Source organism: Dictyobacter formicarum (assembly GCF_016587435.1).
This window is the reverse complement of sequence record NZ_BNJJ01000029.1, coordinates 57,672-101,474: the sequence shown is the minus strand read 5'-3', so window position 1 is coordinate 101,474 and position 43,803 is coordinate 57,672. Positions and strand designations below refer to the sequence as shown.

At 51.1% G+C, this 43,803-nt stretch carries 27 protein-coding genes (1 of these 27 cut by a window edge); 11 read left to right on the top strand and 16 right to left on the bottom strand.

Annotated features, from left to right (window positions below; genetic code table 11):
- Positions 1-153: 153 nt before the first annotated feature.
- The gene (locus JMI88_RS34120) at positions 154-1,833 is read left to right on the top strand and encodes a hypothetical protein (protein WP_201366501.1); all 1,680 of its coding nucleotides are present in this window, start codon (positions 154-156) and stop codon (positions 1,831-1,833) included.
- 156 nt (positions 1,834-1,989) lie between these two features.
- Here the strand turns inward: JMI88_RS34120 and JMI88_RS34115 are convergent, their stop codons facing one another.
- Complete coding sequence (locus JMI88_RS34115; RefSeq protein ID WP_201366500.1) at positions 1,990-2,643, bottom strand: hypothetical protein; 654 nt, start codon at positions 2,641-2,643, stop codon at positions 1,990-1,992.
- A 568-nt stretch (positions 2,644-3,211) separates the two neighbouring features.
- Here JMI88_RS34115 and JMI88_RS34110 point away from each other — a divergent pair.
- Both JMI88_RS34110 and JMI88_RS34105 read left to right on the top strand, forming a co-directional pair.
- Positions 3,212-3,919: an RNA polymerase sigma factor gene (locus JMI88_RS34110; RefSeq protein WP_236023188.1), complete on the top strand. Its 708-nt coding sequence runs from the start codon at positions 3,212-3,214 to the stop codon at positions 3,917-3,919.
- On the top strand, positions 3,916-5,061 hold the full coding sequence (locus JMI88_RS34105; protein ID WP_201366499.1) for a hypothetical protein: 1,146 nt from the start codon (positions 3,916-3,918) through the stop codon (positions 5,059-5,061). Before JMI88_RS34110 ends, JMI88_RS34105 begins: the two co-directional genes overlap by 4 nt.
- Positions 5,062-5,068: 7 nt before the next feature.
- On the opposite strand, the gene JMI88_RS34100 is transcribed toward JMI88_RS34105, so the two are convergent.
- From JMI88_RS34100 to JMI88_RS34075, 6 genes are all read right to left on the bottom strand, one after another.
- Positions 5,069-5,995 carry an AraC family transcriptional regulator gene (locus tag JMI88_RS34100; RefSeq protein WP_236023189.1) on the bottom strand — a complete coding sequence of 309 codons (927 nt, stop codon included), beginning with the start codon at positions 5,993-5,995 and terminating at the stop codon, positions 5,069-5,071.
- Positions 5,996-6,022: 27 nt separating this feature from the next.
- Positions 6,023-6,772 (bottom strand): phytanoyl-CoA dioxygenase family protein, encoded by a 750-nt coding sequence (locus tag JMI88_RS34095; protein ID WP_201366497.1) that lies wholly within the window; start codon positions 6,770-6,772, stop codon positions 6,023-6,025.
- Between the two features lie 190 nt (positions 6,773-6,962).
- Positions 6,963-8,186 carry a YncE family protein gene (locus JMI88_RS34090; protein WP_201366496.1) on the bottom strand — a complete coding sequence of 408 codons (1,224 nt, stop codon included), beginning with the start codon at positions 8,184-8,186 and terminating at the stop codon, positions 6,963-6,965.
- Between the two features lie 25 nt (positions 8,187-8,211).
- Entirely contained in the window at positions 8,212-9,339 is a 1,128-nt protein-coding gene (locus JMI88_RS34085; RefSeq protein WP_201366495.1) for a WD40/YVTN/BNR-like repeat-containing protein, read from the bottom strand.
- A gap of 50 nt (positions 9,340-9,389) precedes the next feature.
- A complete protein-coding gene (locus JMI88_RS34080; RefSeq protein ID WP_201366494.1) occupies positions 9,390-11,321 on the bottom strand; it encodes a copper resistance protein CopC in 1,932 nt (643 codons plus the stop codon).
- A gap of 365 nt (positions 11,322-11,686) precedes the next feature.
- Positions 11,687-13,039: a transposase gene (locus tag JMI88_RS34075; protein WP_201361374.1), complete on the bottom strand. Its 1,353-nt coding sequence runs from the start codon at positions 13,037-13,039 to the stop codon at positions 11,687-11,689.
- A gap of 347 nt (positions 13,040-13,386) precedes the next feature.
- Between JMI88_RS34075 and rnc the strand changes: the two genes are divergently transcribed.
- From rnc to meaB, 4 genes are read left to right on the top strand one after another with little or no spacing between them, the layout of a single operon-like run.
- A complete protein-coding gene (rnc, locus tag JMI88_RS34070) occupies positions 13,387-14,127 on the top strand; it encodes a ribonuclease III (protein WP_201366493.1) in 741 nt (246 codons plus the stop codon).
- Positions 14,111-15,805 carry an N-6 DNA methylase family protein gene (locus JMI88_RS34065; protein ID WP_201366492.1) on the top strand — a complete coding sequence of 565 codons (1,695 nt, stop codon included), beginning with the start codon at positions 14,111-14,113 and terminating at the stop codon, positions 15,803-15,805. The genes rnc and JMI88_RS34065 overlap by 17 nt, the downstream gene beginning before the upstream one ends.
- On the top strand, positions 15,798-16,229 hold the full coding sequence (locus tag JMI88_RS34060; RefSeq protein ID WP_201366491.1) for a cobalamin B12-binding domain-containing protein: 432 nt from the start codon (positions 15,798-15,800) through the stop codon (positions 16,227-16,229). The genes JMI88_RS34065 and JMI88_RS34060 overlap by 8 nt, the downstream gene beginning before the upstream one ends.
- An 8-nt stretch (positions 16,230-16,237) precedes the next feature.
- Complete coding sequence (gene meaB / locus JMI88_RS34055; RefSeq protein ID WP_201366490.1) at positions 16,238-17,197, top strand: methylmalonyl Co-A mutase-associated GTPase MeaB; 960 nt, start codon at positions 16,238-16,240, stop codon at positions 17,195-17,197.
- A 19-nt stretch (positions 17,198-17,216) separates the two neighbouring features.
- On the opposite strand, the gene JMI88_RS34050 is transcribed toward meaB, so the two are convergent.
- A complete protein-coding gene (locus JMI88_RS34050; protein WP_201366489.1) occupies positions 17,217-18,056 on the bottom strand; it encodes a hypothetical protein in 840 nt (279 codons plus the stop codon).
- A gap of 312 nt (positions 18,057-18,368) precedes the next feature.
- Between JMI88_RS34050 and JMI88_RS34045 the strand changes: the two genes are divergently transcribed.
- Positions 18,369-19,781, top strand: coding sequence for a DEAD/DEAH box helicase (locus JMI88_RS34045; RefSeq protein ID WP_236023187.1), 1,413 nt, complete (start codon positions 18,369-18,371; stop codon positions 19,779-19,781).
- 13 nt (positions 19,782-19,794) lie between these two features.
- Here the strand turns inward: JMI88_RS34045 and JMI88_RS34040 are convergent, their stop codons facing one another.
- From JMI88_RS34040 to JMI88_RS34005, 8 genes are all read right to left on the bottom strand, one after another.
- A complete protein-coding gene (locus tag JMI88_RS34040) occupies positions 19,795-21,477 on the bottom strand; it encodes a serine/threonine protein kinase (protein ID WP_201366488.1) in 1,683 nt (560 codons plus the stop codon).
- A gap of 34 nt (positions 21,478-21,511) precedes the next feature.
- The gene (locus tag JMI88_RS34035; RefSeq protein WP_201366487.1) at positions 21,512-23,932 is read right to left on the bottom strand and encodes a protein kinase domain-containing protein; all 2,421 of its coding nucleotides are present in this window, start codon (positions 23,930-23,932) and stop codon (positions 21,512-21,514) included.
- Positions 23,933-23,958: 26 nt separating this feature from the next.
- On the bottom strand, positions 23,959-26,460 hold the full coding sequence (locus tag JMI88_RS34030) for a serine/threonine protein kinase (RefSeq protein WP_201366486.1): 2,502 nt from the start codon (positions 26,458-26,460) through the stop codon (positions 23,959-23,961).
- A gap of 471 nt (positions 26,461-26,931) precedes the next feature.
- On the bottom strand, positions 26,932-28,074 hold the full coding sequence (gene dnaJ / locus JMI88_RS34025) for a molecular chaperone DnaJ (RefSeq protein ID WP_201366485.1): 1,143 nt from the start codon (positions 28,072-28,074) through the stop codon (positions 26,932-26,934).
- Positions 28,075-28,471: 397 nt separating this feature from the next.
- Positions 28,472-30,382, bottom strand: a complete 1,911-nt coding sequence (gene dnaK, locus JMI88_RS34020; protein WP_201366484.1) for a molecular chaperone DnaK — start codon at positions 30,380-30,382, stop codon at positions 28,472-28,474.
- A 134-nt stretch (positions 30,383-30,516) separates the two neighbouring features.
- The gene (hrcA, locus tag JMI88_RS34015; protein WP_201366483.1) at positions 30,517-31,620 is read right to left on the bottom strand and encodes a heat-inducible transcriptional repressor HrcA; all 1,104 of its coding nucleotides are present in this window, start codon (positions 31,618-31,620) and stop codon (positions 30,517-30,519) included.
- 1,331 nt (positions 31,621-32,951) lie between these two features.
- Positions 32,952-35,861 carry a transglycosylase domain-containing protein gene (locus JMI88_RS34010; protein WP_201366482.1) on the bottom strand — a complete coding sequence of 970 codons (2,910 nt, stop codon included), beginning with the start codon at positions 35,859-35,861 and terminating at the stop codon, positions 32,952-32,954.
- 734 nt (positions 35,862-36,595) lie between these two features.
- On the bottom strand, positions 36,596-39,445 hold the full coding sequence (locus JMI88_RS34005) for a transglycosylase domain-containing protein (protein ID WP_201366481.1): 2,850 nt from the start codon (positions 39,443-39,445) through the stop codon (positions 36,596-36,598).
- A gap of 418 nt (positions 39,446-39,863) precedes the next feature.
- On the opposite strand from JMI88_RS34005, the gene JMI88_RS34000 reads away from it, so the two are divergent.
- The 3 genes from JMI88_RS34000 to alr all read left to right on the top strand — a co-directional run.
- The gene (locus JMI88_RS34000) at positions 39,864-41,408 is read left to right on the top strand and encodes a peptidase MA family metallohydrolase (RefSeq protein WP_201366480.1); all 1,545 of its coding nucleotides are present in this window, start codon (positions 39,864-39,866) and stop codon (positions 41,406-41,408) included.
- Positions 41,409-41,417: 9 nt separating this feature from the next.
- A complete protein-coding gene (gene dprA, locus JMI88_RS33995; RefSeq protein WP_201366479.1) occupies positions 41,418-42,587 on the top strand; it encodes a DNA-processing protein DprA in 1,170 nt (389 codons plus the stop codon).
- A 216-nt stretch (positions 42,588-42,803) separates the two neighbouring features.
- A protein-coding gene (gene alr, locus JMI88_RS33990; protein WP_201366478.1) for an alanine racemase crosses the window boundary here: on the top strand, positions 42,804-43,803 show its beginning. 1,658 nt of this gene lie beyond the right edge of the window; 1,000 of the gene's 2,658 nt are visible here — the first part of the coding sequence; it begins with the start codon at positions 42,804-42,806; the stop codon falls past the right edge of the window.

The window sequence follows — 43,803 nt, the reverse complement described above, 5'->3', positions numbered from 1 at the left end:
GTACTTGTGGCAGAAGGCTCTCTCCAGGAGTTGCGCGAGCGCGCCAGCGGCAATGGCGGCGCTAAAGATGCCACCCTGGAAGATATCTTCTTGAATGTGATCGGCGTACGTAACGAAAACCACAATTTAAGCTGGCTGGATTAGGAGGATATCGTGCTTATCCACGGTGACAAACTTCGATGGCTATTCTGGCTGCGCTGGAAGATGTTTACGCGCGGCTTTACACGTGGCAACAAGGTCGCTCGCATTATTGGCAGCATTTTTCTAGGATTGTTTGTTCTGGGAGCTGGCCTGACGATCGCTGGCGTGACCTTTGTGGCCTATCGTTTCCTCCCTGAGCCAGCTAATGCCGAAGTGCTCTTCCTGGTTCTGACCGGCATCTTTGCACTCTGGCTGGTCCTGCCACTACTAGAGTTTACGACTAATGAGGGACTTGATATCTCCAAGCTCGCACTCTTCCCATTGACCAGGGGAGAACTGATGCTGAGCCTGGTCTTCTCGACCCTACTAGATATTCCAACGGTGGGTCTGGTTATCGCTCTGGCAGCGGTAGTTGCCGGTTGGGCCACCTCGATTCCACTGGCCTTGATGGCGCTACTGAGCATGTTAGTGTTTTATGTGCAGCTGGTCGCCGTCAGTCAGCTGGTGCTGGCCCTGCTACAAAAGGTGCTGCAAAGTCGCCGCTTCCGCGATCTCAGTGTGATTCTGGTGGTCCTGCTCTCCTCTAGCGGTTACCTGTGCCAGTTTGCCATTCGCGGTTTTGCCAACAAGGGCTTTTACGACACACTCATACACGCCCACATCTCACCCTATCTGCAATGGTTGCCTCCAGGTATGGCAGCTCGCTCCATTCAGCAAGCAGCAGCTGGCAACTGGCTGATGAGCGTGGTCTGGTTGTTGGCGCTGGCCGCGATCACGTTCTTGTTCCTCTTCTTCTGGCAGATGATTGTAGAGCGTGGGTTAACCACAGCTGAGAGTGCCGGAACGGCAAAAACAATACGCCGTCAGAATGTGACTGGCGCAACTACAGGAAATGTGATTACGCGACGCATCCCAGTACCAGTCAAAGCCATATTGGAAAAGGATCTGAAATACTTCTGGCGCGATCCACAGATCAAGGCCATCTTCCTGCAATCCATGGTCTCGCTGCTGTTCTTGATCCTGTACTTTAGCTTCACCATTTTCAATAACAATGGAGCAAATGGCGCGCGCGTCTTCGCGCTCCTGGGACCCTGGGCAGTGCTGGTGGTGCCGCTATTCATTATGTTTACGCTCTATTCCCTGGCGTATAACTCGCTGGGATTTGAACGGCAGAGCATCACGGCCCTCTTCCTGTTCCCAATCAATCCCAAATATATTCTCTGGGGCAAAAATATCGCTGTCTTCGTGGTGGGCCTGGTTGAAATCTGCCTGCTGATTGTTATCGCAGCCATCATCACTCAAGCCTGGATCTATGTAGGGCCGGCCCTGGTGATTGGACTGGCAGGTATGGGCATTATTCTAGGCATTGGCAATATTACCAGTGTCTACCTGCCACAGAAGATGCGTCAGGCGCGACGTGGCTTCCAGACCGCCTCAAACATGTCGGCAGAAGGAGGCTGTCTGCGCGCCATCATGTCAATGCTGGCCACGCTGATAATGATGATCTTGCTGGTTCCAGTAGCGGCAGCGGTAGCGATCCCCATCTTTTTACGCGTCGAATGGATCTGGATCTTAAGCCTGCCCGCCTCAATACTCTATGGAGCTGCCTTCTACATCATTGTCACCAATATAGTCGCTCCGCGTATCCTCAAGCAAGCGCCAGAGATCGCTGGCATTATATCCAAAGAATAAAACTGCAAACAAGCAAGTTACACCAGAGAAAACACTCGATGCGGTCCTATGCCAGTTCGGCTTATGGACCGCATCGAGCAAGCTATGATGCTACAGCATGGTAATCAGATAGAATTCAGTATTCAAAGCGTAGTCAGATGATCCTGTAAGCAAGAACTAGTGACGAGGCGCTGGAGTGGCCGTTGGTTTCGCACTGGTGCCACTACCCTTACCAGCATTACCGCTATTAGTCGTGCCAGTGGTATTGTGGTCGGCACTGCTTCCATGCTGTGTTCCGGGCTCATTCGCTTTTACGCAAACCGCAATAGGAGATGAACCACAATTCTTCAGGGCAGTTGCAAGATAAAAATCGATGTTGCTATCGGTTAGTGTTGCATTCCCTTTTTTCGCCAGCGACTGAGCATATGTGAGAAGATTATTGATCTCACCATATCCAAGAGCATGGTTTAAACCTTTATAGCTTCCATCGTGCAAAGAGCAAAAAGTCTTGATAGTAGCGCTCTTGCTATCTGTGCTTAAAGAGAATGCCTTTGCGATATTTTGTGCATCCGCCAGTCCGGGACAAGCGTTCGAGTGATCGGTTGCCTGAGCAGTCGCGGATACCTTATCCCCATGGCCATCCTGATTACTTGAGCTATGTGAAGATGGAGTCGCAGAGCTAACGCTAGAGGTAATCGTTTTAACGAAGCTCTGACCGCCAGGGGTAGCTGCCATTGCAGCAGTACCACCACCCACTAAGGCAACGCCAACAAGCGCGGTCGCAATAATTTTTCCCTTGAGAGACGCTGTAATAATACTTCCGAGACCCATAATAAAATTTCTCCTTTTACCTAAATACTCTATTGATGATGATTTTTTTATGAGAGAAAAAGAATAAATAGTATTCTCTAATACTACAGTGCCACTTGGCTCGTAAGACGGCCTGGGAAGACGATTGACGTTATGGCATGTGCTGATTGCTCACCCAAGCTCTCAGGCCACTTCGCGGTGAATTTTCTCACGTAAGTGGTGCTGTAGTACTAAAAGATGTTTCTTTACACCTCACCTGCGAACACTTGTGTCGTAAATAATGCATAAAATACAAGGCTTCTTTACTTTTATAAGCGCATATTTCAATCTGTGCTCGCATCTCTCGCTTATATAGTTGTCCTTTTCCGCCATTGGTTACGGCCTGAATAACATATTTTTTTATTGACAAAGAATTCCTCATTTACCTCTCTTGTTCTATACACATTTTTTAGCAATGTGTTGAGGGAAAAGCATTGGTAAACCAATCTGGTAGGACCTGTTAAAGTCCTAGTGTTTTACCCGTAACTATAAAAAGAAAAAGACAACTATATTAAAGGATAAGCCTACATTATGGTAGGAGGAATATTTTATGTTTTCCTGGTCACGATCTCCTGACATGACCACCTCAGACAGCGCGTCACGGCCGCCTGCGTTTGAGCAGATTTTGAGTCAGGCCAAACATGGTAATGGGGAAGCCATTAGTGCATTGTATCGCCAATTTCTTCCAGGCATCTTTGGCTACATTGCAGCACGTGTCCCCGAGAAGTCACTCGCAGAAGACCTGACATCTGAAGTATTTTTAAAGATGATTGAGGGACTTCACCAGGTGCGGGCCAATAATGAGGCCAGTTTTGCTGCCTGGTTACTACAGATCGGCCGTATAACCGTCGCTGGCTATTATCGTGGGCGGGAAAAGCAGCCAGTGCACATTTCACTGACGTCTATGAATTGGGAAACAGACAAGCATAACTACGATAGTGAGCACTACGCACAACCGGACAACCATCCGGAGGCAGATCCAGTTCACCTATCCGAGCTGCGTGATGAATGGAGGAATGTTGTACAAGCCATGAATACTCTGACCGAAGAGCAACGTCAGGTGATTGTAGGTCGGCTGATCATGGGGTATGATGTGGCGACGGTGGCAAAAATGATTGGAAAAAAGGCAAATGCAGTAAAAGCGCTCCAATTTCGTGCATTGCAGAGCCTCCAACGGGTCCTCAATCCACAGCAGAAAACAAAACAGACAAAAGATCAATCTCGTCGCAAGCGGCAACACCAGGAGGTAAGACAATGAAATCGCAACCAGAACGCCTTAACGACCTATTGGAGGAAAAGCTTCAAGCCAGGCGTGGTGCGGCTATGTCAGGTGAACTGCATGCGCATGCAATCTCCAGAGAAGATGATGAGATCAATGACTTACTAGAGATTGCCCAATACCTCCACTCGACACCAACGATGCAGGTAGATAACGAGTTTGCGCAGCGCTTAGAAGCACGCGTCCGCGCACATGCCATCAATATCCAACAGAAATGTGCCACGCTGCCCTGGTGGCAAACCATTTTCCTCCATCCACTACGAAGGCAGATCGCAGTAGCGACCATGTCCGTTTGTCTGCTGCTAGGAACAGGAGCCATAGCTATGGCAGCCCAGGGGGCTACGCCTGCCAATCCTCTTTATTTCATAAAAAGCCTGGTACAAAATACACAGCAAGCACTGATTCCCTCGCCGCTAGATAAGGCAGAGCAAGCCCAACAAAGCGCGCGCGATCATCTCAATACCCTGAAGACACTCGCAAATCCGACGCAAGAAAAAGCGTATAATCATGAATTGGCCAGCCTGGAACAACAACTACGTTTAGCGTCTCAGATCATCGATACTATTCAGGATGGGAAGGATCGAAAACGCCTGAATGGCGAGTTGACAGCCCTGCGAGCACAAGCCAGCTCAACCCTGCACAATCTGCTTCCCATGCTCAGCAGCTCAGAACAACTCGCGACAACGGGAGAGCTAAAATTTCTGGGAGAGAAAGTTATCTATGTGAAAGAGGCAACCATTAGTATCTCAACATCATCACATCCGCAGGTAACTATTACCATTACAGGAAATAACTTTCAGCCAGGCGCACAGCTGCTGATCAATAATCAATTGATATCTTCCACTGGCACACTCAAAAACGGAGTGTATACCTTCAATGTGGATTGGAATGGGAAACAGCGCCCCGCCGTCGTCAGCCTGCTCAATCCAGATGACACGCTAGCACAGACAACCTTGATTACACCGCCAACCAACGATGCATCCAAGAAAAATGGAAGTAGCAGTAATCCAGGGAAAGAGGGAACTGGGAGCAGTAGCAATGCCCATGATCATGGTAATAGCACACCTAACAACAATGGGGAGCCAAAATCCAATCCCACCCCACCAACTCCACGTCATTAGGGATGATCTAGAGGAAAGTCGTACCTCCATGCTGGCGAAAAACGGCTGGCGTTGATCCCCTGCGATGGCGAAAGAGGGTAATAAAATAGCGTACATCGGGATAGCCAACGGTCAACGCAACCTCTTTGACCGGCAGATGCTGATCGAGCAAGAGCTGGGCGGCAATATCCAGCCGCAGTGTTGTCAGATATGACATGATGGTTTCGCCCATGACTTTTTGGAACACGCGGCTGGTATGGCGCTCACTCAGATGGACCTGGGCAGCCAGGTCGCGGATAGAGATAGGGCGCCAGTAATTATCGCGCAGATAGCGCTCAATCACCTGGGCAACCGCCTGATCTGGCTGGCGCGAAACAGGATGCTCGGCTCGAGCCAGGGTTGCCTCATCCACCGCCGCTCTGGCTGTGTCAACTAACAGCTTGGCCACCAGCCCCTCGATAATATGAGAATAGCCTGGATGCTGACCAGCCACTTCTTCGGTCAATAACTCCAGGGTACGCAACATTGAAGAGGTACGGTTGCTCACGACGCATGGCGAGGCCATAAAGGTCGTGAGCAAGCTATCCAATGCCTGACTCTTTTCAGGAGCATCAGCCGCCGCGGCATCCTGCATGCTCGGAGTCAAAGTGTAGGTCCAGAAGTAGATGCCCAGAGGTCGTTCTTCCGCAGAGATGATCTCATGGCTCACACCCGGACGAGCAATAAACACGTCGCCGCTATTGATGGTATGCATCTCAGATCCAACGCGGAACTGTCCCTCACCCTGAAAGGCATAGCAAACCTCAAAGCATGAATGTGTATGGAGATAGTTGCGCCAGTAGCGTGGCTCAAAGAATCCCCAGCCCAGCATCTCGCTAGCAAAGCTACCCAGATGGACAGACAAGGCCAGATTATTCAGTTCCATAAAACGCTGGCGCGGTACCAGAACGGGCATCTCCACCAGAATACAACCTTTGCTACGCTAGCGGGACTCCAGGGGATCAATGCCGCGCAGCATCATACCCTGTCCACGAGACTTATGGGTATCAACCGTAGGAGGATCTTGCGGATCGCGCATCTGAATGAGCAGGGTCGTACGAGCTTCATTGCTGACATTGACGCCCGAACCATGAATCGTCAGATAACTGAAGAACAGCACGTCGCCGGCTTCGGCGGCACAGGGCTGAGCAGATTCCAGAGGATACTGCTCAAGGGGCAGGTGCCAGCTACCCTCGGCCTCGTGTGGCACCGGACCCAGCTTGTGCGATCCAGGCACGACGCGCACGCAGCCCTTTTCCAGCGGAGCATCATCAAAATGCAAGATCGCTGCAATCATACTATGGTTCTGATGTGGAAAAAAAGGATGGTCCTGGTGCATAGGGAATGGTGAACCTTTTTCAGGCGGCTTCACGAACATCTTATTATGATGCAGCTGGACGTTTGGGCTACCAATGATATCCGCTGCGATCCCGGTGATACGCTCATCTACTAGTAAGCGGCTGAAAGCTGCGGATTGAAATTGCACATCATGGCAATGCAGGATTTTGGTCGCTACCGTCGCATTCTTACGGGCGCTGCCCCAGGTAGCATCGATGTCATGATCGCGCGACAGACGCTCAACCAGATTATGACACTCCTGGCGATAGGCCGCGGCTTCTTCCTTCGACAATACGCCTTTGGCCAGAATATAACCATTTTCATGATAAAACGCCAGCTGCTCTGCTGTAAGCATGTCAGTCCTCCCTGTCCAATACACTATATTCTAATAATTGAAAACAAAACTCTATACAAGTATTCTAAACAGAAGATGCTTTCGACACAAGAAAGTAGAAGGACAGACTTGTTTGTAAAACAGACATGCTCACCTTGTAGTAGTTTCTTTACAGGGTGAGCATAAGCATCAATCATGGTGGACAACACGGTCAACGCTCATCAGGTGGCGGGGCAAGGGAGCTTTCTTCATGGTTTTGCTCGGGTTGTCCCTCAACAGGCTGCTTAGTAGTGGCCCCACTACGCACTTTGGTGTAGCGACGAAACAGAATGAAGGGAACAATCAACAAGATAATGACGATAACATAACCGAGAATATTTCCCAATTTATCGAATAAGCTGGCCTGCGCAGGTGTCGTCCCAAAATTTGGTGGATAAAGGCCAGTAATGATAAATTGTGGCGTTCCACCGGTCGGAATGGTAGCGGCCAGTTGTCGGCCCGGTATATCATACATAGCCACGTTACCATTACTCAAAGCTACGAAGCCCAATTGTCCATCATTAGTAATCGCGATTGAGCGCGGCGCGACATTTAATTTCAAGACATGGTTCGGCTCTTTCGGAATAGTAAAGCCAGCATTAACGGGATTCAATACCACCAGCTGGTTGTTCGCGCTATCAGGCACGTAAACTTCGCCCGTGGTTTCATCAAAATCCATCGGACCATAGGTACCACCAGAAAGTAGCGGGGAAACTTTGTGTGTGGCGAGATCGACAGCGACAATAGAGTTGGTAGAGGTAGTCGCATAGACGGTAAAGCCAGGGGGGATCGAGAGGTAGCGTGGCCCCTGCGGAAGTGAGACGTTTGTCAGCTTTTGGCCGCTAACATCATCATAGACGGATAGGGATTTCTCATTTGAAACCCACAACTGCTCACCGCTCTTTCCCGAAACAGCAGAGCCCACAGCCGCATACGCCAGACCATAGACAGGTCCAGCAGTTTCAATCTTGCGCTTGATCGTACATTTCTCAGCATCTATCACGGTAATGGTTGAGCTATTAGGGCCGCCTGCATACAATGATTTGACGTTAGGATCAAAAACCAGCAGCGTAGGAGCCCCGGGAACGGGGGCTGAACAAACCTGCTCCCCCGTCTTCGCGGCGATAATAGACACCTTATTAAGCTGAGGCTGCGTCACATACAGGAAACGCCCATCCTGGCTTAAAGCCACCATGTGGGGGTCGCCCGCAACTTTGATCGTATTGGTGACCTTTTGTTGCGCCACATCAATGACTCCCACGCCACCGGCGGCACCAGCGACGTATGCCAGATTGGGAGCCCCCCCATCCGCATGAGCCGCTGGCGTATTAAAAGCCACACTGGCGATAGCCAGCAAGATAACAGTAATTAGAAAGCGATACGTATATCTATACATGTCCTTACCTGGTCTCTATTCCTCTCTATGCCTTAGGGGTCAATGACGTCCATGCTGCGTTCTGTTGATCAAACTGATAGATTTCACACGGATAGGATAGTGACAAAAAGAGGCGAGACGGCAATTGTGGATCTGGCACCAGATTCTCTAAATTGCCTTTAATTTGTGGAAGGGCTTTCCAGGCATGGCCACCATCCGTACTTTCGTAGATCATCCGACCCGTCTTACCATACACCATCTCAGGCTGTCCAGGTACGGCGGTCAGGGCACTATAACGTGCATCGGCATAGGCCAGGGAAAAACTCTTTCCACCATCTTTAGACACCAGGATGCCCTGATCGCCAGAAGCATAAATAGGCGCCTGCGAACCACTGGTAGTCATGTTATACACGGCAGAGTTGAAGCCTTTGATCGTCTCCCAATGGGCACCGCCATCGCTACTGCGGGCCGCGCCATCGTTACTATATACCAGCACCTGTCCAGGTTGGTTGGGCAAGGCCAGTATACCTAAAATGCGACCAAAGGGCAGAACTCCAGGAGAGGTAAAATGCTTGCCACCATCCTGGCTGACCACAAAGCCATTAGCCCCTTTGGTGGGCACATAGGCATAGAGCTCATTGACAGAACGATTGCCCGCCACAATAGTGTACATCTTCCCGGTATCGCTAGCTTTGGAGGCGAGTTGCCAGCTATTCCCGCCATCCGAACTGGCATACAGGCCAATAGCTCCCGTCTGGCTGCTGAGAGAGTGCTCTGCTAATAGATAGACATGCTGGCGATTAAGCTGACTGCTGGTCAGCGAAGAGGTCATCATGTCGCTGAGGCCCTGATTGGGGCCAGACCAGCTTTTGCCGGCATCAACAGAGCGGTAGAGACCGTAGTGTGTCGCGACCAGCAATACATTGTTGGGCAACGCCAGCATAGCATGCACATGGTTAGCGGCCGTACCGAAAACATTGACCTTCTGGGCCGCCGGTGTGTCTGTTTGCTGGGTGCTACCGTTTAGCGCAGAACATGCGCTCAGCAGCAGCAGGGCCAGTATACAGGCTACTTGGACAGGAAAATATAGCCAGTGCTTGATTAAACCAGGCACGTAATATGTTCGCGCTCCTATGCCATCCTGCAATGGCTCCGGAAAAATCTTTCTACTCATCCCTACATCCTCAATATCAAAGTATCGCTACTTCGTATCGCTACTCCAGTTCAAAACGGAGTAGTGATGTCGACAGTTCCACTATGCAAGGTATCCTCAGGCGTGCGTATCTCAACACGTAGCTGCCAGTGACCCCCCATATTTAAATCTCCCTGGGCACTAAAATGCCCTTTACCATCAGGTTGTAAGTTCACGGAATCAGTTCCCATATCCATATCCAGCATCGAGGTATAGACAGATACACCAACGTTGGTATCAGGCTTTCCTTTGCTATCTAGCACGCTAACCGTAAAGACATTTGTGCCAAAGCGATTGGGCGAAACGGTCAGATTGATAGTAAACTGATGATCTTTGGTAGGAAAGGTCCCGTGATACGGCTTCACTGTGGCGGTCGGCTGTGACGTCGGCTGGCTGACGGCTGGCAACAAGCTGCCTGCAAACACATTCATCAATCCTGTACATACTAGTACGGCCACACCCAGCACAGGTTCCCAGTGCAGGACCTTCGTAAGGCGTCGGGACTGCCGCTCAACGGCTCTTTCTAGCTGCTTTACCTCTGGAGCCGAAGCCAGCGGACGCTTCTCTTCGTCGTCTGCGCTTGCTTCCGTCTGGTCCACTGCCCTATCATATTGGGCGGCAACTTTCTTCAAGCGCGGCCGATATACCAGTACATGGATCGCGCTGGTGACGAGTAACGCCACTACCAGCAAGACCTTGATGGACAGGGAACGTCCGTAGGCGGTGGTGAGCAACTGAGCAAACGAATCCATATGCACGACCGCATTGAATGGACCACTGATAGCCATAATCACTACGCCCACCAGTGCTAGAGGTGAGAAGCGCCCCAGAGTTGATAGCAAAACGTATGCGCGCTCGGATAGCGCGCTACGCCGTAGTCCAGGCAGGTAGATCAACGAGAGATAGAGCATGCCTCCCACCCAGAGCGAGGCTGCCAGCAGATGCAACCAATCTCCCAGAATGGCGAACGTTTGCAGGTTCCCGCTCACGGCAGCCGCATGTCCCGAAAGGGTAACAGCTGTCAGCAAGGCCAGGCTGAGGAGCAGGTTAAGCCAGGATAATATGCTATCCATGGCCCGTGGACGCTCGCGCACCACATTGGTAAAGGCAGCTAGCACCAGAGCAATCACAACCACACCCAGGCGCAAAATCCAGAAAGACCCGAAGCGACTATGGAAGAGTAAATCCTGAAACGTTGTTGGCGCTAATGCCTGTCCCCAGTCACCATTTGAGATATCCAGCCCCTGCCCTATTAGCACACCTATATTCGCCACCAGAAGTAAGAGCAAAACAGGAAGCGCGAAGCCATGCTCAAAACGTGCTGCGGCACGTTGATCGGCGGCACGCAACTCAACATCCTCAGTATCATTGAGCTGCAGCACAAAGTTATGCCAGAGCTGGGCACCAACCCAGAACACTACACACAGATCTACTAGCGTGATCATCAAAAAGCTGATAAACGAGGTCGTATCTAACTGTCCGCTGGCAGTATTAGAAGTACCACCCAATATTCCCGTGCCGGGCGCGACTTTGCCCGTTACCTGGGGCACCGTTCCATCGGCCGCAGCCACACTAAAGCGCACTGAGCCTCTCAAGACATGCCCATCATCAGCCGATTGGGTGCGCCAGACTACGACGTAGACGCCAGGCGGCAAGTTAGCCGGCAATGAAACAATCATCTCGCGCGGATCATTGGCGGTCACTTGAGCGTCTTTAGCATCGACCCGTGTATTGGTCGCATTAACAACCTCAGCAGTACTGGAGGTGGGATTAAGGTCTTCACTGAACCACATACTGACCCGGGTCGGTGGAGTAGAGAGTACAGCATCCTTTCCAGGATCTGACCTCAGCAAGATGGCATGGGCCTCAGCAGGCAAGGCAGAGAAAAAGAGCAGGAGCACTACAAGGGGGAAAGCCAACCCAAGCATGCGTCCCATAGTACGGAAACGGCGCAAATATAACATAGAATATACCTTTATCTTATCGGGAACGAGCTCTAGAAATCCTGTTCATTGCGTACATATATCGATGAATGCACATTCTTGTGAAGCTTTGTATGCTCTTTCGTCCTCGTTTTTATTATATGCGGTAACAAAGGAGGGCATACATAATAACAATTACCTGTGATTGTTATTTCGTCGCAACGACTTTTTGGCGTTGCGCATTCTCTCTGTATTATAGCGCAATCAATTGGAGAAAGCTCATGAGGGTTTACAAGTTCACTCAAGTGCCGCCTGCGGCGGCCTTGAGTGAGGAGTGGAGTGGGGGGCACAGCCCCATAGGTGCGAACGTAAGCAGTACATGAACAATTGAATCAACGAAAGAGACCTCATAAGGATGAGAGATACAGCGTCTGGGCCAGTTGCGTGACCGTCTCTGATTCCTGATGTACGCGGTTTTGTGGATGATACATCAGCACAGGGTGCAACTGTGACAGTGACGCTCGAATCTGCGACCACGTCCAAGTGCCCACGATCATTGTGCGTAGGCTTTGAGCGAGCAGAGCACATATCGCCCAGGTACTCACTGGTCCGGCTGCGTGCTTTGTCGGCTTGCTTGGCAATGCACGACGCACTTGGCTGACTTGCTGTTCCAGTAAGATCCAGCCTACCATCATGGCAGCCAAGACCGCTTGATTGCTTTGGAAGTGTTCACTGCGCAATCGGTGCAAACGCACCAGTTGCTTGATGCGCTTGAAGAGCAGTTCTATCTGCCAGCGCGTGCGATACAGCATCAGCACCTGCTCTGCTGACCAATGATCTGCGGGCAGAGACGTGAGCACCACCAACCAATCAGCGATCTGGATCGTCAATGCCTGGTTGGTGCTCCCATTCTTGCGTGCCTTGGCCTTGCGCTTGCTGTGCGCTCGTTTGGCCGCCTCAGGGCTCAGATGAACCGCCAGCAGGCGCATAGGCTGCTGACGCTTCCGCACCTGGAACACGACGCTGGCTTCTCCCTTGCCGGTTGGCTCCAATTGGCTCAGCCAGCCAGAGAGATCAAATGGCGTCTGGCCGTCGGCCTCAAGCAACGGCATAGTGGACCAATGCAAACGGGTCACGACATCGACCCCTTCATCCAGTTGATCGAGGATCGCTTGGCGACGACAATAGGCACTGTCACCGACAAAGATGTCTCCACGATGTCCATGGAAGTGTTTGAGCCCTTCGCCTACATGGTGATCCGTCAACAGAACCTGGTCTAACCGTTTGCCAAGCAGATCATAACTGCAGTGCAAACGGCGACTTTCTCCCGAGCGTTTCCAGGTGCGGAGATGGGTGGCATCTACCAGACGGATTCGTCCGGTGAAGTCCTTGGGCAGATCCAGTACCTCCTCTGGCTGAGTGGACACCAACAGCGTTTGCACGATCGCAAGCAACCAACTGGAGGATTGACGTGTCCGTTTGGCCCACGAACGGGCTCCATTGGTACTGAGTCCCGTGCTCACTGACCAGGTTCCGACCTCACGGAAAGAACCCAGGCAAAACACATAGGCAAAAATGCCACGCAGCAAATCGGTTGGGCACCGCAATCCATTGGCGCGTGTAAAAGCGTGATGGATGAAGGCTTGCTCATTGACGTCCGGCGGTAAAAGGGCAATGATCTCTTGCCATTGGGCATCATCCATCTGGCCCAGGGATTGCTCTGTCAGACATTTTTGCGTATGATGGGGTCGGCTTGACATGGTTTTTCTCCTTCGTCACGTTTTGGTTTTTGTAACGATACCAGAGAAAGACCGTGTTTGGCCTCTTTTTTTCGTTGTTCAAGTACTATTGTGCTTACGTTCGCACCTATGGGGGCACAGCCCCCAGTCCCCCAGTCAAGGGGCTGCCGCCCCTGCACCCCGCTTCTGGCCTCCAGAGGCGAGGAAAAGGCGGAAGGGAGGGGAAGCACAGCTAAATCAGGTCCCCAGGTCAGGGGCTGCCGTCCCTGCACTCCGCTTCTGGCCTCCAGAGGCGGGAGAAGGGAGGAGGAATTAACCGAAACGATCATACTCGACGCTCTTCCTATAACTGAGATATAATAAGAAATATGAACGACGCAGATATCGTAGACAATCTTACCGCGCTGGAATTATTACTCCAGGTTACGTTCCATGATCGTACCCTTTTGCGCCGGGCGATTACACATCATTCGTGTTGCCCGGATACAGCTGTGCGCGATTCATACGATACGCTGGAATTTCTGGGTGACGCCATTATTAGCGCCCATGTGGTAGAGTACATCTATCGCACCCACCCCGATGCCTCTGAAGGAGAGATGACGGCTGTAAAATCAGAGGTGGTCAGTCGCCGTGTACTGGCGCGTGTAGGTCAACAGTTGGGGCTCTTCCCATTTATCTGCGTCGATATTGCCAACCTGCGCACATTCAATGATCGTTCCCGCGATTCTCTTTGCGCCGATGTACTGGAGGCCATTGTGGGAGCGATTCATATCGATCAGGGCACGGAGAGAGCGCGCGAGTTTGTGACGCGCACAATTTTCCCCATGATAGAGTTAGTAAGCTCCCATGCCATTGATACAAATCCCAAAGGACGCCTACAAAAAGTAATTCTGCAGCGCACGGGTCATTTACCACGTTACCGGGTGCTTGAGCAAAGTGGCCGCCACAATGACCGCGTGTTTCTGGTTGGAGTATTTGAGCAAGAGCAACTTATAGGAACGGGGAAAGCATCCAGCATTAAAGAGGCTGGACGTTTAGCCGCTCGTGAAGCCCTGCAACTGCTGCAAAAGAAAGATAAACGCTCGTCCGCCAATGACACAACAGCATGATCTTCTGCATTGGTATGAAGCCAGCTTGCCACAACGAGAGCGCAAATTGCGTGGTCATTTTTCGACACCCCCTCTGCTGGTAGAGCAGGTACTCGATGCATGTGGCTACACGCCTGATAAAGATCTTTCAGGCATACGTGTGCTGGACCCGGCCTGTGGGAGTGGTAATTTTTTAGCTGCCGCCAGCCGCCGGTTGCTCAGTTATGGGAAACAGGTCGGTCTCTCTGCACGCACTTTAGCCAGATATACCCATCACAATATCTGGGGCTTCGATCCCGATCCCATTGCCTGTATGCTGGCCGAGCTCCAGATGCATGCAACCTTTAATAGCTGCTATCCTCGTAGCCAGGCGCTGCACCGATTGCATATCCACCAGGCTGACGGCCTGGCTTTTCCCTGGCAACAATGTAAACACGTCGATCTCTTCCTGGCCAATCCACCCTATCTGGCAGCCAAGAACAACGATCTGAGTGGCTATCGCTCGACCCACCTACGTGGTCAGGTCGACAGTTATCTTCTCTTTCTCAACATGGCCTTGCAGGTAGTACGTCCTGGTGGCTGGATCGGACTGGTCTTGCCCGATCCGGTGCTGGCTCGCAGTAATGCAACGCAGGAGCGGCAACGCCTGCTGGCCGAAACAACGATCCACCATATCTGGCACCTGGCCGATGTGTTCGCGGCCTATGTCGGGGCGGTCGTGATTATCGCCCAGAAAACCCCACCGCATACCCATCATCAGATCAACTGGAGAAGGGAGCGCTGGATTGATGCAGTGCCGGCCCAGGCAGCAGACAAGGTCAGTCTACCACTACAGATGGTCACCACCGTATCGCAGGATCTGTTAAGCCAGCAACCAGGAGCAGAGCTGCGCTATCTGCTCAGCACCATCAAAGGCACCATTATTGAACGCCTACAACGTCAGCTGCATATGCAGGGTAATTCTCAGACCCCGCGTACCCTGGCTTGCCTGGGCGAATATGTCCTGATCAGGCGCGGCGAAGAACTGGGTAAGGAGAGCGCGCTCCTTAAAAGCAGCGCCCCCCAGCCCAATGAGCTTAAATGGTATCCCGTTCTGCGTGGTGGTATAGATATACACCCATATGCAATACCGACAGCGAGCTGCTGGATCGCGCGCGAACAGATCGTGAAGCCGCTGGATCGCTATCTGGCACCGAAAATCCTCCTGGTTAAAAGCGCTGGACGCCTGCAGGCCACTCTCGACACCCAGGGACATGTGGTCCTGCAGACGCTCTACATGCTGCAGTTGAGCGCCAATCCAACCAGCCAGCCAGAAACACAGGCGCTATTCAGTGCTGAGGATGAGCTTTATTTCTTGATGGCGCTCCTCAATTCCCGCATCCTGCAAGACTACCTCTATGCCCTGCACACCGCCTACAAATGGGTGCAGCCCCAAATCGAGCAACACGTCCTGGCGCAATTGCCCGTACCAGCTCAGGCGGCGTACACGGAAAAAGAACAAATCATCGACAGGGCCAAACTCTTAATGCATGCTTGCAGCAAATCATCCTCCGTTGTAGAATTGAAAGCACAAAGCTACGAGCTGTATGAAGAACAAGAGCGAGCGATTTGCGCGCTCTACGAGATAGCTCTCCAGCAGAGGCGAGTGCCCGACCCGCCTCACGACGTTGTTGACGAAGGAGTCAGTTTGTATGGTTGAGAATCAGGCAACTCGCCTAATCCGTGTTCTGGTGGCCAAACCAGGACTTGATGGGCACGATCGGGGCGCGAAAATTATCGCCCGGGCTCTGCGGGATGCAGGCATGGAAGTTATTTATACCGGTATTCGCCAGACGCCAGAAATGATCGTGGAAACCGCCATTCAAGAGGATGTAGATGCGATCTTATTGAGTATCCTATCAGGCGCCCATATGGCCCTGTTCCCCAAAATCATAGAGCTCCTCAAGCAGAATGATGTTGATGATGTATTGATCGCAGCTGGTGGTATTCTGCCTGATGAAGATATTCCTGCTATTAAAAATATGGGCATCAAAGGCTGTTTCGGACCAGGAACCTCGACAGAAGAAATTATTACTTTTGTGCGAGAAAACATCCAGGCCGAACGCCTGACCACAGAAGTATAGGAGTAGGCGTGAAAAACATCGTTGAACGCCTGCTACAAGGAGATCGTCGGGCGCTGGCGCGCATGGTCACATTGATTGAGAATGAGCTGCCCCAGGCCCATACTTACCTGGCGGAGTTGCACCAGCACAGCGGGAAAGCCCATATCGTTGGTGTTACCGGCTCACCGGGCGCTGGTAAAAGCACGCTGGTCACCCGTATGGTGCGCGAGCTGCGCCAACAGGGACGTAAAGTTGGTATCATCGCAGTCGATCCCAGCAGTCCATTTAGCGGCGGCGCCATCCTGGGCGATCGCATTCGTATGATGGAACTGGCTGGCGATCCCAACGTCTTTATTCGCAGCATGGCCAGCCGTGGACACCTGGGTGGACTGTCAACGGCAACCCGCGACGTGGTACGGGCAATGGATGCCGCCGGCTACGATCCTATCATCATTGAGACAGTCGGTACCGGCCAGGCCGAAGTCGAGATCATGCGTACAGCCCAGACAGTCCTGGTGACAATGGCACCGGGTATGGGCGATGACATTCAGGCCATTAAGGCCGGTATTCTTGAAATCGCCGATATTTTTGTGGTCAGCAAAGCCGACAAAGCGGGAGCAGATCAGACGGCGGCCGAGCTTACCATGCTTTTGAGCCTGGATCCCAATCGCCGTCATTCCGCCTGGCGTATTCCTGTGATCAAAACCTCTGCACTGAAAGAGCAAGGGATTCCCGAGCTGATAGCTGCCATTCAGAAACACCAGAACTACTTGAAGGAAAGTGGCATGCTGACCCAACGGGCACAGCGCCAGATTCATAGCGAGATCCAGAACCTGATCTTGCAATCAGTCGCTAAAACCCTGCAGGCCGCGGTAGGGAATGAGGAATGGAACAAGCTGATCGAGGACGTTACCAGGCGAGAGAGCGACCCGTATAGCGTGGCAACAGCTCTACAGGAGCGTATAGGCCTCCAACACCCCACCCCCTAGTCGTCTAAGCAAATTGGTGCTAGTTATAGAGATCTTTACTGGCACCAAACACCTCTATTTCCAGTTGATGCGCATAGACCTGCTGCTTCTCAAACCATAAAAAAGGATTTTCGCTCTCATTGATGTCGTCCAGGACATTGACACAATAGGTCAGGCTTTCATCAAATTGCGGCTCGGGCGCCAGCGTGAAGTCGCGGAAATAGAGCTCGTGCGCGAACTGCGCTCCTACATTTACCATCGCAAACAACCAGGTGCCCGGCTCAATTTGATCCCGCAATTCGGCTGGAAAGACTTCGATCGGCATACGGATACGCTGATAGCGATCCCAATAGTCGATCGATACATCAACATACTGGTCTCCAGCCACGCCCTCTACATGCTCAACGCCTACCATCACCCGGTAGGGGATACGCGAATCGGGAATATGGCCCTGCAACTCACTGACACATAAATCAAGATAATGGCGCAGCGTCGAAAAATCGAACTCACGTAAATGCAAGACTACCGGCAGTTTATCACGCCAGCGACGGATGGATGAATGCTGATCGATTTCTAGATATTGGGTCACAAGCAACGTAGGGATGCCAGCATCATAAAGGGAGGCCGCTAGTTCAGCTCCATAAAACAGTGGCGCCTGGTATGAACCCAGGCGATGCGAACAGATAGCAGCCTGCGCGTGCTCCTGGATAAAAGCCACGATTTCGGGAATAGTCTGCAACTCCTGAGGTACATGGACAGTGGAAAAGCCGGCAATTTCTGCATCCCAGTAGGGTAGAGTTACTTCGGGTCCAGAAGATGAACTATCAACAATAGCAATGGTTTTGATCTTATAGGAGAGAAATTTGCTTAAAGTTTGCATGCAGGACAACCTCCGCCACATTTCTTACCATAAAAAATATCAAAATGTATTCCACTACAGGATAATACTATATTATGTTCCTTAATTCAATAGTCTCTATCTATGTTTGTGAATAAAGTTTATTGTGGTGGCTCTTCAGTTGTTGCCAATTATGGGTTGAACAAATAGAATGTTTATAAAGGGGAGGAGCAAGAGCCAATATATTTCAATCAGGAACGAAGCAAATAGGCGCGCCTCTTGCGGGCGCTTTTTAACCTTTTCGTTTGAAAAAGAAACAATAATTACGATATGCATCAAATCAAAGCGCCTGCAATGGGCGCACCTACAGTTATTAATCAGCGCGGCCGCGATCTGGCGATTATTCCGCCACCTGAGATGGTGGCGATGGGGCGCCAGGAATTGATTGCTGCGCTGTTTGGACCATACTTGCCGCTAGAGATTACGCAGGGCATAGAATGGGATAAACGTGGACAATGTTTACGCAGCCTACCCATGCACTTGATCTCCGTCAAGCTGGCCCTGCAGCAGCAACATACGCCTTTTCGGATCGCCTTCGATGAGCGGCCAGCCTTACCATTTAAGACAACACTGGCAATGGAGGCACGACCATACCAGCAGGATGCATTGAAGGCCTGGCTGGCACAACAGCGTGGCGTAGTGGTACTGCCAACCGGGGCGGGCAAAACTTTTGTAGCCGCGATGGCCATCCATGCAACGGGCCTGTGGACGCTAGCAGTGGTGCCAACCATTGATTTGCTCCAACAGTGGCGGGCGGCACTGGCGGCGGCACTGTCCCTGCCTGCTAAAGAGATTGGCATGTTTGGTGGCGGAGAAAAAGAGCTAAAGCCCATCACGATCATTACCTATGATTCGGCGGCCTTATATCCACGAGAGCTGCGCCAGTTTGGTCTGCTGATCTTCGATGAGTGCCATCACTTGCCTGCCCCCACCTATCGTCTGATCGCTGAAAGCGCCTTTACTCCCCTACGGCTGGGACTCAGCGCCACACCAGAGCGCAGCGATATGGCGCATGTGGAACTAGAAGAACTGATCGGTCCGGAAGTCTATCGGCGCTCGCCAGCGGAATTGACCGAGGGACGCTTCCTGGCCCAATATCAGGAAAAAGTCATCGATATCGCGCTAGCCGCTGAGGATCAGGAACGCTATGCAGAGCAACGGCGCCTCTATCGCTCGTTTCTCCAGCGGCGGCGCATCGTGATCCGTAATCCAGAAGATTTTCAGCAGAAGATCATCTATATGAGCGCCCGCGATCCAGAGGCGCGCGAAGCGATGCTGGCCTGGCGAGAGGCGCGCAATATCGCCATGAATGCCCCGGCCAAGTACACGGAAATTGAACGTTTGCTGCACGAACATAGCAGCGACCAGGTCATTCTCTTTTCAGAATATAACTATGTGGTAGATGAGATCAGCCGCCGCTTCTGCATTCCCAGCATCACCTACAAAACACCAACCGAGGAGCGCCGCCTGATCCTGGAACGCTTTCGTAGTGGTGAATATACCAAGCTGGCCACAGGACGCGTCTTAAACGAAGGAGTGGATGTCCCCGATTGCCGGGTGGCCATCATTGTCAGCGGCAATAGTACCAAACGAGAATACATTCAGCGCCTGGGCCGCATTCTGCGTCCAAAAGTCGGGCAGGCACTGCTATATGAACTGGTAACCGGAGGTACTACTGAAGAACAGATGGCCAAACGCCGCCGGTAACGGCCAATCCTGGTCAGATGCATGGCGATGTATCAGCACTGGGGGGGCAGACTTTGATGTCAAAGGTTGCTTCCTTTTGTGGCGAAAGCTCAGCATAATAGAGGCGCGCGTGTATATCAATGGCCGGGACCAGGATATGAGGATTCGAGGCGTCTTCCAGCGTAATCAAAAAGAGCGCATCGGGAGTCAACAAGTTAGTCACCTTGTCATCTGACAGCAGGCCCGTATGGATCTGCTTCTGCTGCGCCTTCAACTGCCAGTGTGGAATATAGCTCTCACTAGTCGCAGCATCAATCCAGGCATAATAAACTTTGCCACCCGGTGGATTAGGAACGTTCTGCATAGTGATCTGCAACTGATTATAATGTTTGGCGCCCAAACCATGGCTAAATTGCACCTTGCCATGGGGAATAATCGGGCTAGCCGGAGGCGCAAACAGCCATAAGCGGCCAGCAATTCCCAGGACAAGCAGCAGTACAGCCAGACCAAGCATACCAGCCAGCCAGCCTGGATGTTTAAGGCGCAGCCTGGAGGGTTGTGCTGAAGATGGGGGTCCCGCTGCCTGCTGTGGCCCAGAAATCTGAGTGGGCGCCGCAGAAACGGACGCCATATCCGTCAGGCTACGAATCGCGTCGGTCTGCACCATTGATCGTGTGCCCGCCTCTTGCCTATCTATGGGATGCGCAGCCTGCGTTGACGGCGGCGTCTCGGCCGTTCGCGGCTGCGCAGCCTGCTCATTGGCCATCATCAGAGGAGGAACATAAGAAAGAGAGATCGCTGCATGCGGCGGCATGCTACGCAGATTTTGTATTAAAGGCTCAGGGGCCGGAAGCTTAAATGCCTCAGCCAGCGCTATCACCATTTCAGATGCGCTGCAAAAACGATCTTCCGGCTTCTTGGCAATACTCTTTAAAATGACCGCTGAAGTCTCCGCACTCACAGCTTTATTCAATCGTTCTGGAGGTGTAGGTGCCTGATTGACGTGTTGCATGATCACATTCAACATGCTATCCCCCCGAAAAGGCGGGATGCCCGTCAGGGTCTCATACAAGATAATTCCTAGCGAATAGAGATCGCTGCGCTTCTCTTCATACATGCCCAGAGCCTGCTCAGGAGCTACATAGAGTGGTGTCCCGACAACGCTGCCGATCACGGTGCCACCCGAGACCCCCTGGCGGCGCGCAATCCCAAAATCGGTAATAACTGGCACACCCATTGACCTCTGTTTGGTGTCCCGCTGATCCAATAAAATATTGGCAGGCTTGATATCACGATGGATCATACCTCGACCATGGGCGTAATCGATGGCCTGGGCTAGCGCCGAGAATAGATAGATAATATCCTCGGCGGGCGGAAACAAGCCAAGTTTAGAGGTAGCGACCAGGTACTGCGCCAGCGTCTGTCCCTCAACGTAATCCATGACCATATAGAGCAACGGTGGCTCACCAGGACGCTCTTCGATGGCAAAATTGTGAATATTGATAATATTTGGATGGCGCAGGGACGCAATCAACCTGGCTTCGCCCTGGAAGCGCGCGACGAAGCCAGCCGAATTACGCCAATTGGACAACAATAGCTTGATCGCCACAGTACGCTGTAAATGGGTATCCACAGCTTTCCATACCTCGCCCATGCCACCATGGGCAATGCATTCAAGCATCTGGTATTGTCCAAGGTAACGAGGCTCTATACCCATACATGCGACTCCAATTATGTTAACTCCAACTATGTTAAAGGTGCGCAGGCATCTGCTTGGTGAACGTAAAGGTAGCCAGCTGCTGGATATCTTGATGGACCTGCGTCACTCCTGGATGTACCTGGTTGGTCACTGGATCCAGCTTGCCGATATACGCGTACGTTGTCAGAGTCACCATATCATCCAGCGTACGACCTGCATCCTCCTGCTTTAGTTGATCTGGCGTGCTATTAAAGAGCTTGACCGCATCCTGCCGCACCGTTCTAAGCCAGGAGTTGACATTCTGCAACGCCTCAACAATATGGGCGGCCCGCTGACGCGTCTCTGGCGTAATGTCACTGGCTTTAGCCACCTGGGCCACGTGAAACTGCGTATGATCCGTATAGCCCAGCGGATTGATCTTGTTAAAATCCCCTCCTTGATGGGCGGGATCAACAGTTAGTAGTCCCACGGTAGCAGCGACCGAATCAGCCATCACCGGCGTGTTAGTCGGCATATCTACATGCACATTCTTCAAGCCATCCAGGTAATCTAATTGACTGATAAACTGGTTACGCATCAAACCAATTTCAGAGCTATTGGTTTGCGCTCCATGCCAGTTATCGCGCGCGCTCACCGACCACTCCAGCAGCTTTTCGGTGTTTTTAAACAGCCAGTTATCTAACCCTCCTGGCAGGCCAAGGACGCTAATATCTACCTCGTTATAGAACAGATGCCGAATATGGATCAACGCGCTGAACGCGGCCGCATCTTGCGCGATCGGCTTCTGTGGCAAAGCTGCATAATATTTCCATTTAGCAGAATCATTCGATGGAGCCGCATTGGCACTACTGGCATCTTCCTCGGTAATCAACAAACGGCTGGTAGCGGACAAAAGATTATCATGCCGGGCATTACCCGGATAGAGATAGTGGATATGCCCGTTCTGTACCGGCAGGCTCTTTGTCAATAACAGTGGTGGCTTGATTGGTAAGGGTCCGGTCAAATCATCCCGTCGCAAAGGATCTATGTCGCCCAACAACCAGGCATGATAACTCTTGCCCTCCTGTGGAGGCGGCACATTCTGCAGATCAATTTGTAGTTGGTCCGCAATCCCCTGGGAGCTATTCATAGATGTCAGCCCACTACTGACATAGAAAGCATGTCCACCTGGCTGGGCCGACAAAGCTGCATACGATGGCCAGATAAAGAAGGCAGACAGCCCTCCAATAATCAACAGCACAAGCAATACAACGGTGCCGATCACGTATTTAGTGGGCACGCGCCGCCGGTCACCAGATGGTCGATTACCATTATGCACAAAGGCGGGAGTATTGGCGCCAACGCCTGGCGTGCGGGAAGGAGGCGCCGGAGCACCTGGAGCCGACCGGGGAGTGGCCGCGACGGTCATCGGTTCAGAGACACCGGCATTGCCGCTGGAAGACGCTGGTTCCCTGTTGGGAGCAGAAACCCGCGTCTGCTCACCAGTGGCCGAGGTCGCAAAGTGCATCGAGTCTGATGGATGGGAAACGGGTTTGGTGTAATCTAATACCTCGATACTTGTCGGTTGTCCCAGGATTTCGGGCACAGGGGTATCCAGCGCCCGGGCAATGGCAACCGTCATTTCTGATGCGCTGGCATAGCGCTCATCGGGATTCTTGGCAATGCTACGCTTGATCACCTGCACCAGGGCTGGTGGAATGTTTGGATTAATCATGGTCGGAGAGATCGGCGTTGCATGGACATGCTGCATAATCACTTCCACAGGGGTATCACCACGGAATGGAAGCACGCCGGTCACCAGCTCATACAGGATAATACCCAGCGAATAGAGATCGCTTCGTTCATCGCCTTGCATACCTTTGGCCTGCTCTGGCGATATATAGAGCGGCGTCCCCAGCTGTACACCGCTCTGGGTGTTGGTCAGAGAACTGAGCAGCTTGGCCACGCCAAAATCGGTCAGGATCGGCTCTCCCATTGGATTGCGTGCGGTGTTGCGCTTATCCAACAAAATATTGGCGGGCTTGATATCGCGGTGAATCATCCCCTTACTATGGGCATAATCAATCGCCAGGCTGATCGAAGTAAAGAGATTCACAATCCTGGCAGGCGCGGGTACTTTGCCGACACTGGATGTCTCATAGATGTACTCAGCCAGCGTCTGGCCCTCAACATAATCCATCACCATGTAAGCCAGCGGAAAATATGTTGAGGCCTCCGTTGTGGAGGGCTGATAAATTTGAAAATCATGGATCTGCACGATATTAGGATGATGCAGAGCAGCAATCAGCTGAGCCTCGCGCTGGAAGCGGGCGATAAAATGTGGATCCTCGCGCAAATTGGGGTGCAGCATCTTGATCGCCACATAGCGCTGTAGCTGGGTATCCAACGCCTTCCAGACCTCTGCCACGCCCCCGTGGCCCAGACGTTCAATGAGTTCGTATTTATCCAGACGCTGAGGAAGAGCACTATTCATGAATATATCCTCTCTCTGTACTGCGACTAAACGCAGGGCCTGGTAATCTCATTATCGTTACATGCTACAATGTCAAAAGTTGCCAGACGTTGGGCTTTGTAGTGAATCTGTGAAACGCCTTCTTTCACCTGGTTAGTGGCTGAATCGGTCTCCCCCACAAAGGCATTATTAGCCAGTTTAAACATATGGTTGAGTGTCGCCAGTGTACTCGCCTGGCGCAACTGCGCAGGGTTCATATGGATAAGCTGCGCCGCATCATCATGCACGCCCAGATACCATGCCTGGACATTGTTGATTGCCCGATTGATCTCTGTAGCTAGCTGCTTCTGTGATACGTTCACATTGGGCGAATTCGTAATTTCGCGCAAATGGTTGCCGATATGCTTTAAGTAACCGGGAGGCTCCTGGCTCTGACTCACCTCCAGTAGAGCTACGCGCGCGATTTTGGGATCCACCAGTACCGGCGCGAGGGTGGATGGAATATTCTCGGTCTGCACATACTGCGTCCCATCCAGATAATCCAGAATACGCACAGCCTGCCGCTGTATCAGGCCGGTGTCGCCACTGTTATAGGCATCGCGAGCGCTACCTGACCATTCCAGCACTTTCAAGCTATTGCGGAAAAGCCAGATATCCAGGCCACCTGTAAGTCCTACTTTAGCCAGTTTGGGATCTTGTGCCAGCAGGTGCCGCAAATGATCCAACAGGCTAAAATGATTCTGCGTATCCTCGGGACTGGGCACGCGCGAGAAAACGGCCCCATAGCGCCATGTCGAGGTATCCAGCGAGGGATTAGTTGGCGGTGCGACCGCATCTTCTTCCGTTACCAGAAAACGGCTATAGCGCGATAAGAGATTGTCGTTCTGGGGACTATTGTACGCATTAGAGACATGTCCATTGAGAAGCGAGAGTGTACCGAGCGCAAGGGGAGGTGCCGCGATACTCGTATCCGTATCCCCCAACAGCCAGGCATAGTAGCTCTTACCAGGCGCGGGTGCTGGAATATTAGTTAGATCTATCTGTAACCCGTCGACGATGCCCTTTGGATTATTGGGGTCCAGCAAACCGCTACTCACAAAGAAGGCATGCCCGGAAAGCGAGGGTGCCGCGATACCATAATGCTGAGAGGTAAAAAAGGCAGCCAGGCCTGCGGCAATCACTGCCAGGCATAGCAAGGCTGAGACGACAATAGTTAGCCTTTTCCCACGTGAAGTACGCCAGAAACCAGCTCCGCGCGCAGGAAGATGCGGTGGACCCGGCGGCAATGCAGGTGGCGCAGCCTGCACAGGCGTGTTACCATGCGATTCAGGCCGCAGCCTCTGGGTCTCCATCGCCGAAAGCAGATCTGAAGCTGAGCGCGGTGAATGCGCCACAGCATCAGTATGTGAAGGCGTATGGCTGCCATCGGGAGTCAGAGCATTGACGGAGGAGGTCGGTGCCGACGGTAGCGCAGTGGGAACATCGGCAATATGATATGTGCCAGCTACATTTTCGCGCGTCTCCGCGTCCGACACAGTAGGCTCAGGTAACCTTTCAGAGCGCTGAGGACTCAAATAGGTCTCATCAATCTTTACCTGTGCTGGTGTAAACCAGGGCGTCAAACGATTTCCACTACTGCCTGCATCTGATTGTCCCATACGCGTCATACTCGGAGTAGTTGCAACCCTCGAGAGGGCAGCCGTCAAAGCAGCGCCAGTTGGGAAACGGGCCGAGGGATCTTTAGCCAGGCAGCGCAAAATGATCGCGGTCATACCAGGCACAATTTGAGGATTAATCAAAGCGGGCGACATTGGCGCGGCATGAATATGTTGCAGCAGCATATCTGAAGTGGTATCACCCTGGAATGGCAATGTCCCCGTGCAGAGCTCATAAAGTATCACGCCGAGCGTATAGATATCGCTGCGGGTATTGACCATTTGCCCCTGCGCAACTTCAGGTGAAATATAGGCTGCATCCTCTACAGGAAGTGTAAGCGGCGATTGCATATTATGCATACCGAAGCCAACCAATTTTGTCTCCCCCTGGGACTCCTCTGGCGCCTCTGGCCGCGTAAACAAAATATGGGTCGGCTTCAAACGACTATGAATGATGCCATGCTGATGAGCGTAATCCAGGGCGGAGCTTGCCGGCGCCAGGATACGATAAATATCGGTCAAAGCAGGAAAATCGCCAACCCGAGATGTGGCATCGATATAATTGGCCAGCGACATCCCATCGATATATTCCCTGACAATATATGCGTGGCTTTGCGCAGCGCCATCCATTGTTTCAAACTGCTCGGAGGAAGTAAAAGCCTGCACCTCGTAAATCTTCGCGATACTGGGATGATTAAGCGCGGTAAGATTTTTAGTCTCATACAGAAAACGCGATATTAACGCGGTTGCATTAGTTTCCTGCAAATGCAAAATGGTGATCTCTACCTGGCGTTGATGTTGTTGATCCCGGGCTTTCCAAGATTCATGATAACGCGTGCCACTCAGCCTTTGCTGTAGCTCGTACGGACCAAGATGGCGTTGATTTGTACTCATGGAGACCCTCACTCAATGCTAAAAAAGCTGCTACCCTGAGGCGATGCCTCTCACCATATACAATGCAACCAGAAGCAAATGGATATGTTCTGCTTTTATGAGCACAATAAAAGCGTGACACCAGGGCACAATCAGATCATAAGTAATTATTCACTATAGAGCACCCTATGTCAATGAACCATTTCACAGTTCATATATTGTCAGTGTACCTTTCCTTTCTTTATACTACCCACTATACAGCCAGCTTGCTAAAGTTTCCAGTAGGTTCGAGGCTTGCCTTCGATTGCCGCCCCTCTGCTCCATCCTACGCCACATGTCTTCGTGCGTGAAGGGATAAATCGGCCGCAAGGGCCGAACCTACGGGTATCGGTTTTCGAACGTGAATATACACAAAGAGGGACAGGTAACCATTGTCTGTTTGGTTACCTGCCCCTCGAAGGTTGGATTGGTTGGATATAACCGTTTCCGGGCCTATTGAAAAACGTCTTTCGTTTTCTCAAATAGGTCGCGGAAGATGTTTTTATTATTCTGTTCGTTCTGTTCGTGTTCGATACGGGCAAACTCTTCAAGCAGCTGGCGCTGCTCTGCTGTCAGATTGGTCGGAGTAACAACCTTTACGATGACGTGCTGATCGCCACGCGCGCTGCTATGCACAACAGGTACACCCATGCCTTTGAGACGGAACGAACGATTGCTCTGCGTACCAGCAGGAATCTTCAGCATGGTTGACTTGCCATCCACCGTTGGCACCTCTACTTCATCGCCCAGGGCTGCCTGTGTAAAACTGATCGGCAGTTCATAAATGATATCATTCCCCTGGCGTTTGAAGAACTCGTGCGGTTTCACAGTCAAGACCACATACAGGTTACCGGGTGTACCGCCACGAGCGCTCACCTCACCCTCACCAGTTACACGTACATTAATTCCATCATCCACACCGGCAGGGATATTCACCACGACACGGCGATTGTTACGCACACGACCCTGGCCACGGCACTTCTCACAAGGAGTGGTAATGATGCGGCCCTCGCCACGACAACGCTCACACATCGTCACATTCACAAACTGACCAAAAATCGACTGCTGCACCCGGCGAATCTCACCAGAGCCCTGACAGGAAGGACAGCGCTGGGTTGAGGTCCCAGGCTGAGCGCCATTACCACGACAGGTCGAACAGGTTTCCCAGCGAGGTAGTTCAATCTCTTTTTGACATCCAAAAACAGCTTCTTCAAAAGAAATGGTCAATTCATAACGTAAATCTGCGCCACGCTGTGGCCCAGAGCGTCGCTGACCACCCGTAGAGCCTGCAAAGAAGGTTTCAAAGATATCATTAAGATTGCTAAAACCACCGAAATTATCGAAGCCCGCAGCACCACCAGCGCCACTACCCACGCCAGCATGCCCATAACGATCATAAGCGGTACGCTTCTGCTGGTCGCTTAGAACCTCATACGCCTCATTGATCTCGATAAAGCGGGCTTCCGCTCCCTGCTCTTTATTTGCATCAGGGTGATATTGCTTGGCAAGACGGCGAAACGCTTTTTTGATCTCGTCGTCTGATGCGCTGCGCGATACCCCCAGCACCTCATAATAATCTCTTTTGTTTGCGGCCATCTGCTGGTCCTTTACCCTTAGAAACAGGGCGCGAACGTATCCGCGCTACTGGATGAAAACACTTTTCTACTGCATAAGAATATACTTTATTGACAGCTTTTCAGGTGCCAACGCACCTGGCATGCGAAACACTTTTCGCATTCTTTTGCATACATTCTGGCAATGTTTAAGGATACCTCATGGCCCGAAAGATACGCAATATGCATAGCCCAAGTAGGAGTAATTGGAGGAATATGCTTAGTACTTAGACTATAGTTTGTAGCTTCCAATGACATGTCCCTAAGCCAAAAACAGGGATATGAGAGGGTAACAGATCTGTTACCCTCTCATAATAGAGGAGACGCTATAGAGATGTTGATACAACGTCTTACAGACAACTATCTCCCCCTTTAATCGATTACATTTCCTTGTATTCGCCTTCGATGGTGTCATCGTTAGGGCGTTGCTGGCCCTCATCAGCGCCTGGCTGGGCATCGGCATATTCCTCACCGGCGCCACCAGGTTGACCCTGACCATACATTGACTGGCTAATTTTGAAGAATGCCTGCTCCAGAGCTTCGCGGGAAGCTTTAATGCGCTCGACATCGTCGGTCGACAGGGCGGTGCGTACGTCGGCGATTTTGCCTTCGAGCTCGCTCTTCTGCTCAGCCGAGATCTTATCGCCAATTTCAGAGAGGCTCTTCTCCGAGCGATAGGCCGCGCTATCAGCCAGGTTACGCTCTTCGACCTCTTCTTTACGGCGCTTATCTTCAGCCGAGTGGGACTCTGCGTCGCGCACCATTTTGTCGATCTGATCTTTCGACAGACCGCTAGATGGCATAATAGTGATCTTCTGCTCACGGCCAGTGCCTTTATCGCGGGCCGAGACGTTTACAATACCATTGGCATCGATATCGAAGATAACCTCGATCTGTGGCACACCGCGTGGTGCTGGTGGAATACCGTCCAGAATGAAGCTACCCAGTGAACGGTTGTCTTTGGCGAACTCACGCTCACCCTGTAGAACATTGATTTCTACGCTGGGCTGGCTATCGCTGGCAGTCGAGAAGACCTGGCTCTTCTGGGTTGGGATGGTGGTGTTGCGCTCAATCAAGCGGGTGAAGACACCACCCAGGGTCTCAATACCCAGGGACAGAGGTGTAACGTCGAGCAAGAGGACATCTTTGACGTCGCCGGTCAAGACACCAGCCTGAATGGCGGCACCGATGGCAACAACCTCGTCGGGGTTTACACCACGATTGGGCTCGCGATCAAAGATGCGGCGCACCAGAGTCTGCACGGCTGGCATACGTGTCTGACCACCAACCAGTACCACCTCATTGATATCACCAGGGCGCACACCGGCATCCGAAAGAGCTTTGGTCACAGGGACGCGGGATTTCTCAACCAGGTCCTCAACCAACTGCTCCAATTTGGAGCGGGACAGTGTCATCGCCAGGTGCTTTGGGCCACTGGCATCGGCGGTAATGAAAGGCAGGTTGACCTCGGTCTGCATCGAGCTAGATAGCTCTTTCTTTGCTTTCTCAGCAGCCTCTTTCAAACGCTGGAGAGCCATGCGGTCCTGGCGCAGGTCAATACCCTGCTCCTTGCGGAACTCATCGGCCAGCCAGGTGATAATGCGCTGGTCGAAGTCATCACCACCCAGGTGTGTATCACCATTGGTGCTCTTCACTTCGAAGACGCCATCGCCCAGTTCCAGAATAGAGATATCGAAGGTACCACCACCAAGGTCATAGACCGCGATGCGCTCGTCTTTCTTCTTATCCAGGCCATAAGCCAGTGAAGCAGCTGTTGGCTCGTTGATGATACGCATCACTTCCAGGCCAGCAATCTTACCAGCATCTCTGGTCGCCTGACGCTGAGCATCGTTAAAGTAAGCCGGAACAGTAATTACAGCCTGTGTCACACGCTCACCCAGATAGGCTTCCGCGTCATTTTTCAACTTCTGCAAGATCATTGCGGAGATTTCTGGAGGGCTATACTGCTTACCCTGTACTTCAACCCAGGCGTCACCATTAGCAGAGCGAACCACCTTATAAGGCATCAGACGTTTGTCGCGATCAACTTCTGGATCCTCAAATTTGCGACCCATGAAGCGCTTAATCGAATAAACGGTATGCTCTGGATTTGTGATAGCCTGACGTTTTGCAACTTCACCAACCAGGCGCTCGCCATTTTTATTGATAGCCACAATAGACGGCGTGGTACGTGCACCTTCTGCGTTGGGAATAACAACCGGTTCGCCACCTTCCATCACAGCCACACAAGAGTTTGTTGTTCCGAGATCGATTCCAATAACCTTTGGCACAGTTGCCTCCTAAAATCTAAAATCTCAAAATCTAGCATCCACAGACCAGATCTAGTATGCACAGATCAGATCTAAAATCTATAGATCAGAGCTAAAATCCAAGTTAAAATCTAAAATCTATATGTATCTGAGTATTACTCACATCCATAAACATCAGCCAGCAGTTCATTCATAACCTGTGACATATAGCGTACAACGGCGATAGCACGACCATATTGCATACGGGTGGGGCCAATGATGCCCAACAATCCACCCACCTTGCCCTGCTGCCCATAACGAGCCAGAACCAGGCTGACATCTTTCATTTCATCCCACTGGTTTTCGCCACCAATAATCACTTGCACACCATCTGTCGATGGCAGATGCGAGGCCAGCACAGGTAAAATGCGCTTTTGCTCAATATCATCCATCACTTTTTGCAGACGCTTATGCTCAAGCTCTTCAATCATTTTGCGAATACGTTCGGCCCGTTCTTCCTCGGGAGGCAAGCGTAGCCCAACGGCAGAAACAGTGGTCGGGTCGAGGATATTGACGAGATCTTCCCCAAAGAAGACATCCCCCTCCATCTCACCATGTTGCTCCAGAATACGAACGATTCCATTAGAAATTATCCGTTCCACTGGAGCGGGCTCATAGGTCACAAGAAACTCATTGAGCTCCTGGGCGTTTTTGCCCTGAAACAATGGGTTGAGTCGAGCAGAAATAGCGCTCAATTCTTCTTGATGCGTTGGCGTCTCTAAGAGCAAGCGTTGTTGTTGAACTGATCCATCCATCAAAACCAGTATCATGTGTACCGACAGATCGGTAACCGATAGTACCTCAAAGTGTTTGAAACGCCCCTCGCTAGAACGAGGAGGAGTCATTACCGCGGCACTATGCAACAAACGCGCCATCACTGACGCCGTGAGCCGCACCCATTGATCCAACTGATCCTGTACCTGATAGAACATATGACGAATCAGACGCTGCTCATCGAGCAACAATGCCGACTCCTGCATCAGGTGTTCGACAAAGTAGCGATAGCCAAGGTCCGTAGGTACACGACCAGCAGAGGTATGTGGCTGGTTGATCAGATTCGCCTCTTCCAGTCCTGCTAACTCGTGACGTACAGTGGCAGAACTAAAAGGGAGCTCATACTTACGTACGAGCGTCTCAGACGCAACAGGGGTTGCGTTGTGAATATATTCTTCAACCAGCGCACGCAAAATCTGCTGTTTACGTGGGCTTAGAGGTGTCATGTACTTGCTTCCCTCGATTGTCTTGCTGTACCTCCCTGGCAAGTATCCACACCCTCGATGGCAGGGCAATTTATGGATATGCTCGGATGATACAACATCTGTCAACTACGATTGCTAGCACTCTCACTTGGAGACTGCAAGTACAGAATAGCACTCTCAAGGGTTGATTGTCAAGTCTCCATACAAGCGACCATACGACATTCCAATTCTTAAGCAAGGCGTGGAAAAAGACTGTTGGTCTTCTTAGTGAGATATGAGGCGAATATGTCAGAGACACGTTTATGACTTACAGATTACGCCCTTCTTACCATTTACCGTAAAACAGCAAATGGAAAGCCAGAAAACTCTACAAGCGAACACAAGAGGCACAGCTTATAAGTGGGCGCGCAGTAAGATCCCAAAACATAGTGCGCAGAAGTTATGAGGAAGCTTCTCTCCAACACAATAAGCCGCACAAATAAAAATGATATCTTACCTCAAGCTTTTGAAGGGAAACAAAAAGAGCGGAAATTAGAAAATAACTCACAGTCTTGAGTCAGAATGATTGAGCAAACATCAAAAAGGTGGATCACCTAATGAGACTTACAAGGGAGTAACAAACAATTTGGTCAAGTGGCAATGGATAGAGGAAACAAATACAACATTTTTGTATTGTACATTCAGGCAGCAGAGGAAATACTATAAACAGAATGTGTTGTTTGCGCGCTTGCATGAGCACCTGATACATTAAAACCAAATAGTACTGTACATCCAAATAAAAATGCAGCGGTTATATAAAACAACTTTCTCATATCAGATTCCTTCCTGATAAAAGTCTACGTTTAATGCCCTCAAGGAAACTACCATCATTGCAATATTTCAATATAACTCTTTTTTAAAGAGATCATAAGATTGCAATAATTATCCTATTAGTTTCTGCTAATTTAAATCATTAAATGCATCAAGAGGGCAAGAAAAAAAAGAGATTTTTCTCGTAAATAATTATAAAGCAATATAAGTATACGTGTCAATACACATAATCTCTTTAAGTTTTTAGATATTCCATAGTTTCATCCGTCTTTATAAGTTTTACCATAATAATTAATGATTATTTCAAATATATGTTATTATTTACAACTTACCTAGTATAAGTAGATACAGAAATTTAATATATTTATTGATATTTAGATTTTCTAATAATCACAGCAAGTGTAAAATACAGAAGATTATTGGGATAGTAAAACATGCATGTTTTACTATCCCAATAATCTTCTGTATTCCTTCAATCAACTAAATTTTCAACACTATCAAAGTTCAGATTGAGTCAGGATGAAAACTCTATACTTATTGACTTACGGTTGCAATGGCGCCTGCCCATCAATTACATAGTCCATCTGACCACCACCCTGCAGGCCAGTCGCTGCCGAGAGTGGGGTTTGCGTAACTCCGGTAGGAACCGGGAACTTCCACGTAGGGTTCTGGGAGAACCTGAAGTGATAGTCGGGTCCACAGGGAACACCATCAATAGCTTCATTACAGTAGCCTACGGCGCGCTCTATAACGTTGTGCCAGATAGGAGCCGCACCGGTAATACCAATGACCTGGTACATCGGCGAGTTATCAGCGTTACCCACCCAGACCGCCACGGTCACGTCCGGCGTATAGCCAACGGTCCAGTTATCTCTAAAGGAGTCAGTTGTACCGGTTTTGGCCGCCACCTGGTGTTCACAATAATAATTTACGGCACAATTGCTATCTTTATCAGTGAAAGACAGGTCATGGTCGCCAGAGAATTCTACCAGGCGATCCGGCTCATCAATCAAGACCGAGGTCATCAGGTAAGAGACCTGGGGACTAAAAACACGGCCTGAAACTGGCTTTTCCAGATTATAGTGAAACAGGTTATGGCCAAGATTATCCCAGACATCCAGGATGCTCTGTGGCTGGACACGCACGCCATTATTGGCAAAAGTCTGATAGGCATTGGCCATCTGCAGCGGCGTGATATCTCTAGCACCGATGGCCCAGGCCAGGCCATCATTGACCTGATCGTTGATACCCAGGCGCTGCATCGTATTCAAAACGGCATTACCACCAGCAAACTGCATAGTTTTAATGGCTGCAATGTTTAGAGAACCAGCCGTCGACTTACGCACGCTGTAGTCCGCATTATTCCAGAGCTGTCCATAGTCCGTTGGAGCATAGAAGACCCCTTTATCCGACATAGCCAGGACATCTTCCTTCGTTGTCGGTATCATTTGACCAACATTATTGTGAGTCGGAAAGATGGTTTCGCCATCATGAATCATGATACCGGGATTCCAGCCCATCTGGAAAGCGGTTGCATAGTCGAAAGGTTTAAAGGTTGAACCGGGCGGGCGAGCATGGATAGCCACGTTATACTGCCCATTGACCCTGGGGTCTTGGGAATTAAAGTCCGCGCTACCATTCATGCCCAGGATCTCGCCAGTCTTAGAGTCCATGACCACTACTGCAGCGTCATGCACGTTGTTATTCTCACTCAGCGTTACATAAGCACCAGTAACCTTTTGCACATCCGGTTGATAGATGTGGCGCGTGACCTCATTCTGGATATAATTAACCAGGTTGATGTCAATCGAGGTGCGTATATTATAGCCACCGGTCAGGAAGGCATGGGCACCGGCGTTACCACCCCCCAGAGCCTGCGCCATCTGCCCAATTACATACTCTACAAAGTGGGGAGCCAGCATAAAATGCTTATATGGCGTAAATGTCTGCTTCGCCATCAGGTCTTCCGCCTTCTTGGCGTCTGCCTCGGTGATACGTGGGCTATCTGGCTTGCCATCGATGGTCATGCCCTGATTAATCATGGCGTTCAGCACCAGCTTCTGACGATCCAGAGCTCTCTGCTTATTGTCAGTTCCCAGGGTAGGATCAGTGGCACTGGGAGCATTAGGCTGGCCAGCCAGGAACGAGGCACGAGCCAGGGCCAGGATCGGATCATGCTTCTTGGTCTTGGTGTCGTAGTCCAGTTTAGAAATACCTGGCACACACACCTGATCCACTTTACAGCTTGGTTTCAAGCCAAAATAATCTTCCGTCGCCACCTCAACACCATAGGTCTGCGCACCAAAAGGTGCTACGTTGAAGTACATCTCCATGATCTTGGACTTGGAATACTGTTGCGTCAGACCAATGGCCATGGCCGCCTCGGTCAACTTACGCTGATACGTGGGAGCGTTATTCCTGGTCAGGTTTTTGATCACCTGCTGGGTCAGGGTACTGGCACCACCATAGCTACTGGTACCAGCGCGCACAATCGCCAGCGGATCTATACCTGAATTGGTCCAGAAGGTCTTATCCTCAATGGAAGTCATGGCATTCTGCATTACCAGCGGCACATCTTCATAGCGCACGGTGACGCGGCGACCACTGTAGACTGAGGACGTATTATCATACGCCTCGTACAGCAAGACGCCATTGCGATCATAGATACGCGTATTCTGGTCAATATGCTGATTGGCATATTCTTCCATACGCGGCTGCTGCTGCATATAATAGCCGTAGCCATACGCGCTACTGCCAAAGGCAGCCATCACCACCAACCCCAGCAAGCTTAGCAGTGCGATCACCAGCACACGTTTAGGGCCACCCTGGTGCATCTTCATACGCCGCTGGCGGATCTGCTGATTGATACGCAAGGTACGCGACCGTTTCCAGGGGCGCGATGCCGACGATGGAGACATCTCGACAGCTGGCGTGGAAGGTGGACGATAGTGATCCATATAAGGAGCGGGTGGCTGCACCTGGTGACCGGCTACCGCGGCCATTTTACCGGACCAGCGCCGCATCATATCGACAGCGTTAGATAACATGCGATGGCGCTGTTGCGCAGTCATCGGCTGAGCCTGAGGCTGCCGCGGATATTGCTGTCCCGGTTGAGGACCTGGGGCAGGCAGCCCTTGCTGATTCGCTGCATTATAGGCCTGTGGCGACTGTGGCTTTTGCTGCATACCCTGACCAGCCTGAGGCGGAACAGGTTGTCCACCCTGTGCAGAGGGAGAGTATTGCTGATATCCCCCACGCAACAAAGACGAATTGTTCCGCTGAGGTCCGGCTGGCGACGAGGCAGAATTCGCTCCAGGCAACGGCTGTGATTTAGATACATCTCGACCAGATTGTTGTGCTTTAAAGTTACTTAAAAGGCCACCGGTTTTAGGCGGGCGATTGTTCTCTGAAGATTGATTTGCATCTGAATTTGGGTTCCAATTATCACTCATACATCATCCTTGTGTTAGTACAGTCGATAGTCTCTGCCTGCAATAGATAGATACATCTAAATATTGCCTCTATCACTGTCAAACAAAAATAATAGTCTCCTCCGCTCCTCCTCACATGCCAGAGGAAGTTTTAGACTACATTCTTCTATCTTTTCTCCAAAAGAACGTCAGATCCAGGTACATTCGGAGGACGCCAGATCAGTATATATAGTCCCCCCGCTACCTATTTTCCTCGGCATTCGGCTATCCACATCATGCATCATAAATAGTATTCCGAATTACCTATCTCAACGAACCTGTTGACACACGTTAACACAGTCCCCTATTTGGGGGATACTGTAGAAAAAAACTTCTTATATATTGCTACCAGGCTACCCAGGTTATACTGGCAAGAATGCACTACTCAGCAACAAGAATATACTGCCATGTGACGCATTCCTGCAAATTACGCGTGAATAGATGAGAAAGCTCTCCTAGCAAAAAGTGGAATTTTTGCCAGGCAACATCTTTGAAATACATACGTTTTGTGCCTGCGGAATCAAGCTGAGGCTATGACGCTTCGCGCCTTCGGCGCTCACAAAGATTTTCAGGGTGAGTGGCCAGGCAGTGCGCCGGGCGCACTGCCTGGCCACTCACCCTGAATAAAGAGGTGGGGCGAGTTGGCGCCCCCAGGCTGGCAAGTTATCTCATCCCATTAACCACAATAATGAGGCATGTTCCAGGCAGCATTATGTTTACCAGGGATTCTGTAAGGAGAGGGCCCAATCGGGCATTCCTGTTCCCTGGCCGCCGGTAAATGCCGACTGATTTACCAGTTCAAGCCCTGCAGGCACCGGAAAAGTCCATTGCGGATGCGTGGAAAAACGGAAGTGATAGTCTGGTCCACAGGCTATCTGGTCAGCGCGGGCAAAAGCATTGGTATAGAGGGGATACTCATTACAACGCCCCAGTACGCGTTCCATGACGCTATGCCAGATAGGTCCGGCTCCGGAGATGCCAATGACATCGTTCATCTGCTCATTATTGGCGTTACCCACCCAGACACCTACAACAACATCCGGAGTATAGCCAATCGTCCAGTTATCTCGAAAATCATCGGTGGTACCAGTTTTGGCCGCTACCTGCCGACTACAGATAAAGCGCGAGTAAGCGCAATTGGCATCCATATCAGCAAAGGACAGATCATGGTCTGAGCCGAACTCATAGGCACGTGAAGGTTCATCAGCCAACACTGAGGTCATCATGTAGGCGATCTGCGGCGAGAAGACCCGACCAGCTGCTGGCCTGGCTTCGTCGTAATGATAGAGGTTGTGGCCAGTGTTATCCCAGATATCCAATACGCTCTGCGGCGGTATGCGCATTCCCTGATTGGCAAAGGCCTGATAGGCGTCAACCATCTGCAACGGCGAGACATCCTTTGAGCCCAGGGCCCAGGCCAGACCGGTATTGGCCTGCGTCGTAATGCCAAGTCGACGTGTGGTAGCCAGCACCTGGTTAGCGCCCGCAAACTGCATGGCTTTGATCGCCGGAATATTATATGAATTGGCGGTGCCTATGCGCAGCGTCACTGTTTGATCCGTATACGTATGCCCATAATCATATGGCGCATAAATGGTTGAATCCTTGGATAGAGCCTCCTTATCGGTGCGCGGCATTGGTGCACCAGGGGCTGCCCCATTAGGAAAGTAGGTGCGATTGTCCAGCAATACAATACCGGGATTCCAGCCCATCTGGAAGGCGGTCGCATATTCAAAGGGTTTGAAAGTCGAACCAGGTGGACGCGTATTGATGGCTGCGTTAAACTGGCCACCTACCCTGGGGTCAACAGAATTGTAATCGGCGCTCCCGTTCATGGCCAGAATCTCGCCGTTTTTCGCATCCATCACCACGACTGCCGCCGAGTGAATGTTATTGTAGCTACTCAATGTCGCATAGTAACCGCGCAGCTTCTGATAATCAGGCTGATTGATATGGCGATCCACCGCTCGCTCCACATATTCCTGCAAATTAACATCAATAGTGGTACGAATATTCAAACCAGCCTTTTGGAATACCTCATAGCCCTCGGCAGCATCACCATTCCCCAGAGCGGTCGACACCTGGTTGATAACCCAATCGACAAAGTGGGGAGCGTGCTTAACGCGCGTATAGCTCCTAAAGTTGACGCGCTCCATCAACCACTGAGCCTTCCTGGCAATAGCAGGCGTAATCGGGCCGAGGCCATCCACCAGGGTATGCTGCTCCATCATCTGTCGTAAAACCAGACCCTGGCGGGCGATGGCGCGTTGTTTGGCTTCAGGACCGCTGGTCGGATCGTTATAGGCCGGCTGATTAGGCATACCAGCCAGCAGCGAGGCGCGGGCCAGCCCCAGCAGAGGATCGTTTTTTCTGGTTACCTGGTTATAATTCAGTTTGGCAATAGCCGGGATACACTTCCGGTTGGTGCGACAGGTTGGTTGCAGTCCAAAATAATCTTCTGCCGCCACCTCGACACCATAGGTTTGCCCGCCAAAGGGAGCTATGTTGAAATACATCTCAAGAATTTTGCTTTTGGAATACTGCTGGGTCAGGCCAATAGCCATGGCCGCTTCAGTAATTTTACGCTCTAGAGCATATTCGCGTTGATTGGATAGATTCTTAATCACCTGCTGCGTCAAAGTGCTGGCGCCCCCATACTGTCTGGCCGCCGCACGAATGATAGCCGATGGCTCAATACCCGCGTTTGTCCAAAACGTTTTGTCCTCAATCGCCACCAGCGCATCTTGCATGACGCGGGGGATATCTTCATATTTAATGGCGATACGTCGACCGCCCTGCCTAGAATTCTGATCATATGCCTCAAACAAGAGGACATTGTTGCGATCATAGATGCGTGTGCTTTGAGCAATGTGAGCATTAGCCAGTTCATCCACACGCGGCAATTGCTGCTCATAGTAGCCATAGCTATAGGCGCTACCAGCCACAAATATCAGTCCGATCACCGACATGAGAGCCATAAAAATGGCTGCCCAGAGTCGGCGTGGGGCGCGCTGCCAGCGTTCGCGGCGTTGCTTCATCTGCATAGCAATACGCAGTGTGCGCGAACGACGCCAGGGAGTTTTCCGCTGAGGCAGCGGTGTCTGCAGTATCGTTCCACCAGAAGCAGGAGCCGCGCCATGATAGCGCTCCATATACGGCGCTGGCGGCAGTATCTTATGGCCAGCAACCGCAGCCACCTTACCAGACCAGTGACGCACCATATTCATGGTATGGGTTAGCAGGCCCGGTGGGCGCAATAACTGTCCGCGTCCACGCATGCCAGCAGCTTCGCCAACCGAGGAAACAGGCAAACGCAACTGACCACGCGAATAAAGAGGGGCGGCAACGGGAGGGGAGGCGGCTCCCTGTACAAGTGAGATTGGTAAAGCAGGATGGTCAAGTTGTCCTGTTGTCGAGGGCAAAGATGACTCCGAGACCAGACCCGACTGCGATGCAGATAGCTGCTGTTGACGATAATTACTTAAAAGTCCTCCTGTCTTTGGTGGTGTATTGTCTTCAATTCGTGATTGATGACTCTCGGCTTGTTGATCCAGATTATTACTCATAAATGAAGTATCCTCATGATTACCCGATGCCTGCTTACTTACAAAAGGGGCATGCTAACTGATCCATTGCTGTCCGGTCCTCTGCACAGGCATGTCAAATCAAAAGCAAAAAAGAAGAGGAAGTCATATATAGAAGAGCACCCCCGATGTGGTAAACAGCCTCCCTTCCACACATTTCCCCGATCCGTTCACTTGCGCTGGGTAAACGCAATCTGAACCTCGTTTATATTAAACGAACAAACATGAGGTAGATTAACACTGGATAGCATTTATTAACGGCAGTTTAGATAGTCTCTCATAAAAACCCCATGGCTTGCTAGCCATGCGTACTATATGGATGAGTAAACCGCAGTAATTGAGATTCCGATCATATATAATAAGAATTGATATTCGCGAATTGCCACAAGGAGTTTTATCTATGCGCTGGAATGCACTACAACTTACCGGGCGCCTTCTTATCTATCTTTCAATCATGATTATTGTATTGATAAATCTATCTTCTCACGTATATGCAGCTGTCACGGCTGAACCTATCACCGTAAATTCAGAAACCACCACCCTTGATTTCCCAAAATCGATGGACTTCCAGCTCGATGCGCAAGATAATGCCAATCAAATTGAGATTGCCACGCTTTTCATTGATTTCAATTATACGCAACTAACAGAGGCGCACCCGGTTACCCAAACACCAGGCAACCACCTACAATTTCAATGGCATGAAACCTTCGATGAACAACATTTTATGCCAGTAGGAACCATTATCAAATACTCCTGGGAAATTTCAGATGTAAACGGGCATAGCTATAAGACTCCCCCAAAAACTGTTCAGATTACCGATACACGTTTCCAGTGGCAACATCTCTCTCAAGGACTCTACCAGGTCAACTGGTACGATCATCCCACCTCCTTTGGGCAGATCGTACTCACCCAAACGACCAGTAGTTTGAAACGTATCTATACAAATCTAGGCACACAGCTGCGTCAACCTATCAATCTATGGGTCTATGAGACCAGCGATGACTTCCATAGTTCGCTTCCTCCTGACTCAGCCGAATGGGTAGGAGGGGTAGCCTTTTTCCCGCTTAATCAGGCCTCGGTTGTGATCAAGGGACCAGACGACCTGACGCTGAGCCGAGATCTGCCGCATGAACTGACGCACCTGGTTCTGCACCAGACCGCGCAGGTCATGGTCCCCACCTGGTTTGATGAGGGACTGGCCGTCTACAATCAAACCTATCATGAAGGTGATATGCAGAATCAATTCAAGTACCAGCTTTCCAGACACAGCCTGATCTCGCTACAGGATATAGATCGCTCTTTCCCGCGTGATGCGCAAAAAGCCTATCAGGCCTATGCACAGAGCTGGCAGCTCGTTGATTATATGTATAAAACCTTTGGCCTGAAAAAGATGGCCACCTTAATACAAAGTACGCATCGTTCCGACCAACCGTTTGACACCGATCTACAACAAGCTCTGGGAGTAGACTCGGATCATTTGGAGAATCAGTGGCACCTTCATCTTAATCAGCCAGCCACCTTATCTGGCACCGAGCAAGTTCAGCAGAAAACAAATCAGTCGATTGACAGCAAGCCAGCGGCAACAGTAGATCCAACCGATACCTATTTGACCGTAGCCGGCTCGCTCTTGATCATAGTTCCAGTTATCAGCGGCGTTCTCCTGTTGTTCTACTTACTCTACAGCCGCCGCAAACGCGGGACCCCGGCTGTAGCCTACAACTATATGCCGCCAGGAGGAAGCTACAATCCTGGTATCGATCCGGCCAGGCAGCCATTCAATGGTCCCTATACGGTCCCTTCAACGTATGGACCTGGCGAAACCTACGGGCAAGCGGGTCAACCGACAACTATAGCCAACAACGTACCTCCCTCGCATACTGCCTACCAACCCTATCCATGGGGAGGGCAATCCAACGAAGGAGCCAGACCAAACATAAAGGAGTAAATCAGCATTATGGGCAAGAAGCAGCGGCGGGTGGAAGTGTTTGATGCCCAGGCCCGATATTATCCTTCAGCCGAACTCTCTTTAACAGAACTATCATACTGGATCGCCTTCAGTCGTGTCATGGGAATTGGTCCAGTGCGCTTTCAACTCTTATTGGACTATTTTAAGGATGATGTGGCCAGTGCCTGGCAGGCTCCTCCTCAGGAATTAACCAGGGCAGGCCTCGATCAACGCACCATTGAAAGTTTTCTCAAACAGCGCTCCAACATCGATCCAGCCAATGAATTAAAGCGACTGGAAAAGTTGCGCATCCAGGTCATTACCTGGAAAGACGCCTGCTATCCACCGCTCCTGCGCAAAATAGAGTATGCGCCCCCGGTCCTGTATACCTGCGGACAACTGACCGAAGATGACCTGCACTACAGCATCGGCATCGTCGGAACACGCAAGATGAGCAGCTATGGGCGCCAGGTGACAGAACATTTCACCAAAGAACTGGTAAAAGGGAAAATCACAATCGTCAGTGGCCTGGCACTGGGCGTAGATACAGTGGCTCATAACACCGCCCTTGATAATGGTGGGCGCACCATTGCTGTACTGGCCTGTGGCTTAGATACCATCTATCCACCCTCAAATTATCACCTGGCCAAACACATCGTCGACTCAGGACAGGGCGTGTTATTAAGCTCGTTTCCACTGGGTATCAAACCCGAAGCAGGCAACTTCCCGGCACGCAACCACATCATCTCGGGCCTCTCCCTGGGGGTCCTGGTCACCGAGGCTCCCCCCAAAAGTGGCGCGCTCATTACAGCTAACTCGGCCCTGGTGCAGGGACGCGAGGTCTATGCAGTTCCCAGCAATATCTTCTCGAGCAGCGGCGCAGGCGTCAATAAGCTCATTCGGGATGGCGCCCACCCGGTCACCGAGGTCAGCGATATCCTGGACCACCTCAACATCCACACTGTCCCACTGGCAGAAACCAGCGTATTACGCGAACCCGAGAACGAGGAAGAAAGAGCGGTACTGGCCCTGCTGAGTCGCGAGCCCAGGCATATCGATGACCTGATCCGAGACTCTGATTTAGCCGCCAACACCATCACCGCCACCCTGGCCATCCTTGAGCTAGATGGCCTCGTCAAACAGATTGGCAGCATGCAATACGTGCGCTACACCACATGAATACCGCCAGCATAGCTATTTTAGTCGAGTAGCGAGAAATTATGTATTCCTGGGAATATAATAAACTTGTATAAGCTCATATATTAGAGTTTATACACAGCCATGTAAGGGCCGCAATATGGTAAGCTTAGAGGAAGAGTATTGCCTGGCTTCAGGCCATGGCAGAATCAGGAACATATAACTAGCCAACGCGCTCTAAAAAGCATGAGGAATACCATGATCTATCTCGATCACCTGTTAAAAGCGACGCAGGGCAACCTGCGCCAGCTCAGTAAACATGTTCATTTCCAGGCGTTCAGCCATGATACACGCCAGTTGTCTCCCCATGAAATGTTCGTTGCCGTGCGCGGCGAACGAGGCAATGGCCATGATTATGTGCTCGATGCAGTTCGCAAAGGCGCTACTGGGCTCTTACTTTCGGGACAGACTTTCCAGCAGCTCTCCGAGCAGACTAAATCCGTCCTTGCCAATGAAGAGATCACGATAGTTCTGGTTGAGGATACGCGCCAGGCCCTGCAACACTACGCCAGGGCGATCCTGGAAATCTGGCATCCCACCGTCATTGCGGTCACAGGTAGCGTAGGCAAAACAAGTACCAAGGAGGCTATCGCCACCGTACTCTCGCGCCAGTTTACTACCTTTCGCAGCTGGCAAAATTACAATGATATGCTCGGCATTCCGTTATCGCTGGGGAGGTTAGAAGCGCGGCACGAATATGCAGTATTAGAGCTGGGCTGCGACCATCCCGGTGAAATCGCCGCCCTCAGCCGCATGGTGCGCCCACAGATTGGCGTGCTAACCAATATCAGTCCCGTCCAGCTACAATATTTCAGTTCACTCGAACACCTGGCCTTCGAGCTGGGAACGCTTCTCACCAGCTTGCCGGAGGGTGGGCACTTCTTTTATAACCAGGAAGATCCTATTATCCGAGCATTGCTGGAACAACGCGTTCACCAGGTCTCATCCACCGTGACCTGCCATCCATTTCTTCCTGATGCTAAAGGCAACGCACATGAGCAACCACGCATAACAGTTGGCTGGGATGGCATTCAGGGAACTATCAACCTCCCGGCCTCAAGCGAACATGAGAGCAGTGAAAACGATCAGGCAACACTCCAATTGCGCTCTCATCTGCTAGGAGAACATAATTTTGCAACCATGCTAGCTGCGTACCAGATCGGGCTCAGCCGAGGCATCTATCCCTCGCTAGTCGAAC

What these genes read in the sequence shown, in the direction of transcription:
- JMI88_RS34080 (WP_201366494.1), bottom strand. Translation starts at nt 11,321, where the DNA reads ATGTTATATTTGCGCCGTTTCCGTACTATGGGACGCATGCTTGGGTTG.
- dnaJ (WP_201366485.1), bottom strand. Translation starts at nt 28,074, where the DNA reads ATGGCCGCAAACAAAAGAGATTATTATGAGGTGCTGGGGGTATCGCGC.
- JMI88_RS34065 (WP_201366492.1), top strand. Translation starts at nt 14,111, where the DNA reads ATGACACAACAGCATGATCTTCTGCATTGGTATGAAGCCAGCTTGCCA.
- JMI88_RS34060 (WP_201366491.1), top strand. Translation starts at nt 15,798, where the DNA reads ATGGTTGAGAATCAGGCAACTCGCCTAATCCGTGTTCTGGTGGCCAAA.
- JMI88_RS34050 (WP_201366489.1), bottom strand. Translation starts at nt 18,056, where the DNA reads ATGCAAACTTTAAGCAAATTTCTCTCCTATAAGATCAAAACCATTGCT.
- JMI88_RS34085 (WP_201366495.1), bottom strand. Translation starts at nt 9,339, where the DNA reads ATGAGTAGAAAGATTTTTCCGGAGCCATTGCAGGATGGCATAGGAGCG.
- JMI88_RS34100 (WP_236023189.1), bottom strand. Translation starts at nt 5,995, where the DNA reads ATGCCCGTTCTGGTACCGCGCCAGCGTTTTATGGAACTGAATAATCTG.
- hrcA (WP_201366483.1), bottom strand. Translation starts at nt 31,620, where the DNA reads ATGACACCTCTAAGCCCACGTAAACAGCAGATTTTGCGTGCGCTGGTT.
- JMI88_RS34105 (WP_201366499.1), top strand. Translation starts at nt 3,916, where the DNA reads ATGAAATCGCAACCAGAACGCCTTAACGACCTATTGGAGGAAAAGCTT.
- JMI88_RS34045 (WP_236023187.1), top strand. Translation starts at nt 18,369, where the DNA reads ATGGGCGCACCTACAGTTATTAATCAGCGCGGCCGCGATCTGGCGATT.
- JMI88_RS34090 (WP_201366496.1), bottom strand. Translation starts at nt 8,186, where the DNA reads ATGTATAGATATACGTATCGCTTTCTAATTACTGTTATCTTGCTGGCT.
- rnc (WP_201366493.1), top strand. Translation starts at nt 13,387, where the DNA reads ATGAACGACGCAGATATCGTAGACAATCTTACCGCGCTGGAATTATTA.
- JMI88_RS34115 (WP_201366500.1), bottom strand. Translation starts at nt 2,643, where the DNA reads ATGGGTCTCGGAAGTATTATTACAGCGTCTCTCAAGGGAAAAATTATT.
- JMI88_RS34035 (WP_201366487.1), bottom strand. Translation starts at nt 23,932, where the DNA reads ATGAATAGTGCTCTTCCTCAGCGTCTGGATAAATACGAACTCATTGAA.
- JMI88_RS34040 (WP_201366488.1), bottom strand. Translation starts at nt 21,477, where the DNA reads ATGGGTATAGAGCCTCGTTACCTTGGACAATACCAGATGCTTGAATGC.
- JMI88_RS34075 (WP_201361374.1), bottom strand. Translation starts at nt 13,039, where the DNA reads ATGTCAAGCCGACCCCATCATACGCAAAAATGTCTGACAGAGCAATCC.
- JMI88_RS34010 (WP_201366482.1), bottom strand. Translation starts at nt 35,861, where the DNA reads ATGAGTGATAATTGGAACCCAAATTCAGATGCAAATCAATCTTCAGAG.
- JMI88_RS34005 (WP_201366481.1), bottom strand. Translation starts at nt 39,445, where the DNA reads ATGAGTAATAATCTGGATCAACAAGCCGAGAGTCATCAATCACGAATT.
- dprA (WP_201366479.1), top strand. Translation starts at nt 41,418, where the DNA reads ATGGGCAAGAAGCAGCGGCGGGTGGAAGTGTTTGATGCCCAGGCCCGA.
- JMI88_RS34000 (WP_201366480.1), top strand. Translation starts at nt 39,864, where the DNA reads ATGCGCTGGAATGCACTACAACTTACCGGGCGCCTTCTTATCTATCTT.
- JMI88_RS34095 (WP_201366497.1), bottom strand. Translation starts at nt 6,772, where the DNA reads ATGCTTACAGCAGAGCAGCTGGCGTTTTATCATGAAAATGGTTATATT.
- JMI88_RS34110 (WP_236023188.1), top strand. Translation starts at nt 3,212, where the DNA reads ATGTTTTCCTGGTCACGATCTCCTGACATGACCACCTCAGACAGCGCG.
- JMI88_RS34030 (WP_201366486.1), bottom strand. Translation starts at nt 26,460, where the DNA reads ATGAGTACAAATCAACGCCATCTTGGTCCGTACGAGCTACAGCAAAGG.